The organism is Kitasatospora sp. NEAU-69, assembly GCF_057158765.1.
Genome location: NZ_JBWXUE010000014.1, coordinates 57,672 through 114,303, shown reverse-complemented (window position 1 = coordinate 114,303; position 56,632 = coordinate 57,672). Strand labels below are relative to the sequence as shown.

Below are 56,632 nucleotides of genomic sequence, written 5' to 3'. Positions count from 1 at the left end.
GTCGGGTGAATCTGATCGGGAAAGCGTATCGGTGGTCGGGGTGGGGACAGGAGTAGGGACAGGCGGGGACGGGGTGCCCCGCGGGCACCCCGTCCGTCGTCGGCCGGCCGGCTCAGCCGGTCAGGTTCGCCAGGCAGGTCGCGTCGGCGACGTTCGCCGGGTCGAGCGCGTGCCGGATCTCGTGCAGGACCACCGGGTCGGTGGCCATCAGCACGTGGTCCGGGATGTTGGTCGGGCAGAGGTCCTGGACCAGCACGTTGTGCACGTTCGGTCCGGAGAGGAACTGCGACTGGTAGGGCGTGACCACCTCGTCGTACCGGGTGGCGATCACCGTGTACGAGACGCCCGGCAGGGTGTCCCCGCCCGCGTTCAGCTGGTTCAGCGTGGCGGAGCCGGTGATCTGGTCGGTGCAGGCCGGGCAGGCCGAGCCGAGGATGGCCAGCGCGCCCGGGTAGGACTGCGCGAGCGTGGCCAGCCCGTCCAGCGTGGTGCCGTGGTTGCTCGGCGCGAGCGCGACCAGGCTGTGCACCTTGGCCGCGCCGCCGTCGAACTTCATGTAGTAGCGCGGCATCATGCCGCCCTGGCTGTGGCCGACGATGTCGACCTGGCCGGCGCCGGTGGCCGCGAGCACGCCGTCCACGAAGGTGGCGAGCTGCTGCGCGGAGTCGGCGACCGGGGCGATCGCCCGCAGCACGGGGATGCCGGGCTGCTCGCCGTAGGTCAGGGCGAAGACGCAGTAGCCGTCGGCGGCCAGCGCCGGGGCGACGGTGAGCCAGTTGACCGAGCCGTTGGCGAAGGTGCCGTGGACCAGGACGACCGGGCGCGGGTGGGCCGCGCTCGGCTGACAGTTCCAGTCGTTGGCGCCCGGGACCAGCGGCGCGGCGAGCGCCTGGGCGGCTGCGATCGGGTCGCCGGACGAGTCGGCGCGGGTGGCATGGGCGTCACGGGCGGTGCTGGTGGTGCCGGTGGGGTTGGTGCCGCTGGCGTTGCTGGTGGCGGCGGTGGCGGGCGCGGCGCCCGCGATGGCCGCGCCGAGCAGCGCGCAGCCGGCGGCCAGGGCGACCAGCCGTCGGGGGCGGGGGCGGGGGCGGCGCCGGCTTCCGGGCAGGCGGGAGCCGGGCAGGGTGGTTCCAGGCATGGCTGTCCTCCGGGTGGGGGTGGGAGGTGCACGTTCGGCATCGTGGGGGATACCGAGGAACTGGCCGGTAAGTTACTGCTCGGTTGGAGGACTGGCCAGAGACCGCGCGTCAATTGGCACCGCTCGGAGACGGCGGTGCCGGAGGTTATGGCAGGTTGACCGCCGGGCGCTGCGCCCGGGCCGCCCACCGGCCGTCCTCCCTGGTGATCCGGACCGGATGCTCGAAGCACTCGCTGACCAGCTCGGTCGTGATGATGCCGGCCACCGGGCCGCTCGCCAGGCACTCGCCCTCGCGCAGCAGCAGTGCGTGCGTCGTGCTGGTCGGCAGCTCCTCCAGATGGTGCGTCACCAGCACGCTGGCCAGGGCGGGGTGGTGCCGGCGCAGGTCGTCCAGGCTGCTCAGCAGCTGCTCGCGGGCGGTGAGGTCCAGACCGGTGGCCGGCTCGTCCAGCAGCAGCAGCCGGGGCTGCGGCATCAGCGCGCGGGCGATCAGCGTGCGCCCGCGCTCGCCCTGCGAGAGCGTGGTCCAGGCCGCGTCGGCGCGCCGGGACATGCCGAGCATCTCGATCAACTCGTCTGCGTGCGTGCGCTGTTCGGTGGTCGGGTGGCGCTGCGGGTCCGGCTCGATGCTGTTCGTCAGCCCGGTGAGCACCACCTGGCGCACGCTCAGCGGCGAGTGCAGCGGGTGGCGGGGGTTCACATGGCCCAGGTGTGAGCGCAGTTCCCGGATGTCCACCCGGCCGAGTCGGCGGCCGAGCACCCGGACCTCGCCGCGGGTGGGGTGCGAGACCGCGCCGAGCAGGGCGAGCAGGGTGCTCTTGCCCGCACCGTTGGCGCCGAGCACCGCCCAGTGCTCGCCCGGCTCGATCGTCAGTGAGACGGCGCGGAGCAGGTAGCGGCCGTCGCGGACCACATCGACCGCGCGGGCGTCCAGCAGCGGGCCCTCGGCGGCAGGGTCGGCGCGGTGATCGGCCGCAGCCCGGCGGGCAGCTTCGCCGGCAGTTTGGCTCGCGGCTCCGGCGGCAGCTCGGCTCGCAGCGTGGCTTGCAGCTCCGGTCGCAGCTCGGGCGTCCATGGGCGGGCCTCCTCGATAGCCTGCGCGCCACGCTAGCAACCACCCGCCGGCGTCCGACGTCTGTTCCAGTACTCGGACTCCCGCCGCGTCCACCGGCGCCGCTACCCTCGGCGGTGCCCCGGCTGGGGGCCGGCCGCGGTGATGCCGGATCATGACGCGGGTGTCGGAGTCGAGCGGGAGCCCCGGCCGACGAAGTGTGAGGAGCAGGACCAGGTGATCGGACGAGCGCTGAACGGCCGCTACGAACTGGTCGGCACCCTCGGGGTCGGCGGCATGGCCACCGTCTACCACGGCGTGGACCGGGTGCTCGGCCGTCCGGTCGCCGTCAAGGTGCTCAACGGCGGCCTGGCCGAGGACCCGCGGTTCGCGGAGCGGTTCGGCCGGGAGGCGCAGCATGCGGCGATGCTGGTGCACCCGCGGATCGCGATGGTCTTCGACTCGGGCCTGGACCAGGGCTCGCCGTACATCGTGATGGAGCTGATCCGCGGCCGCTCGCTCGGTTCGGTGCTGGCCGAGGCCGGACCGCTGCCGGTGGAGCGCGCGGTCGGCATCGCCGCCGCGGTCTGCGAGGCGCTGGAGGTCGCGCACGCGGCCGGTCTGGTGCACCGGGACATCAAGCCGGGCAACGTGATGATCACCGATGACGGCGGCGTCAAGGTCGTCGACTTCGGCATCGCGCGGGCCTCCGCCTCGGGCCAGCAGCTGACCCAGACCGCCACGGTGCTCGGCACCGCCGCGTACCTGTCGCCGGAGCAGGCCACCGCGGCCGAGGTGGACGGGCGCGCCGACCTCTACGCGCTGGGCTGCGTGCTGTACGAGATGCTCACCGGCGAGCCGCCCTTCACCGCGGAGACGCCAGTCGCGATCGCGTTCAAGCAGGTCGCCGAGGAGGCGCCGCCGGTCGGCCTGCGCCGGCCCGAGGTGCCGCCGGCGCTGGACCACGTGGTCGCCCGGCTGCTCGCCAAGCGGCCCGCCGACCGTCCGGCCGGCGCGGCCGCCGCGCGGGCCGAGCTGCTCGCGGCGGTGCCGGTGGCGGGCGCGGTGGACCGGACCTCCGAGCTGCTGGCGATGCCGGCGATGCCGGCGATGCCGGCGACCGGCGCGTACGACGTCGAGGACGCCTTCGGCGGCGCTGCCGGCGGAGCCGCCCGCGGTGCCTATGCCGACGCCGACCGGACGTCGGTGCTGCCGCCGACCGTGGTGCCCGGCTACCCGGGCGCGCCGTCCGGGCCGCTGCCGTACGCGGGCCCGGCCACCTCGGTGATGGCACCGGTCGCCGAGCACGCGGAGCCGGGACCCGCCCGCCGCAGGCCGCGGCGCACCGGGCTGCTGATGCTGGGCGTGGCCGGCCTGGCCGGCGTCGGGCTGCTGGGCGCGCTCGCCTTCGCCGGCTCGCCGAGCGGCACCGGGCAGAGCGCGGCGCAGAACACCGATCACGCCGCGTCGCACTCCGCCCAGCCGCCCGCGGACTCGATACCCGCGCCGGTCACCACGGCCGCCGCGCCCACCAGCGTGCCCGCCGTCGCGCCGCCGACCAGCGGACGCCCCGGCGGGGGCACGCCGACCGCGCAGATCGCCTCGCTGCGCGCCGAGATGGCCGGCTCGCCGCTGCCGAAGGATCGGCAGGGGCCGCTCGTCAAGACACTCGACGCGGCTTCGGCGGCGATCGACGGCGGGCAGCCGTCGGACGCCGTGACCGCGCTGAAGGCGGAGCAGCGGCAGGTCCGCGACCTGTCCAGGAAGCACCAGGTGGACGGCGCCACGGCCGCCTCCTGGCAGCGCCAGCTCGGGACGATCATCGGATCGCTGAACGCCGCCGTCGCCAGCAGCAATGCCGGCGACAACGGCGACGACGGAAACTGAGCCGGCGTCCTCGGCCTTCGGTCTACCGGCCTCTACCGGCCGCTACTGCCTGGTGCCGCAGCTGGGGCAGAACGCCGCGCCGGGCGGCACGGCCGCCTGGCAGGACCGGCAGGCGTCCGGATCCCCGAGCTTGTGACCGCAGTTCGGGCAGAACGACGCGCCGTGCGTCTCGGTCGCGCACTGCGGGCAGACCAGCTGGCGCGGCGTGCTCACGTCGTAGGCCGAGCCTGCCTGCTGGCCGGCCGCGTACGCCCGCTCGCTCACCTGATCGTTCAGGCCGCGCCGGCGAGCCGCCTCCGCCTCGGCCGCGGTGTCGGGGGCGCAGTCCAGGCAGAGGCCCTGCGCGCCGTTCCAGCACTTGTCGCAGACGTGGTGCGTGCACCGCGGGCAGCGGTGGAAATGGCTCTGGGCGTTGGCTATCGCGCGCTGGAACGCGGCGTCCCTGGCCCCGCCCCAGCTCGCGCCGGCCAGGCCGTCGGCCGCGTTGGTGATCGTGCCGCCGTTGCCGCCGAGCAGGCTCCAGGCCGCGCTGACGCCCTTGCCCACCCAGCCGGCCGCCCGGCCGGTGGTGAACGCCTCGAACGGCGAGCGCCAGGCGTCGTAGCAGCGCTGGCAGTTGAACTCGAACTGGAAGCCGGCGCCGGTGCCGTACTGCTCCGAGAGGTCTCTGTGGTTGTTGCTGAAGTAGATCTCGCTGCTCACTGCTCTGCCCCCCGGGCATGTGGCCGTGTGATCACGGCTGGTGCGCCCAACAGTAGGTCTGCTCGGCCGTAGCAGACGACGCCGGCCGCCGGCTGACGGTTCTCGCCGCTACGGCCGATGGATTCCGGCCTGGTGACAGGCTCCGTCTCAACCCTCGGGTGGAGGCGGCTTCTCCACCCGGTTCCACCTGGCTCCACCCGGCGCCCCGAGACCTCCACCCGGGAGTCAACCCGGGAGCCGAGGCGCTGACCAGGGGGTCGACGGAACCCTTGGGGACATGAACAACACCACGACCTACGTCGTCAACAGCCTGATCCTGATCACGATCCTGCGCCAGGTCCGCGGCACCGAGCTCAACCTGGTGAACCTGCTGATCCCGGTGCTCGCGGTCGGCGGCAGTGCCGCGCTCTTCCTGCACACGATCCCGACGGCGGGCAACGACCTCAAGCTGATCCTGGCGCTGTCCGGCGCGGGTCTGCTGCTCGGCCTGCTCGGCGGGCTGGCGGTGCGGATCGAGCGGGGCAAGGGCAAGGCACTGATCGCCCGAGCGGGTCTGCCCGCGGTGCTCGTCATGGTGCTCGGCAGCGGTGCGCGGCTGGCCTTCGCCTACGGAGCCGGCCATGGCCTCGGCCCGACCATCGCCCGGTTCAGCCGGGACAATCTGATCACCAGTCAGCAGGCATGGGTGGCAGCGCTGGTGCTGATGGCGCTCTGTGAGGTGGTCACCCGGGTCGGTGTCACCCGTGTGCGCGGCCTGCAGCACCAGCGCACGCTGCGGGGCTCCGGCACCGGCACCGGCAGCACGGTCGGCGGTCGGCTGGGCGCGGCATGATGCCGGTCCGCAGCGGCACCGCCGCTGGTCAGCGCGAGCGCTCGGTCCCTATGCTGCGGAGTATGCGGGCCAAACGGAGTACGGCAGTAGGCGACACCGGGCCGGAGCGGTCGCCGGCGCAGTCACCGGAGCTGTCGGCGGAGCGCCCGTCAGAGCAGGCACCGGGGGCGGCAGCGGGGACGGTAGCTGGGGCGGCAGTGCGGCGTGGGGCGGCGTCCTGGGCCGCGATCCCGACGAGCTCCGGCCGCGCGGCCGACAGCGCGGGTGCCGGCGGCACCGAGAGCGCACGAATTGCACAGGCCCGGTTCCGCACCGAGGAGCGCTACCAGCGCCAGGCGGAGAGGCTGCGCCCGATCACCTGGTTGGTGCTCTCGGTGGTCGTGGTCAGCGCCTGGACCGGCCGGACGCCACCGGGTCTCTCCGGCGTCCGACTCGGCGTCAGCCTCTCGCTGGCCTGCTACGTGCTGCCGCTGCTGCTGGTCGTGCTGCGCCGCTGGCCGGCCGAGACGCCGGCCTGGCGGACGGCGCTGGTGCTGCTGCTCTCGGGTAGCGGGCTGGCCGTCTGCGGGTTGAATCCCTACGGTCTGCTGGCCGACCTGGCGGTCTCCACCGCCGTGATGATCGGGTTCATCTGGCTGCCGCTGCGCGAGGCCCTGGTGATCGGGGTACCGACCACGGTGGTGCTCGCGGTGATCCTGGGGCTGACGGTCAGCGATCCGGTGTCGAGCATGACGGGCGCGGTGCTGCTCTGCGTGGTGCTCGCGGTGGCGGCCGAGCTGATGCGCCGCAGCCGGGAGAGCCAGGCCCACACCGAACTGCTGATGGCCGAGCTGGAGGACGCCAGGGAGGCCGAGACCCGAGCCGCGGCCGGCGCCGAGCGAGCCCGGATCGCCCGCGAGCTGCACGACGTGCTGGCCCAGTCGCTCTCCGCCCTGGCGATCCAGCTGGAGGGGGCCCGCCGACTCGCCGAGCGGGACGCGGTCTCCCCGCTGCTCCAGCAGGTCATCGAGCGCTCGGTGGGGCTGACCCGGGAGGGGCTGGACGAGGCCCGCAACGCCGTCGGCGCGCTGCGCGGCGACCGGCTGCCGGCGCTGGAGGACCTCACCGCGCTGGTCGAGCGCAGTAGGCGGGACTTCGAGCTGACCATCGCGCTGGCGATCCACGGCACCCCGCGGCCGTGCGAGCCGCAGGCCGGGTTCGCGCTCTACCGGGGTGTCCAGGAGGCGCTGACGAACATCGCGCGGTACGCGGGCGGTGCCCGGGCCGACGTGATCCTCGACTACCGTCCGGACCGGGTGGTGATCACGGTTGCCAACGATGCCTGTGCGGCGCACACCGCCACGGCTGCGGTGGCCTCCGGCGGTGGCGGCAACGGCCTGCGAGGAATGCGCGAGCGGATCGAACGAGTCGGCGGCGCCGCCAAGGCCGGGCCGGACGGGCCGGACGGCAGTGGTTGGCGGGTCGAGATGGAGGTACCGGCATGATCCGTGTGGTGATCGCGGACGACCAGCGGGTGACCAGGGACGGCCTGGCGCTGCTGATCGGCCTGAACGAGGGCATGGAGGTGGTCGCGCTGGCCGCCAACGGCGCGGAGGCGGTCGCCGCCGCGCTGGAGCACCGACCGGACGTGGTGCTGATGGACCTCTCGATGCCGGTGATGGACGGCATCGCCGCCACCGCCGCGATCACCCGTGACCTGCCTGCGAGCCCGGTTCTGGTGCTCAGCACCTATGCCGATGACGATTCGATCTTCCCTGCGTTGCGTGCGGGCGCCCGTGGCTACCTGACGAAGGACGCCGGCGCGGAGCGGATCGAGGAGGGCATCCGAGCCGTGCACGCCGGTCAGACCTGGATGGACCCGGTGGTCCAGCAGCGCCTGGTCGCCGTCCTTGCCACCGGCCCGGCCGCGCCCGGCGCACCGGCCACCGCAAGCGCAGCGAGTACGGGCGCGGCCGGCGCGGCACCGATCCCCACGCTGACTCCCGCATCGACCGGTGCTGCCCCTGCCGACGGCCTGACGGAGCGCGAGCGCCAGGTGCTGGTGCTCATCGCTGACGGACTCTCCAACACCGAGATCGCCGAGCGGCTGTACCTCGGCCAGGCGACGGTCAAGACGCACGTCAACCGGATCTTCGCGAAGACCGGCGCCCGTGACCGCGCTCAGGCGGTCCGCTACGCCTACCGCAGCGGCATCGCCGCGAACCCGGCCGCGGGGGCAGCGGGGGGACCAGGGGGTCCGGCTGCACCAGGTGACCCGTGGCCCGGGGCACGACGAAGCCCCTGATGCACCGTCGGGCTACGGTGGATCAGGGGCTTCGGAAAACGTGACCGATCAGGCGGCGCTGTTGGGCGTGTTCGTCCTGGTGGGCTCGTCGACCTTCGAGACGGAGACCGGCTCCACCGCGGGGCGGGTCTGCTCGGCCGCGGTCGAGTTGGCGGTGCCGTCGGCGGGACCGTCGTCCTCACGCATGGCCTTGGTCTCGGCCTTCAGGATGCGCATGGACTTGCCGAGGCCGCGCGCCATCTCCGGCAGCTTCTTGGAGCCGAACAGCAGGATGACAATAGCCAGCACCACCAGGAGGTGCCAGGGCTCCAGACCGTTGCGGAACATCCCTGACCACCGGTCCCTTCGGTTTACTCGCCGTTGCAGAGCCGGACAGGGCTGCCCGACACCCGCCAGTATGCCTGGCCGCGGCGGGGATCGTATACACCGGTCGGGAAACGGTGGTCAAAGAGCAGGTGACCGAGGCTGGTTCAGTCCGGCCCGAGTCTGTGTGGTCTGGACCACTAGAGTCGAAGGTCCGGATTTCCGCCGCCAGGCCCGCGCCGGCGGCTTTCGGCGGCTGAGCAGGAACGTTGCCGTCGGCCGGCCACGCGGCGGGCGAGGCGTGTCGCCCCGTGGCACGGCGTGTCGGGGCTGCCGCTGTCCGTAGCCGATTCCACCGGGTTTGCTGGCTGTGCCGGGCGTGCCGAGTGCGGCCGGGCGGGTCGGGCGGCCACGAATGCCGGCGTGCCTCAGGCGGTGGCGGCTACCGCCGCGGCCACGGCTGCCGCCAGACGATCGTTCTCGGGGGAGCCGCCGCCCGGGGGGTAGGCGAAGCGGCGTCGGGTGTAGGCGTAGGCCAGGCCGCTGCTCGGGTCGGCGAAGGCCTGCGAGCCGGTCGCGCCGGCGTGGCCGAACGCGCTCCGGCCGAGGAACGGGTAGCGCAGGCCGGCGGTCTCGAAGCCGAGCGCGAAGTGATCGGCATCGTTCGTGACCACGTCGATGCCCGGCCAGTCGACGCGGCTGAACTCGGCGACCGTCTCCGGCTTGAGCAGCGGCGCCCGGCCGTCCACCCCGCTGATCGCGGCCGCGTACATCCCCGCGATGCCGCGGGCGTTGCCCACCCCGCCGGTCGAGGCCTGGCCGCCGGCCCGGAACTCCCGGCGGTTCGGGAACTGATCCACGCTCATCGCCGACTTTGTGTTCCGGTTGAACGCGACGGCCAGCAGGCTGCCCGGCAGCACCACCGGCAGTCTGGCTGCGGCGAATTGCTCGGCGTCGGGCTGGGCCGGCAGGACCTCCAGGAAGCGCGGTTCGAGCTCCTCCGGCAGGCCCAGGTAGAAGTCCAGCCCGTGCGGCGCCCGGATCCGCTCCTCGAAGTGCTGTTGCAGCGTGCGCCCGGTGGCCCGGACCACCACCTCGCCGGTCAGTGCGCCGATCACCAGGGCGTGGTACCCGTACGCCGTGCCCGGCTCCCAGAACGGCCGCTGCGGCGCCAGCCGGGCGGCGATCAGCCGGTCGTCCGCCAGCTCCGCGACGGTGAAGCCGCCGTCCACCCCGATCGCCCCGGACCGGTGCGCGAGCAGCTCGCGCAGCGTCAGTGCGCCCTTGCCCTCGGCGGCGAACTCCGGCCAGTAGTCGGCCACCGCGCGGTCCAGTTCGAGCACGCCGTCCTGCACCAGCAGTGCGACGACCAGGTGGGCGGCTCCCTTGGTGATCGAGAAGACGCCGGTCAGCGAGTCGCCGCCGACGCCTTCCCCCGCCCACAGGTCAACCACCTGGCGCCCGTTCAGGTAGGCCGCGAGCTGCGCGCCGGGATCCTCCGGTAGCTCGGCGAGCACGGCGGCGAACTCCTCGCGGACCGCCTCGAAGCCGGCCGCGACCGTGCCCTCGACGTTGATTCCGTCAGCCACTGTTTCCCCCTGGAGTTCGTCGGAGATCGCCGGTCCTGCTGGGCGGCAACAGGCCGCGGGGCCATCGGCATTCCCGGGAGATCCGGGAGTACCGACAGCCCGTTGCCACAGTCCCTGAAGGGCCATCAGGCCAGGGCCGATTCACGCGAGTCGGCACCCCGGGAGTCGTCCTCTCGCGAGTCGGCGCCGGCGCCGTCCGCGCTGCTCGTGGCGCCGGCCTTCGGCAGGTGCCGCATCAACCGGTGTGCGAGCAGCGCCGAGCCGAGCAGGCAGACCACGCCGACCACGGCCGCCACGTGCATGCCGCTCGCGAACGCGTCCCGGGTGGTGCCGAGCAGCGCGTCCCGGGCGGGGCCGGACAGCCGATCGGCGACCGTCAGCGCACCGCCGAGCGAGTCGTGCGCGGTCCGGGCCGCGGAGCTCGGCAGGTCGGCCGGGAGCTTGCCCGCCAGCTGGGACTTGTAGACCGCGGCGCCAGCCGCGCCGAGGACCGCGATGCCCAGCGAGCTGCCCAGCTCGTTGGCGGTCTCCGAGGTCGCGGACGCGGCACCGGCCCGCTCGACCGGCGCGGCGGAGACCACCAGTTCGGCGGTGAGCGTCATGGTGCCGACCGTGCCGGCGGCGAGCAGTCCGGCCGCCGTCAGCACCAGCGCCAGCGGCGAGTGCGGGCCGACCTGCGTCATCAGCGCGAAGCCGGCCGCGCCGACCAGGAACCCGCCGGCCATCTGCGCCGCCGGCCGGACCCGGCCGGCCAGCGCCCCCGACGCGCCGACCGCGGCGCCGACCCCGAGGCTCGGCAGCAGCGCCCAGAGCGAGGCGGTGAGCGGACTCATGCCCCGGACCAGCTGCAGGTACTGCGAGGTGTAGAGGGTGAATCCCATCATGGCGAACATGGCCACGGTATTGACCGTGATCGCACCGCTGTACGTGCGGATCCGGAACAGGCTCAGGTCGATCAGCGGGTGCGCGGCCGTCCGCTGGCGCCGGACGAAGAGCGCCCCCATCACGAGCCCGGCCGCCAGCACCAGCGCCGGGACCAGCTGCAGGCCGTCGATGGCCAGCGTCTTCACGCCGTAGACCACCGGCAGCACCGAGGCCAGCGCGAAGCCGGAGCCGAGCAGGTCGAAGGAGCCCTGGCGCGGTGCCCGGTACTCGGGCAGCAGGAACGGGCCGACGAGCAGCAGCAGCCCCATCACCGGAATCGAGAGCAGGAACGCCGAGCCCCACCAGAAGTGGTCCAGCATCAGTCCGCCGACCACCGGCCCGAGCGTGGCGCCGCCGGTGAGCGCGCCGGTCCAGGCGGCCATCGCCCCCTGGCGCTGCTTCGGGTCGCTGAACATGGTGCGGATCAGCGCCAGCGTGGACGGCATCAGGGTCGCCCCGGCGACGCCGAGCAGCGCCCGCGCCGCGATCAGCTGGTTCGCCCCGCCGGAGTAGGCGGCGAGTCCGGAGGCTGCGGCGAAGCCGGCCGCGCCGATCAGCAGCAGCTTGCGCCGGCCGATCCGGTCGCCGAGCGCCCCCATCGGGATCAGCAGCCCGGCGAGCAGGAACGAATAGATGTCCATGATCCACAGCTGCTGGGTGCCGCTGGGCCGCAGGCCGGTGCTGATGAACGGAACGGCGAAGAAGAGCACGCCCATGTCCATGGAGAGGACCAGTGTCGGAAGCAGCAGGACGGCGAGTCCTGCCCAGGTGCGGAGGCCGGCGCGGCCGGTGGTTGCGGTCATGGGGAAGACCGTACGCGCGTTTGAGACGCTTGTCTAGAACGGAAGTCTTAGTCAGATGTGCGAGACGTACGTACGGATCTGCCGTAGCATCGGGCTCATGGGAAACCGAGAAGCCCTGCTGGCCGGGGCCAAGAGCTGCCTGTACGAGAAGGGCTACGGCCGCACCACCGCACGGGACATCGCGGCCGCCTCCGGGGTGAGCCTCGCCGCCATCGGCTACCACTTCGGGTCGAAGGACGCGCTGATGAACACGGCGATGATCGACTCGATGGGTGACTGGGGCGAGAAGCTCGGCGCGGCGCTGGCCACCGCCGGGCTGGAGGACGCCACGCCCGAGGAGCGGTTCGTCCGGAGCTGGGACCGGGTGCTGGAGACCTTCGACGAGCACCGCGGGCTCTGGGCGGCGCAGTTCGAGATGATCGCGCAGATCGACCACCTGCCGGAGCTCAAGGCCGCGCTGGAGCCGGTCCAGCGGCAGGCCCGCCTCGGGCTCGCCGCGCTCTTCCAGGGCAGGACCGAGGTCGAGGAGAACGAGACCGAGCTGACCCGGGGCGCGTTCTACCAGGCGATGCTGGCCGGGCTGGCCACCCAGTGGCTGGTCGCGCCGCAGCTGGTGCCGAGCGGTCGCGACCTCTTCCGCGGGCTGCAGATCGTCGCGGAGAGCGTGCAGGCGCAGCCGGAGCCGGCGGAGCCGGAGTCAGCGGAGCCGACCGCGGCGGCCTGAGAGTGGGGCGGCCTGAGCCCGAGACGGCCTGAGCGTGCGGCGGCCGGAGTGTGACCCGATGTCATCCGGCCGGCCGCGCCCGGCGTGCGGGCGCGGCGCCGGGCGCCGAAGGTGGGCCCATGGCGAACAATCAGAGGGTCTTCGGCTTCGGTGGTTTCCAGCCCAACCGGAAGCTGCTCGGTGCCGGGCTGCTGCTCGGCGGGGCCGGGGCGGTGGCGGGTCTGCTGGGCACGGTGCTGGTCTGCACGGCGCTCGCGACGGCCGGCCGGGGCTGGTACCGGCAGTTGGAGACCAACCCGGGCGACCGGGCCGCCCGCACGCTCGCCCAGGCGCGGGCCGCCTCCCAGGCCGGCCTGGACGCCTGGCGCGACGCGGCCTCGGTGAACTGACCCACCGTCCCGGCCCACCGGCCCGGTCCACCTGCCCGGCCCAGCGCGCCCCGGCCCGCCGAGGCGCGGGCCACGGGCGTCGATGCGTGGCCCGTCCCCGTTGCCCCTCAGCCGAGCTGCGCCGCGATCTGCGCGCGCAGCTCGCGCTTGAGCAGCTTGCCGGTCGCGTTGCGCGGCAGCGGCTCCTTGCGCAGCAGCACGTGCGTCGGCACCTTGAACGCGGCCAGCCGGGCGGCGACATGCCGGCGCAGTTCCTCGGCGTCCGCGCTCGCGCCCGGCAGCAGCCGGACCATGGCGGCGACCTCCTCGCCGAGCATCGGATGCGGGATGCCGAGCACCGCCGCGTCAGCGACCGCGGGGTGGTCGTACAGCACGCCCTCCACCTCGACGCAGTACACGTTCTCGCCGCCGCGGATCACCACGTCCTTCAGCCGGTCCACCACGTAGACCTCGCCGTCCCGCAGGAAGGCCAGGTCGCCGGTGCGGAACCAGTTGCCGCTGAACGCCTCGGCCGTGGCCTGCGGGTTCTCCCAGTAGCCGCGGAAGACCGCCTGCCCACGCAGCCACAGCTCGCCGACCACGCCCGCCGGCAGCCGCTCGCCGGCCGGACCGGCGATCCGCACGGCCAGCGCGGGGGAGGGGCGGCCGATGCTGTCGGGGTGCGCGAGGTAGCGGGCGCCGACGTTGGCGAGCACACCGCCGCAGGTTTCGGTCAGGCCGTAGCCGTTGCGCGGCTCGACCCGGCCGGCGAACCGGCGGACGATCCGGCGGACCAGCTCGGGCGGTGCCGCGGAGCCGCCGGTGCCGATCGTGACCAGGCTCGTGAGCTCGGCTCCAGCCGTGTCGGCGGCGTCGAGCAGGCCGAGCGCGGTGGTGGGGACGCCGCTGTAGAGGGTGACCCGGTGGCGGTCGATCAGCTCGACGGCCCGGGTGGCGTCCCACTTGCGCATCAGCACGGCGGTGCCGCCGCGTGCCATCAGCGCGAACAGCGTGGTGAACCCGGCCACGTGGAAGAACGGAAAGGTCAGCAGTGCGGTCTGCGGCGGCAGCGCGGCGAGATCCTGGCCGGCCGACAGCGCCGAGGTGGCGACGAAGAACCGCGGGCTCACGGCCGCGGCGCACCAGGCCGACTGGGTGGCGACCACGCCCTTGGGGCGGCCGGTGGTGCCGGAGGTGTACATGATGGTGGCGTCGTCCTCGGGCGAGATCGCCACCTCGGGTGCCGTCACGCCATCCGGTGCTGCCGGGAGGTCCTCGAACCGCTCGCGCCGATCGGACCGCTCGGGCCGCGCGGTGTCCTCGGCGTCGGTCGGCCCCGGCCGGCCCACCGTCAGCAGCCAGGGGCGGGGCGTGCGCCGGGCCAGCCAGGGCTCGATCCGCTCGGCGCGCTCGGCGTCGGCCACCACGAGCGCGGGCGTGCAGTCGTCCAGCGCGACGGCCAGCTCGCCCGCCGACCACCAGGCGTTCAGCGGCACCGCGACCAGCCCGGCCAGCTGGGTGGCCCAGAACGCGACCTGCCACTCGGGCAGGTTCCGCATCGCGATCGCCACCCGGTCACCGGCGCGCAGCCCGTACCGGTCCAGGTAGCGGTGGGCGAGCGCCGCGGCGGCCGCGTAGTGCCCGGCGTGGCTGAGGACGGCGTCGTCGAGGACGAGGAACGGCCGGTCCCCGTGCGCGCGGGCGGCGGTCAGCACGTCGCGCAGCACGGCGGGGCCGCTGACGTAGCGCAGGCCGGACGGCGTTTCGGCGGCAGCGAACGGTGCGCCCGGCGCCGAGAGTGCGGCCTGCACCCGGGTGACGGTGGCGAGCGAGTCGTCGGGCGGTGCGGGGATGGCCATCGGCGTCCTCACTGCGAGAGTGACCGAGAGTGACACGGCATCGTAGACCGCGATGGGGCCGGAGCACAGTGGGCCCCGGAGCGCAGTGGGTCCGGGGCGCAGTGGGTCCGGGGCGCGGCAGGGCCGGGGCGCGGTGCGGCGTAGCGCAGTGAGGTACGGGGAAACACAGCGGCGGCGGACTGTTGGGGGCAGTCCGCCGCCGGGGGGCGACCGTGGTGCTCGTGGGGGTGGCCGCCCCGATGCACCGCCGAGGCTGTGGCCCTTACAGGCCGAGCGACTTGGCGATGATGGTCTTCATGACCTCGCTGGTGCCGCCGTAGATCCGGAACACCCGGTTGTCGGTGTAGAGGCGGGCGATCGGGTACTCCAGGATGTAGCCGTAGCCACCGTGCAGCTGGAGGCACTTGTCGATCACGACGGAGGCGGCCTCGGTGCAGAACAGCTTCGCCTCGGCGGCGTCGGCCACGGTCAGCTGGCCCTGCTGGTAGAGCTCCAGCGCCTGGTCCACCATCGCCTGCATCGCGGTGACCTGGGACTTGCAGTCGGCCAGGGTGAACTTGGTGTTCTGGAAGTCGGCGACGGCCTGGCCGAAGACCTTGCGGTCCTTGACGTACGCCAGCGCGAAGTCCACCGCCGCGGCCGCGGCCGCGTAGCCGCCGACCGCGATCGCCAGGCGCTCCTGCACGAGGTTGTGGGTCAGGTAGCTGAACGCCTTGCCCTCCTCGCCGAGCAGGTCGGCGACCGGGACCTTGACGTCGGTGAAGGACAGCTCGGCGGTGTCGGAGGTGCGCAGGCCGATCTTCTGCAGCTTGCGGCCGACCGCGTAGCCCTCGGACTTGGTGTCCACGCACAGGATCGACAGGCCGGCCCGGCGGTTGGCCGGGTCGTACGGGCTGGTCCGGGCCACCACCAGCACCAGGTCGGCGAGCACGCCGCCGGTGATGAAGGTCTTGGCGCCGTTCAGCACGTAGTGCGTGCCGTCCTCGGAGAGCTTGGCGGTGCTGGTGATGCCCGCGAGGTCGGAGCCGGTGCCGGGCTCGGTCATCGCGATCGCGGTCATGATCTCGCCGGTGATGAAGCCGGGCAGCCAGCGCTGCTTCTGCTCCTGGTTGGCGTACTCCAGCAGGTACGGCAGCACCAGGCCGGTGTGCACACCGGAGGAGCCGAAGCTGACGCCGGCCCGGGCGACCTCCTCGGTGATGATCGCCTGGTACTTGAAGCCGGTCTCACCCGCGCCGCCGAACTCCTCGGGCACCTCGATGCCGAAGATGCCCAGCTCGCCGAGCTTGTTGTAGAAGGAGCGCGGCGGGTGGCCCTTCTCCTCCCAGCTCTCGTAGACCGGGACGACCTCCTTGGCGATGAAGTCCCGGATGGTGCTCCGGAACGCCTCGTGGTCCTCGTTGTACACAGTCCGGCGCACGGCGGCGCTCCCTTCGGTGCCAGGTTGATCGCTGGCTAAGTTAATCGCCAGTAGCTTTCCTGTCCAGAGTCGGCGCGGATCCTTCTCCGGCCGGTTCGCTGCGATCAGCGGGCTTGTGGCGGTGGACCTGCAGAGGGTTTAAGTGAATCATTGGTAGCCGATTCCGAGGCGGCTTCCAGGAGGGTTCGGATGGAACGGCAGGCGGCGCGGGCGCCCCTGGCCCGGCCGAGCCGGGCCGGCGGTGCGGGCGTGCCGGTCGTGTCCGCCGCGCCTGCTGTGCCTGTCGCGCCCACTGCGCCTGTCGCCGTCATCGCCGTCGCTCCCACGGCTCCCGCTGCTTCCGCTGCTTCCGCTTCCGCAGTCGCGCGCCGTCCGCGCGGTCGGCGGACCCAGATCCTCCACGTGGCCGCCGAGCAGTTCCACCGGCGCGGCTACCACCAGGTGGCGATGGCCGAGGTGGCCGCCGCGGTCGGCATCACCGCGCCCGCGCTCTACCGGCACTTCCGGGGCAAGCCCGAGCTGCTCCGCCAAGCCGTGAGCAGTGGCCTCGCGGAGCTCTCCGCGGCGGTCGCCCGAGCGGTCCGCACGACTGCCGAGCGCGCCGACGCGTCCGGTGGCCCGTCCGGTGGCCCTGCCGGTGACCCGTCCGGCGACTCTGCCGGTATCGGGCCGGTCGCGCTGGCCGAGGCGCTGGCCGCGGTGGCGGTGGACCAGCGCGCGCTCGGCACGCTCTGGCAGCGCGACGCCCGCCTGCTGCCGCCGGTCCAACGCGCCGAACTGCGGCGCGCGTTGCGTGCCGAGGTCCGCACGGCGGCCCGGCTGCTGATCGCCGCCGACCGGGAACTTCCCTCGGAACAGGCAGAGTTGGTGATCTGGTCGGCACTCTCGGCGGCCGGCAGCCTGTCGTACCACACGTTCGCGCCACCGCGCCGCCGGTTCGAGCGGCTGCTCGCCGACCTGCTGCTGGCGCTCTTCGAGGCCGGCGCGGCCGGGCCTCGGCCGGGCGGTGATCCGGCGGTGCGCCGCGCCGCCCCCGCTGCTTCCCGGAGCGCCCTCGGGATCACCCCCGAGGCCGGTCCCGCGACCCGCCGCGAGGAGTTGCTGCTGGCCGCCGTCCGGCTCTTCGACGAGCGCGGCTTCGACAACGTCAGCACCGACCGGCTCGGCGCCGCCGTCGGCATCGCCGGGCCGAGCGTCTACAAGCACTTCCCGGCCAAGGCCGACCTGCTGGCCGCCGCGCTGGTCCGCTGCCGCGAGCGGCTCTGGCACCAGGTCGTCGGCGCGCTGTCCGCGACCGGTGCCGGTCCGGCCGAGGCGCTGGAGCACGGGCTCACCGCCTATGTGGAGTTCGCCCGGCGGCACCATCACTACCTCGGTGCCATGGTGAGCGAGACCGAGCGGCTGGCCGAGCCGGACCGCCGGGTCGCGCTGGACTTCCGCAGGGACTTCCTGCGGATCTGGGTCGGGCGGCTCCAGCAGGTCCGCCCGGGCTACGACCAGGCCGAGGCCCGGATCCGGGTGCATGCGGCGTTCGCGCTGGTCAACGACGCGGTACGGAACCGCACCGGCCCGCCGCCCGCCGAACTCGCGCCCGGGCTGGTGCGGTTGGCCCGCGCCGTGCTCGGCCTCCCCGAACCGGGCGAACCCGCGGAAGGCGAACCCACCACCGACGTACCCGCGACGGACGAACCTGCGGCAAAGGGCGAGCCCCAAAGAGGGCCCGCCCCGTCGCCTGAACCGGATCAGCCGGCCGCGGGCGCGTAGTGCACCGCGTACAGGAAGCCGAGGTTGCCCTGCTCGGTGGCCACGGTGCCCGAGTTGCCGGCCACCCCGGTGGTGCTGTTCTGGTTGCTGCCACCCGAACCGGTGGCGGTCTGCTGGCTGAAGTTGCCGTTTCCGGTCACACCGCCGACCACGTTCGCGGTGCCCACGTTGCTGACGACACTGCTGTTGGAGCCATTGGCGGCGCCGGCGCCGTTGTCGGCCTGGGCGGTGCCGATGCCGATGACGAGGAAGGCGCCGAGCGCGGTGACGGCGGTGAGGACACGGGTACGGGACACGATGGTCTCCCTAGGAGTACTGGTACTGCTGCGAGTTGGCGCCTTCGGGGTGGCCGCCCCAATGCGCCGGGGTCTGACGTCGCGAGATCAGCATCACCCGGTCGGCCGCCCGACTGCCAGTAATGAAGGGCTAATTCGCTCAATGGGGTCATAACACCAGGAAATCCACCGTAGAAGGTTTAAGTGGTGGTCGGGCGATTGTCAGACTGGCAGACTGGGGCCTCATGTCAGACGGTCCGGAGAACCTGCGCACCACTGAGGTCGACCTGGGTGGCCTGGTGAGCGTCCTCGCCACCCATCTCTACTCCACCCCCCTGGTCGCCCTGCGCGAACTCGTGCAGAACGCGCACGATTCGCACACCCGCCGCCGCCTGGAGGACCCGGACGGCGTCGGCCACCAGCCGCGGATCCGGGTGCGCGCCGACGCGGCGCGCCGGACCGTCGCGATCGAGGACACCGGCGCCGGCCTGACCGAACCCGAGATCCACGCCTACCTGGCCACCGTCGGCACCGGCTACACCCGGCTGCTGCGCGACCTGACCGGCAACGAGGAGCTGATCGGCGCCTTCGGCCTCGGCTTCCTCTCCGCGTTCTCGGTGGCCGAGGAGGTCACCGTCACGACCACCTCGCACCGCGAGCCCGAGCTCTGCCACCGCTACCGCAGCCGCGGCGGCGAGCAGTACAGCGTCGAGCCCGCCGCGCCCCGCCCGGCCCCGGGTACGGTCGTCGAGCTGACCCTGAAGGCCGAGCACGCGCACCTGGCCGACGAGCAGGCGCTGCGCGAAGTCCTGGCCCGGTACTGCGTCCTGCTCAGCGTCCCGGTCTACGTCGGCGACGACGAGCAGCCGGTCAACGACATCGCCGTGCCCTGGCGCGAGCCGGTCCCCGAGCACCGCCGGCACGCCGCCCGGATGGAGTTCGCCACCTCGTTCGGCCGCCGCTTCGAGCCGCTGACGGCGTTCCCGTTCGAGCCCGCCGACCCGGCTACCGATGCCGTCGGCCTGCTCTGGGTGCAGGACGGCGCCAGCTACGGCAGCAGCGACAACCGCGACCTCGCCGTCTACCTGCGCGGCATGCTGCTCGCCGACGACGCCCGCGACCTGCTGCCCAGCTGGGCCGGGTTCATCGGCGGCGTGGTCGAGTCGAACCGTCTCACCCCCACCGCCAGCCGTGAGGACCTGCAGCGCGACCAGCACTACCGCGCGCTGCAGCAGGCGCTCGCCGACGCCATCGTCAACGGGCTGTACGAGACCGCCCGGCTGCACCCCGCCGCCTGGCGCCGGATCCTGGCCCGGCACGGCCAGGACCTGCTGGGCGCCGCGCTCTGTGACGACCGGCTCTTCACGCTGCTCGCCGACGACGTCCCGGTGCCCACCTCGCAGGGCGACCTGACGGCGGGTGCGCTGCGCGCGGCCGGCCAGGGCGCGGTGCACGTCGCGCTCGGCTCCGGCGGCGGCTTCGAGGAGATGCTCTACCGCGCGATGCAGGTCCCGATCGCGCGCGGTGACCGGTACGCCGTGCTGCCGTTCCTGCGCCGCTACGCGCAGCTGCGCGACTGCCGGATCGTCGAACTCGGCAGCGAGAGCGGCAACCGCGAGCTGTTCCGCGACCCCGAGCACCCGCTGCCCGCCGAGGAGCTCGGCTGGCTGGCCGCGGCGCTGGCCGAGCCGGGCGAGCAGCTGGTGCCGGCCCGGTTCGATCCGCCGAGCCTGCCGCTGGTGCTGGTCCCCGACCGCGAGGCGGAGCTGAAGGCCCGGATCGAGGACGACGAGGCGGATTCCCGGATCCCGTCGGCCGCGCTGCGCCTGGCCCGCGCGTTCACCGCGCGGACCGACGGCGCGGTCCGCGCCCGGCTCTACCTGAACACCGCCGCCCCGGCCGTCCAGGACCTGCTGCGCGCCTACCGCGCCGGGCACACCGGCGCCAGCACGGCCGCCGGGCTGCTCCGCTCGCTCAAGGTGATCATGGCGGCGACCGGGTCCACCGGTTCGGCGGCCGGCGACCTCGGCGCGGCACTGACCGGGGTCGGTACGGCGGTCGCCGCGCTCACCGCCCCGCCGCCCGGCGATCTGTCAGTGGACCTCGGCACACTGTTGGGCAACGGCGACCCGTTCGGCGACAGCGCCGTGGAGTCGCACCCGAACGACCAGTCGCACCCGAACGACGAGCCGGGGGAGAACGGCCGATGACCACCGACATCTGGGGCTGGGTCTACGACACGCACAGCCGGCTGACCGAGGCCGGCCAGCACCGGCTGGCCACCGCGCTGGTCGAGATCGCCGGCCACGCCGTCGACGGCCGCAACGAGCAGCTCGACGCGATGTACCCGGAGGCGCTCGCCTCCGCCCGCGCGCTCGGCCTGCCCTGGGCCGAGGTCTTCCTGCGGCACTGGCGGCTGCAGAACCTCCTCAACAAGCGCCACCAGGGCGAGCGGGCGATGACCGAGGCGGTCTCGCTGCTGGAGTTCGCGCACCGCGAGGAGACCGCCGGCTGCCCGCAGTCCGTCTGCGCGGTGCAGGACTTCACCATCTGCCACGCCAACATCGACGGCCCCGGCTACGTCCCCGAGCGGCTCGCCGTGCTGGAGGAGACGCTGGAGCGGGTCGAGCCGGCCCGGGCCTGCTTCGACTGCCTCTCCCGCGAGTACGCCGACACGCTGGAGGACGACGGCCGGGCCGAGGCCGCGCTCGCCCACCTGGACCGGGCGCAGACCCGGATCCAGGCGGCCGGCGAGTCGGTCTCGCTCGCCTTCGGCCACGGCCGGGCCTCCGCGCTCTACCGCCTCGGCCGGTACGAGGAGGCGCTCGCCGCGCTGGACGTCGCGCAGCAGGCCTACACCGCCGCCCGGAACACGCTGGACGAGGACGACCTGCGCAAGCTCGGCGTCCACCGGGCCCGCGCGCTGGCCGCACTCGGCCGCTGGGACGAGGCGCTGGCCGAGCTGCCGCCGGCCGAGGAGGCCGACGCGTTCGCCGACATACGGCACCGCTGGGCGGACGCCGTCGAGCGGCTGGTCGCCGCCGGGCGGTACGGGAACGACGCCCGGCTCGGCGCCCGGCTGGCCGGCTGGGTCTCCTACCTGGACGCCGCCGGTTCGCACCGGCCGTGCCTGGACCTGGCGCTGGTCGCCGGCCGGCTGGCGGTGCGGCGCGGCTCCCGCCAGGTGGCGCTGGCGCTGGTCGCCACCGGCGAGCGGAAGCTGGCGCTGTTGCGCCGCACCGACGACGTGGCCGGGCAGCTCGCCGAGCTGCGGGCGGCCGCGCTCGAACTGCCCGTGCCGGCGCTGCCGGTGCCGGCCGGTGAGCTGCTGGAGTGGCTCGGCTCCCGCGACGAGACGGCCGACTACGACCCTGAGGCCGACCTGGACCTGCTGGCCGCCGCCTGGGACGCCCAGGACGCCCAGGACGACTCCGCAGCCGACCGGGCGCCCGGCGCCACCGACCTGCTGCTCAACCTGGCCGGGCTGCTCGCCTCGCTCGGCCACGACCAGCCCTCCGCCGAACTCCTCTGGAGCCGTCTGGAGCAGGACCCTGGCCACCAGGACCTGGTCGGGATGCTCAGCTCGGTGCTGATCGAGGCCCGTGACGACGATGGCATCCGCCGGCTGGCCGACCGGCTGGCCGTCGATCAGCCGGTCCGCGCGCACTGGATCCGGGCCCGCTGGGCACAGGCGGAGAGCCGCTGGGCCGAGGCCATCGAGCAGTGCGAGGCGCTGCTCGCGCTGGAGCCGGACCGGATCAACCCGCGCCGGCTCGCCGCCGGCGCCGCGACCGAGCTGGGCGATCACGCGAAGGCCCAGCAGTTCTACCGGGACCTGCTGGTGCACGGGCTGCCCGCCGACCAGGCGGAGCTGGCCGGGCCCGACGAGCAGCACCGCCTCGTCCGGCCGCGCGACCTCTGGCAGTTGCTCGTCTCCGCGACCGCGAACCGGGACTGGGCGACGGTCCGTGAGGCCGGTGCCCGGCTCGGCCTGGAGTTCGAGCAGGCCGAGGGCCCGATCGAGGAGGAGTGGCAGCTCGTCACCGTCCGGGCGCGGCGCAGCAACGGCGCGACCACCGACCTGCCCGCCGTCCGCACCGGCCCGGCCACCGCCCGGATCCTGCCGGTCCTCGGCGAGGACGTCCCGCTCAACCACCGCGACGTCGTGGTCGTCGATCCCGCACTCCTGGAGGCGGCCCCGGCCGAGGACGCGCCGGCCGAGGAGCGCGCGAACTGGCGCCCCACCTTCGGCCTGGTCACCCTGCTCGACCCGGCCGGCTACACCACCTACTGGCTCGACGGCGCCTGGCCCGGGCCGGAGGCCTGGGACGCACTGCGCACGGCCGTCGGCGAGGCGGGCTACGGCCTCTGGGCCTACAGCGGCCAGCAGTACCTGATCACCGATCCGGCCGACGGGGACGCCGGCCTGCCGGGCATCTACGCGGCCCTCGGCGTCCCGCCGACCGCCTCCGCCGCCGACACCGACGCGCTGCTCGGCACCCTGACCGCCGACTGGGAGCACCCGCTGACCTGGCTCGACCTCGCCAAGGCCGCAGGCGCGGACACCACCAGGCACGAGGAGGCCGTCGAGCGCTACGGCCTCTGACGCGGCGGGTGGCCGCGCGGCGCGACGGGTGGCGCGGGCAGCGACAGGGGACTCCGGCGGACTTTGCCAATGCTTTACCATCGAGGGACGACGCCCCCGAGACCCGCCCGGAGTGCCCGCCGTGACCCCTCTCGCCACCGCCGGCCTCGCGCTCGGGCCGTCCTGGCTCGATCCGACCTCGCTGATATCGACGTTCGGGCTGCTCGGCATCCTGCTCGTGGTCTTCGCCGAGTCCGGGCTGCTGATCGGCTTCTTCCTCCCCGGCGACTCGCTGCTCTTCACCACCGGACTGCTGGTCGCGCACGGCCAGTACCTGAGCCGGCCGCTCTGGCTGGTCTGCCTGCTCGTGGTCGCGGCCGCGGTCGCCGGGGACCAGGTCGGGTACCTCTTCGGTCGCCGGGTCGGGCCGAGTCTCTTCCGCCGGCCGGACTCGCGGCTCTTCAAACAGGAGAACGTGGAGAAGGCCGGCGCCTTCTTCGAGCGGCACGGGCCGAAGGCGCTCGTGCTGGCGCGGTTCGTGCCGATCGTGCGGACCTTCACGCCGATCGTGGCCGGCGTCAGCCGGATGAACTACCGGACCTTCGTGCTCTTCAACCTGCTCGGCGGGGCGCTCTGGGGCGGTGGGGTCACGTTGCTCGGGTACTTCCTCGGGCAGGTGGCCTTCGTGCGGGACCACATCGACCTGATCCTGGTCGGCATCGTGCTGGTCTCGGTGCTGCCGGTCGCCGTCGAACTGCTGCGGGCCCGCCGAAGCGGCGGTGCCGGTGCCGCTCCTGGTGCTGGTGCCGGTGTCGGCGGTGGGGGCGGGTGGCACCGGGCCGGGCGGCCGGCTGAGGGTGTTTCAGCGAACCATTCAGCCGATGGTCAGACAACTGATAACCATCTCGTCCACTGAGGAACGTATCCTCTGCTTCTCGGGCATTTCCGCCCGATTGATCGCTGCGGCCCCAAACTGCCGGTCCGACCATATGCATGGCGGTTCGGCTTCAGGCAGGGTGGAGCCGAAGATCACGAGCAAGTGAGCGGGTGGCGTGCCACCCCGGAGGAGTGCGGCAGTGTCTAAGCGGGGCCGGGGCCGTGGCCAGGGCAGCGGACCGGGCGCGAGGCGGAATGGCTGGAAGGCGGCCGCTCGGCGCGCCGAAGGCTCGGCCGCACCGCCGGACGCGTCCGGCGGCCCCGACACCGGGTCCACCACCCCGGACACCGGTCCCGCCACTCCCGTCCGGCCCGCCGAGGCGCCGCCGACCTCCGGCCTGCTCGGCAACGCCGCGCCGCCCGCCGACCAGGTCCAGCTGATCCCGCTCGCGCCGCTCCCACAGGAGACCGAGGGTCTGCTCCGCCACGCTGAGCCGCCGTCACCGGCACCCGAGCCGGCCGAGCCTGACACCGTTACCGCTGCTGAGCACGCTGAGCAGGCTGGGCACCCCGGTCCCGACGAGCTCACCGAGGCGGTCACCTCCACCGTGGAGTTCTCGGTCGAGACGCCGACCGAGGAGTTCGAGGCCTTCGCCGAGCTCGGCGGCGGCTCGGAGGACACCCTCACCCCCGAGGTCTGGCGTGCCGTCGGCTACCACCCTCCGAGCGGCATCGGCGGTGCCACCCTGCGGGCCGGCGCACCCGGCGCCGCGCCGTGGCCGGACCGGATGCGCACGCTGCTGCGCACGCCGATGTCCGAGCGCCCGGCCTTCGAGCGCACCCCGCGCGGGGTGAAGTCCGAGGCGATCGCGCGCAACGTGCCGCGGATCCTCGACCTCACCCTGCGGATCGGCGAGCTGCTGCTGGCCAGCGGCGAGAGCGCGGAGGACGTCGAGGCCGCGATGCTCGGCGTGGCGCACGCCTACGCGCTGGACCGGTGTGAGCCGCAGGTCACCTTCACGCTGATCTCGATCTCCTACCAGCCCTCGCTGGTGGAGGCGCCGGTCACCTCGGCGCGGGTGGTGCGCCGCCGCACCTCCGACTACACCCGGCTCGCCGCGGTCTACCGGCTGGTCGCGGACATCACCGCCGAGAAGATCTCGGTCAACGACGCCTATCGCAGGCTCGCGGTGATCCGCCGCAACCGGCACCCGTACCCGAACTGGCTGCTCTCGGTCACCGCCGGTCTGCTCGCCGGTGCGGCGACCTTCCTGGTCGGCGGTCAGGTGGACGCCCGGGCCTGGCTGGTCTTCATCAACGCCGTGGTCGCCGCGATCATCGGCGACCGGCTCGCCTCGCTGGTGGCCAGCCGCGGGCTGCCGGAGTTCTACCAGTTCGTGCTGGCCGCGATGCCGGCCGCCGGCTGCGGCATCATCCTGTCGCTGAACAGCTCCGGGCTGCGCGGTTCGGTGGCGATCACCGGTGGCCTCTTCGCGCTGCTGCCCGGGCGGGCGCTGGTCGCCGCCGTGCAGGACGGTCTGACCGGCTTCTACATCACCGCCGCGGCCCGGCTGCTGGAAGTGGTCTACCTGGTGGCCGGCATCGTGATCGGCGTGATGCTGGTGCTGTACGTCGGGGTCAGTTTCGACGCCCACCTGAAGCCGAGCGAGACGCTGGTCGGCGTCTACAACCCGCCGGTGCAACTGGTCGCGGCGATGCTGCTCACGCTCTTCTTCGCGATGCTGCTGCAGGCCGGCCGGCGCACGCTCGCCCTGGTCACCCTCAACAGCGGGATCGGCTGGTCGGTCTACGGGGTGCTCGTCCACAACGCGGGCATCTCGCCGATCGTCGCCACCGGGATAGCGGCCGGCGTGGTTGGCCTCTTCGGTCAGCTGATGGCCCGCTACCGCTACGCCTCCTCGCTGCCGTACGTGACGGCGGCGCTCGGCCCGCTGATGCCCGGTTCCGCGCTCTACCTGGGCATGCTCGCGTTCGCCCAGGGGCACTCCTCGGCGGGTCTGGTCTCGATCAGCCGGGCGGCCGCACTGGCCATGGCACTGGCGATCGGGGTGAACCTGGGTGGCGAGGTGGCCCGGCTCTTCATGAAGGTTCCGGGGACCGGCGCGGGCATCGAGGGTGCCGCCGGCCGGCTGGTGCCGTACCTGACCGGGCCGCGCCGCGCGGCGAAGCGTACCCGCGGCTTCTGATCCGCTGTTAGCTGTACGTACCAGCCGTACGTACCGTTGACCGCAGGCCCGCGGATCGTCGAACCGTCGAAACCGGAAGCAGCACCGCTCATGCACCTGGCCGGACTGGTGGAGGAATACCGCAGGCACATCACGGCCGCGCACAAGCAGCCGCTCTTCCTGCTGCTGGTCGGCTTCATCACGTCGTTCGTCTTCATCCGGTTCAGCGTGCGGATGATCCGGGCCCAGGTGCGCTGGTGGCCGGGCAACATCACGCCGGGCGGACTGCACATCCACCACATGGTCTTCGGGGTCGGCTGCCTGCTGGTGTCGGGGATCGGGGTCTTCGCGACGAACGGCGGCCACCCGTGGCTCGACTGGTTCGGGCTGCTCTTCGGGATCGGCTGCGGGCTGGTGCTGGACGAGTTCGCGTTGATCCTGCACCTGGAGGACGTCTACTGGAGCGCGCAGGGCCGCAAATCGGTGGACGCGGTGATCCTCGGCATCCTGCTGACCGCGCTGCTGCTCACCGGCTACGTGCCGCTCGGCGTGGTGCCGGGCACCTCCTCGGCGGACACCGGCGGGCGGTGGGGACTGGTCGCGGTGATCTCCGTCAATGCCCTGATGTCGGTCATCGCACTGATCAAGGGCAAGGTGTGGACGGGTCTGCTGGGCATCATGGTGCCCGGCCTCTCCTGGATCGGCGCGGTCCGGCTGGCCCGGCCGGCCAGCCCGTGGGCACGCTGGCGGTATGCCGACCGGCCGCGCCGCCGAGCCCGCGCACTGCGCCGCGAGCGGCTGCTGCACGCCCGTGCGGACCGGGCCAGGACCTGGTTCTTCGACCTGATCGCCGGCGCCCCCGACAAGGTCCCGGCCCACCACACGCACACCCACCACCTCGCCGAGAAGATGGCCGCCCGGGCCACCGCCCGGCTGGACGCGCGCCACCAGGAGGTGCTCGCCGCCCGGGCCGCCGAACGCGCCGCGTACCGCCGCCGGCGCACCGTCCGGGCCGGCCGGGTCCGCTCGTACCGCAGCCGCGGGCCGCGCCGGCGCTCCTGAGCCCCGCCGACCGAGTGCTTCGTCTGCGATCTCACCCACACGGGGGTACGTGGCTGGCGCTGATCATTCGTCAGGTCTGAGACTGTTACGTCGAGTGACTGAATTGTCACGTGATGGGATAGTTGTCTCGGACCGTGAGGACTCCACTGGTGCCACGTACTGGTCCCGTTCCCGCCTGCCGCCTGCTGTCCGTGATCCTGTTGGTGCTTGCCGTGTTGACCGGCGTCGTGCCGGCAGCCGCCGAGCCCGGCGGTGACGAGCCGGGCGGTGCGGCTTCGGGCGGTGCCGCTTCGGCCACCGTCACGCCGGGTAGCCCCGGGCCGAGTGCCTCGGCGGCCGCTGACGAGCCGGCGCCCGACGGGCAGCCCTACCCCGGCACCGCCGAGATCGCCACCGCCCAGGCCGAGGCCGACCGCCGCTCCGCCGCCGCCGACGCGATTGAGGCCCAGCTGACCGCCGCCCGCCACGAGCTGGACGACTCCGACCGGGAGGCCGAGCAGGCCGTCGAGGCCTATGACGGCGCCCAGGTGAAGCTCGGCCGGGCCCGCGAGGCGGCCACCGCCGCGGCCGCCAGAGCAGCCGGCGCGCAGGCCGCACGGTCCGCCGCCGTCGAGGACGCGGCCGCACTGGCCGCCGCGACCTACCGCGAGGGCACCAGCCTGGAGCTCTCGGCGATCAACGCGATCTTCGTCCTGCACGGCTCGCGCGAGGTGGGCGAGCAGGCCGAGGCGGTCGGCGCGGCAGGCCGGACCACTCGTCAGATCCTGGACGCCGCGACGGCCACCGCGGCCGCGGCCACCGCCGCCGACCGGGCCGCCCGCACCGCCTCCGACGACGCCGAGCGCGCCGCCCGGTCCGTCGACCGGGCCCGCGAGCAGGCGCAGGCCCGGCTGACGGCCCGGCAGGTCCGGGTCGGCGAACTCGGCCGGCGCCGGGAGCGGCTGCTCGGCGAACTGGCCGAGGCCCGGCACACCACCCTGGACCTGGAACGCCAACGCCAGAAGGCCCTGGACGCGATCGCCGCCGCCCAGGCCGAGCAGGCCGCGAAGGCGGCAGCCGCCGCACAGGCCGCCGCAGCCGACCCGCCCCCCACACCCGCTCCCGTCCTCAGCCCCAGTCCCAGTCCCACTCCCGCTCCCAGTGCTGCCGCCGTGCCCCCACCGGCTGCCGAGGACGCGGCCGGGCCCGGTGACGTCAAGGCCGCGCTCGACTTCGCCCGCTCCAAGCTGGGCCTGCCCTACATCTGGGGCGGCGAGGGCCCCGACGGCTACGACTGCTCCGGCCTGACCATGCTCGCCTGGCGCCAGGCCGGCAAACGCCTGACCCACTTCGCCGCCGACCAGTTCGCCGAGTCCACCCCCGTCAGCTACAGCCGGCTGCGCCCCGGTGACCTGGTCTTCTGGAGCCACACCGGCCGCCCGGCGGACATCTACCACGTGGGCATCTACCTCGGCGACGACCAGATGATCGAGGCGCCACGCCCCGGCGCCGAGATCAAACAGGCCAGCCTGTGGATCATGGGCCCGCCCGACTTCTACGCCCGCCCCTGACGCCACGGCGCAAGCCCAGCGGGCACGGTGTGGCGGCCGACGTCGGTGCGGGGAGCGTGGCGCCGGGCCGACGAGCTGCTTGCGGGCGGCGGGAAAATCGGGTGCCAGGTCCGTGCCGCCGTCCTACGGTGGGTGGATGGGCACCGAGACCGCTGTAGCTTCCGTACCTGCCACGAGGGCCGCGCACGCCGCCGACCTGGTCGATGGGATCGAGATCCGGGAGATCACCGAGGAGACGCTGGGCGCGTGGGGTGCGGCGGTGAACGTCGGCTTCCTGCGCGCCGGGCTGCCGGAGGGTGTGGAGTTCCGGCGGCTGCGGTACGTCCCGGGCCGCACGCTCGGCGCGTTCGACGGGGAGCGGTGCGTGGGCACGTTCCGCAGCACGCCGCAGCAGCTGACGGTGCCGGGCGGTGCGCTGCTGCCGGTGTCGGCGATCACCGGCGTGACGGTCAGCCAGACCCACCGTAGGCGCGGCCTGCTGAGCCGGATGATGCGCCGCGACCTCGCCGCCTCGGCCGCGCGCGGGGAGGCCGTCGCGATCCTGATCGCCGCCGAGTACGGCATCTACGGTCGGTTCGGTTTCGGCCCCGCGACCCGGCTGCACGGCTGGCAGATCGACCTCAAGCGGGCCCGTGGTCTGCGGGCGGAGCTGACCGGGGCGCCGGGCGGCCGGATCGAGCTGATCAGCATGGCCGAACTGGGCACGCTCGGGCCCGAGTTGCACGAGCGCTGGCGGCGCGGCCAGGTCGGCGCGATCATCCGCGACGAGGCGCACTGGGGGGTGGCCACCGGTTCGAACCCGGCGCCCGGGTTTGACTTCAAGGAGCCGTTCGCGGTCGTGCACCGTGACGCCGGTGGCACTGTCACCGGCCTGCTGGTCTACGCGATCAAGGACCAGTGGGACGGCAGCTACCCCGACTGCACGCTGACGGTGAAGGACTTCCTCGCGCTGGACCGGCCGACCGCCGTCAGCCTCTGGCGTTACGCGCTCTCGGTCGACTGGGTCAGCAAGGTGGTCGTGGAGAACGTCGGCCCCGACGACCCGCTGCCGCTGCTGCTCAACGACCCGCGCGCCGCGACGCCGTTCGCGGAGAACGCCGACTTCATGTGGCTGCGGGTGCTGGACGTCCCGGCCGCCTTCGCCGCCCGGACGTACGGCGGTGCGGGCCGGGTGGTCCTGGAGGTCACCGACGCCGACGGCTATGCCGCCGGGCGCTGGGCACTCGAGGCGGCCGCCGACGGCACGGGCCGCGCGGTGCCGACCACCGATGCCCCGGATCTCGCGCTCGCGGCACGGGAGCTCGGCTCGCTCTACCTCGGCGCCGAGTCCGCCGGCCGGCTCGCCGCGGCGGCGCTGGTCGAGGAGCGGCGCCCGGGTGCCGCGTTCGCGCTGGACCGGCTGCTCGGCACGCCGCTCAAGGCCTGGAACCCGGACACCTTCTGACCGTCCTGTCCGCGAGCTGCGCTCGGCCGGCCGGCTCAGCCGCGCCGGGCGCGCTTGCCGGTCGGTGTGGCCGGCTTCGCGGTGGCGGTCTTGCCGATCGTCGGCAGGACGAACTCCTGCACCATGTCGACCGCGTCGCGGACCAGTGGGCGGAATATCCGGTAGCGGGAGAGGGTGACGATCTTCGCGACGAACGGGGCGCAGCGCTTGATGAAGGCGCGGGTGCGCTCGGTGTCGTCGGTCCGGTCGAAGACCCAGTAGAGGACGACGACCATCTGGTGCAGCCAGAGCAGGTCGGGGAGCAGCTCGTCCAGCTCGGGGTCGATCTTCGGGCCGAGGTCCGAGCCGTCCAGCACCTCGCGGAAGATCCGGACCGCCGTCTCGCGGGCCGGGTGGGACTCGTTCGAGAACGGGCTGAGCGCGCTGTTCGGGTCGGCCGCCGTCCGGAAGAACTGCGCGGCGAACTCGTGGTACGGCGCGGCGCAGTCCACCCAGGAGTCCAGCGCGAACTGGAGGCGCTCGGAGAAGTCCGTGTGCCCGGTCATCCGCCGGCGTGCGTCGATGGCGTGCTCGTGCGTCATCCGGTCGTAGAAGCCCTGGATGAGGAACTCTTTGCCCTCGTAGTAGTAGTACGCGTTGCCGACCGAGACGCCTGCCTCGCTCGCGATCGCGCGCATGGTGGTCTTCTCGTAGCCGCGCTCCTGGAAGAGCCGCATCGCGGTTTCCAGGATCAGGGCCCGGGTCTGCTCGCTCTTGGCGGTCTTCGGCCGGGCGCGTCCGTCACCGGCCGGCGGCTCGTCCGCAGGCGGCGGCTCGTCCGCGACCGGCTGCGCAGGTTCGTGCGGTGCGTGCGGTTCCTGGGATGCGGGGCTGGTCGGGTCCACGGCGTCGTCCACGAGAGCCGAGCCTAGCCGGGCCGTGCGCGGGCTCCCGTGAGGCGGCCGGGTGGGCGGGCGGGTGGGCGGCTGGGCGGCCGGGTGGGCGGGCGGCGCGGTCGGGCTGCCGTGGCAGGATGCGATGTATGAACGGATCAGCCGTCGTCATCCGAACGGGCAGCGCCGCCGACGCCGCAGCTGTGGCCGACCTGCACGCCGAGAGCTGGCGGACCGCGTACGCCGGCATCGTCCCGGCCGAGGCGCTCGGCGACGGGCTGCCGCAGGAGCGGCGCGAGCTGTGGGAGCTGCGGCTGACCGCCGACTACGGCGAGCCCGGCAACACGCCGCTGCTGTTGCTGGCGGAGGACGCCGACGGCTTGCTGCTCGGCTTCGGCTACCTGGTCCCGCAGCCCGACGGACGAGTGCTGCTGGACAACCTGCACGTGCGCCCCGGACACACCGGCGCCGGCACCGGCGCCGTCCTGCTGCGCGAGGCCCGGGAGCGGGCCCGGGCGAGCTATGGCGACGCGCCGTTCTACCTGGAGGTGCTGCGCGAAAACCGGCGCGCGATCGCCTTCTACGAGCGGGCCGGCGGAGTCCGCACCCGCGAGGGCCGGGCCGCGTTCCGCGGTGGAGTGGAGCTGCCGGAGTACGAGTACAGCTGGCCGGTCTGACAGCCGGAAAGTCAGTCGTGGTCGTAGACCGTGACCGCGATCCCGTGGGCGGTCAGCCGGGCGGCGATCAGTGGCTCGACCAGTTCCCAGCGCCCGCCCGAGAGGCCGCAACCGATCCGTGGCATGTGGACCGAGGCGCCCAGCTCCAGCACCGGTGCGGCCAGCCGCTCCAGGGCGGCGTCGATCGCCTCGTACCGGACCGGCACGCCGGAGGAACGGCCGGTCCTGGTGCCGCGCTGGCCGATCAGGTTGGCGACCCGGATGTCGCGCTCGACGGCCACCAGTTGCATCGAGCCGAGGCCGAAGTCGTTGTGGGCCCGCTCGCGGTGCCATCGCCGGTAGGCCGCCTCGGGCTCCGGCCAACGACGGGAGAGCGCGAGCACGAAGCCCTTGCCCCAACCGCCCAGGTCGTTGCAGACGTGTGCGATCACCTTGGGGCCCTTGGCCTGCGGACTGGTCGCGTCGCCGCGGAGGTAGCGGATCGCGCTGTTCATGTCGGCAGCGTAGATCGGTGGACTGACAGAAGGGGAGCGGTTATCGCGGCCGGCTCTGCGTCGTGCTGCGGGAGTCGGTGCCGGCCGGGTGCAGCAGGCGGCGGCCGGCCAGGGCGGCTGTCAGGGCCAGCAGGCCGGCGGCTGCCGGCACGGCGTAGCCCAGGCCCGCCGCGGTGCGGCCGGCGTGGCCGGTGTGCTGGGCGAGTAGGCCGCCGAGTGCCGAGCCGGCCGAGATACCGGTCACGATGCCGGAGACGGCCAGGGCCATGCCCTCGTTCAACGCGCCTTCGGGGAGCAGGCGTTGGAGCAGGGTCATGCCGGTGACCATGGTCGGTGCGGTGCCGAAGCCGGTCGCGAAGAGGGCCAGGGCGAGTCCGCCGAGGCCCAGGCCCAGGCCGGCGCCGAGCGTGCCGGCCGTGAGCGGGAGCAGGAGTAGCGCGGCCATGGCGGCCAGGGCGAGCAGGAACCTGGTGACGGGCGGGCGCCGGGCCGGGAGCAGGCCGAAGGCCAGGCCGCAGAGAGCGGAGCCGGCCGCGGTGAGGGCGAGCAGCAGTCCTGCTTCGGACTGTCGGCCGTGGGCGGCCGCATCGGCCAGCGTGGTGATCTCCATCGAGCCGAAGACCATGCCGGTGCCGAAGAAGACCGCGACCAGCAGGGCGGTCCCCGGTGAGCGCAACGGGGAGCGTTCTGCGGCGGACCTGGTTGGTGCGACCGGCGGTTCGGTGCGCCGCTCGGTGGCGAAGAGCAGGGCGCCCACGGTCGTGCAGGCGGTGGCGACGATCAGTCCGGCCTCGGGGAAGAGCATCGTGCAGAGCAGCATGCCGAGTACTGGTCCGGTCATGAAGGTCAGCTCGTCGAGTGCCTGCTCCAGCGCGTTCGCGCAGTGCAGGGTGCTCGGCTCGCCGCCGTGCAGGTGGGCCCAGCGGGCGCGGGACATGCCGCCGAGGTTGGGGCCGATCGAGGCCGCGAAGCTGCACAGCAGCAGTGACCACCGGGGGGCGCCGCTCGGGATCAGCAGGATCAGTGCGCCGCTCGGTACGGCCGAGAGCAGTGCGGCGGGCGGCGAGACCCGGGACTGTCCGTACCGGTCGACCAGCCGGCCGAGCAGCGGCATGCCGAGCGCGACCCCGACCAGCCCCGCGGCCGAGACCGCACCCGCCAGTGCGTAGGAGTCGCGCCGGTCGGCGACCGCGGTCAGCAGGCTGACGCCGCGCATGCCGAAGGCGAGTCGCCCGAGCAGGCCGTAGAGCGTGAAGGCGACCGCGCCGGGGACGGCGAAGACGCGCCGGTAGGCGGTGAGTGCGGAGAACGCGGAGGAGGGGTGGGCGGAGGTGCGGGCGGACGAGGAGGGCGGGGACGTGGTGGGCACAGGGCTCCAGAGGGCCGGAAGGGCAGGGGAGTTGTGCCAAGCCTGTCCCGCCGGGCGCGGCCGGGTCCAACACCTGATCGGGCGCATTAACGCAGTGGCGTTGTCAATCGCCCGGCGGCTAGCCTTCCGGCATGCCCGTGGACCTGCACCCCCGCCTGCTGCGCGGTTTCGTGGCGACCGCCGAGACGCTGCACTTCGGCCAGGCCGCCGCGCGGTTGCACCTGGCCCAGCAGGCGCTGAGCCGGGACATCCGGACGCTGGAACGGCTGCTCGGCCGCGCGCTGTTCGTCCGCACCACCCGCAGCGTCGAACTCACCCCGGCCGGTGAGCAACTGCTGCCGCAGGCAAGGAAGTTGCTGGCGCTGCAGGAGGAGATCCTGGCCCCGGCGCAGGCCCGCCCGCTGCTGGTCGATCTGAACAGCGCGGTGACCGGCGAGGACCTCACGGCGCAGCGGATCCTGCAGGCCGCCCGGTCCGCCGATCCACAGCTCGAGCTGCTGGCCCGCTACTACGGTGGACTCGCCTCGGCGGCACGGGAGTTGATCGCCGGGCGACTGGACGCCTCGTTCGGCTGGTTCAGCGGGCTGGCGCCCGAGCTGCGCGCCGGTCTCGCGCAACGGCCGGTCAGGCTTGAGCGGTTGGCGCTGCTGCTGCCGGTCGGGCATCCGCTCGCGGCGCGCCGGGTGGTCCGGATCGCGGAGCTGGCCGGGTATCCGGTGGACATCTGCGCGGGCAATCCGGCCACCACCGAGTGGACGGCCTTCGGCGAACGGCTACTGGCCGCACACGGGTTGACGGCGGCGATGGCGCTCCCGCCGCCGATCGGGGCGGAGGAGACGGCCCGCTACCTGACCCGGCACGGCCTGGCGATGCTCACCACGACGGGCGGGCCGGAGCTGCCCGGGGTGGTCACCCGGCAGTTGGTGGACCCGGTGCCGCTGACCCTGGTCAGCCTGGTCCACCGAGCGGCGCGGCACTGCCCGCCCGGCGTCGAGTCGCTGGCCGCGCAGGCGCGGCTGCTGGGGGAGCGGGAGGGGTGGCTGCGGCCGCCGCCGGGCAGCTGGCTGGCATCGGAGGACCGTGCGCTGCTCGGCCTCTGACCTGCCGGTACCCCTCCCGCCCCAACACCCCTCCCGCTCAGCTCACTTGTCGGCGATGAGCTTGCCGGCCGCGCCCCAGCTGTCGGCGGGGAACTCCTGGATCCAGACCTGCACGGTCTCGGCCGGGATCTGGTAGGCGTCCACGAAGGCGTCGGTGATCCGGGCGACCAGCTCGCGCTTGAGCTCGACGGTGCGGGGACCCTGCTGAACGGTGACGATGGGCATGGCCTGCTCCTTGACTGCCGATTGTTGCTCGGCTGCGGTGTCCCAGGGTCGGACCGACCCTGGGCCGGCGCTTGTTGCGCTGACAGGAACAGTCCATCGCAGTACCCCGGTGCCGACCCAGACCCGAAACGCTCTGGCAGCGATCACGAATCCTGATCGCTGCCGGTCGGAGCCGGTGCGCCGGCTTCGCAGGCGGCGCGCAGCAGGTCGAGCGGGGCGGTGGCGCAGCCGCGGCGGACGGCGAGTGAGGTCGGCAGGGTGAGCCCGGGAGGCGTGAACGGCCGGAAGACGACCCGGGGGATCCGCATCATGGTGGCGTTGCCCGCGTACACCACCGTCCACATCGGGGTGCCGGAGCCGATCAGGGCCAGCGTGTCCTGAAGGCTGCTGGAGATCGGTCCGGGGATCGGCTCGAAGCCGGCGCTCTGACAGCCGTTCAGCATCAGGTCCACCAGGGCCGGATTGTTGCGCCGTTCGGTGAGTCGCAGCGGCAGCTCGGCGAGCTCGGCCAGGGCGATTTCGGGCTGCTTGGCCAGCGGATGCCTGGCGGGTATCGCGGCGACCAACTCGTCGTCCCAGAGGGGGAGATACTCCACCTCTGGGGAGTGCCCGGCGGCGCCGCGGGGTGGCTCGGTGCGGGGCTGCGTGCCGCGGACGAAGGCGGCGTCCAGCCGTCCGTCCGCGAGCCGGGCCAGTCGCTCGGCGACCGGGAGGGCGACCAGTTCCAGTCGCAGCGCGGGTGCCTGCCGCTCGAAGGCGTCCAGGATCCGCTCGAGGCGTTCACCGAGGCCGGTGATGGTGCCGAGCCGGAAGACTCCCGAGCGGTCGTTCGCGAGTTCGGCGGCCACCGCGCGGGCGGCATCCTCGGCGTCGAGCACGGCGCGGGCCGCGGGCAGGAAGGTCTGACCGGCGGCCGTGAGCCGGACCAGCCGGGGTGTGCGGTCGAACAGCTCGACCTTCAACTCCCGCTCCAGCCGCCGGATCTGCTGGCTGACGGCGGGCTGTCCGATCAGCAGGCGCTCGGCTGCCCGGCCGAAGTGCAGTTCCTGTGCGACCGTCACGAAGTAGCGCAGCTGTCGAAGCTCCACCGGTGCTCACCTCCACGTCTCCCGACCCCCGGTCATCCTGCCGTATCGGCTGGTCCGGGGGTCGGGAGCTGCGTGGGGATGGGTGCGAGCCGGTGGGTGCGGGCGGGTGGGGGGTGGGTGTGCGGCGAGTGGTCGCAGCGGTCAGGCCTTGACGGCGGAGATGTCGAAGCTGAGCTTGACCTTCTCGCCGATCAGCACGCCGCCGGTCTCCAGCGCCGCGTTGTACGTCAGGCCGAAGTCGGTGCGGTCCACCGTGGTGACGCCCTCGAAGCCCAGCCGCTGGATTCCGTACGGGTCGGTCGCGGTGCCGGTGAACTCCAGGTCCAGGACGACGGACCGGGTGGTGGACTTGATGGTGAGATCGCCGGTCATCCGGTAGTTGTCCGCGTCGATCTGCCGGGCGGAAGTGCTGCGGAAGGTGATCTCCGGGTGGTTCTCGACCGCGAAGAAGTCGCCGGTGCGCAGGTGGCCGTCGCGCTGCTCGTTCCCGGTGTCCACGCTGGCGACCTGGATCACCAGCTCGGCGCTGGACGCGGCCGGGTTCGCGCCGTCCAGGTGCAGCTTGCCGTGGTACTCGGTGAACTCGCCGCGCACGTTCGTGATCATCGCGTGCCGCACGCTGAAGCCCAGGCGGCTGTGCGTGGTGTCGATGACGTAGTCGCCGCTCAGGTGGGACAGGTCGGCGCCGGCGGGAGCGTCGAGCACGGTGGTGACGGTGCTGCCGGTGGCGGCACGGGTGGCGGTCTCGGTGGCGGCGACCTTGCGGTTGAACAGGCCCATGGCTCCTCCTCGGGTTCGAAGCCATTTGTTTAGGCTTCAACTTGTTGGCTTCACCGTAGCGCCCTTTCGTTCAATGTTCAACCATGCTGCGGGTTCGGCCTCCGGCCGATCGTGATCGGCCGGCTGTCACAGGTCGTGGTTAGGCTGCGAGCGTCAGCTGTCGCCCACGTGCCCGGAGGGATCGGTCCGATGTTCGCCGTGCACGCACTGTGGCGGACCGACGGGTGGCTGGCGCTCTGGGCCGAGGACGCCCGGGCCCGGCAGGACCTCGACGGCCCGGTGCGATACGGCGACCACGGCGCGCAGCGCGCGGGCCGGGCCCGCCCGCATCCGTTCGCCTGCCCGGCGCCGCTGCTGGCGGAGCTGCTGGCCGGGATCGGGCCGGGCACCGAGTGGCTGGCCGGGCAGGCGCTGGAGCGGTGGATCACGCTGGTGCTGCCCTCGTTCGGCGGCGCGCCGGCGCCGTCGCCCGAGCTGCCCGGCAGCGCTGGTGCCACCGGGGTCTCGCTGCGCGACTGGCGGATCCCGGCGCTGTTCTTCGACCCGCCCCGGGCGGCTCAGCTGCTCGGTGAGCTCTTCGATCCGCGCTGGGCGCTGAGCAGCTCCGAGCTGGCCGGTGAAGGACGGGTGGACGTCGCCTTCGGCGCCTCGCTGCGCTGGCTGACCGGGGTGCACGACCTCGCCTGGCGGCTGGCCGGGCATGGGCGGGTGCTGCCGGGCTTGGTCCGCACCGCCGAGGGCGGCGCGGCGTACGCACGCTGGCTGCCGGTGCCGGGCGCGGCCGAACAGCGCGAGGCGGTCGGGCTGGCGGACGGCTGCCCGCCGGTCGCGCGCGGCAGCCGGTCGGGGCCGGAGCTGTTCGCCGAGGTGCTCGACGTGCTCACCGACTGCGAGGTGCGGGCCGCGCTGGAGGACCGCGCCGCCGCGCTGCGGCTGCCGCCGTTCGAGGACGGGCTCGCCGGGGATCCGGTGGTCGAGCGCTGGTTCGCGGCGCTGGGCTCGGCGGACGGACGGATCCCGAGCGCGGGCGGTGCTGCTGCGGCCGATGTTCCGGTGGCCGGTGGCGCGGTGGGTGGGGGCGTGGCGGGTGGGGGCGAGCTGATCAGCTCGGGCGATCTGTTCAGTGCCGATGAGGAGGCCGCACTCGGGCGCCTCGCGGCCTCGCTGACCGCCTGGTACGCGAGCGGCGCCACGGCCACCGGCTCGCCGGTCCGGCTCTGCTTCCGCCTGGTCGAGCCGCTCGGCCCCGATCCGGCCGATCCCGCCGGGGGCGCGTCCGACGAGCACTTCCGGGTGGAGTTCCTGCTCCAGGCGGTCGCCGAGCCCTCGCTGCTGGTCCCGGCCGCCGATCTGTGGGCCGACGGCCCCGCGCTGGCCGCCTTCGGCCGGGTGGTGGACGATCCGCAGGCCGCGCTGCTCGCCGAACTGGACCGAGCCGCCCGCTGCCGGTCCGAGCTGCGTCCGGTGCTGCGCCGAGCCCGCCCGAAGGAGCTGCTGCTCGACCGCGTCGGTGCGCTCGACTTCCTGCGGGAGGCGGCGCCGGTGCTGACCGGCGCCGGCTTCGGCGTGCTGTTGCCCACCTGGTGGCAGCGCCGCCCACGGCTCGGCATGGCGCTCGCCGTCCGGACGACGGCCGCCGGGACGGTGCAGAGCACGGCCAGGATCGACCGGGACGACGTGGTCGCCTTCCGCTGGCAGGCCGCCCTCGACGGGCAGCCGCTCACCGCCGAGGAGCTGGCCGACCTGGCAGCGGCCAAGGAGGGCCTGGTCCGGGTGCGCGGCCAGTGGATCGAGGTGGACGCCCGGCAGATCGCGGCCGCCGTGGACTTCCTGGCCCGGGAGGGCAGCGGCGAGACCAGCCCCGACCGCCTGCTCCGCGAGGTGCTGGACCCGGGCGCGCTGGTCGCCGGGCTGCCCGTTGGCGCGATCACCGCGACCGGCGTCCTGGGTGACCTGCTCGCCGGACGCGGCACCCCCGAGGCCCCGGTGACGCTGCCGCCCGGCTTCGGCACCGCGCTGCGCCCGTACCAGGAGCGCGGTGTCGCCTGGCTGGACGCCTTGAGCCGGCTCGGCCTCGGCGCGGTGCTCGCCGACGACATGGGACTCGGCAAGACCGTCCAGACCCTGGCGCTGCTCGCCGCCGAGCACGCCCGCACCCCCGTTGCCGAGCGCCGGCCGACCCTGCTGGTCTGCCCGATGTCGCTGATCGGGAACTGGCGGCGGGAGACGGCCCGGTTCGCGCCGATGCTGCGGGTGCACGTCCAGCACGGCGCCGAACGCCCGACCGGGGCGGGCCTGGACGCGGCGGTCGCCGGTGCCGACCTGGTCATCACGACGTACGGCGTCGTGCAGCGCGAGGCCGAGCAGCTGCGCGCGATCGAATGGCGCCGGGTGATCGCCGACGAGGCGCAGACCGTGAAGAACAGCGCGACCGTGCAGTCCCGTGCGCTGCGCTCGATCCCGGCCCGGCACCGGATCGCGCTCACCGGCACGCCGGTCGAGAACCGGCTGGCCGAGCTGCACGCCGTGCTCGACTTCGCCAACCCCGGGCTGCTCGGCTCGGCCGCGGCCTTCCGGGAGCGCTACGCCATCCCGGTGGAGCAGCACGCCAATCCGGAACGGACGGCGGAACTGCGCCGCCGCACCGCGCCGTTCGTGCTGCGCCGCCGCAAGGGCGACCCCGGGGTGGCGGCCGAGCTGCCGGCCAAGCAGGAGATGACCGTCTGGTGCACGCTCACCGCCGAGCAGGTCGGCCTCTATCAGGCGGTGGTCGCCGATCTGCTGCACCGGCTGCGCGGACTCAAGGGCGTCGAGCGCAAGGGCGCGGTGCTCGGCGCGATCGGCCGGCTCAAGCAGGTCTGCAACCACCCGGCCCAACTGCTGCACGACGGATCGGCGGTGGCCGGACGCTCCGGCAAGCTCGCCCGCCTGGAGGAGACGCTGGCCACCGCGCTCGCCGAGGGCGACCGAGCGCTGGTCTTCACCCAGTACGCCGAGTTCGGCTCGCTGATCGAGCACCATCTCGCGCAGCGGCTGGGTACCGAGGTGCTCTACCTGCACGGCCGGCTCGGCGCCCGGCGGCGCCAGGAACTGATCGACCGGTTCCAGCAGCCGGACGGGCCCGGCGTCTTCCTGCTCTCGCTCAAGGCCGGCGGTACCGGACTGAACCTGACCGCTGCCAACCAGGTGATCCACCTGGACCGTTGGTGGAACCCGGCGGTCGAGCAGCAGGCCACCGACCGGGCCCACCGGATCGGGCAGCGCCGCGAGGTGCAGGTCCGCCGGTTCGTCTGCGCGGGCACGGTGGAGGAGCGGATCGCCGAGCTGATCGAGTCGAAGCGCGAGCTTGCCGAGACCGTGGTCGGCGGCGGCGAGCGATGGCTGACCGAGCTCTCGACCGGGGAGCTGCGGGAGCTGCTGACACTGTCGGAGGAGGCGATGGTCGAGTGAGCGGACACGATCGTGCTGCCGCCGGGCCGGTGGCTCAGGGGCGGCTGGCGGACTACTGGCGAGGCGACTTCGTGCTCCGACCGTACGAGGAGGACGGGCCGCGACCGGCCGCCCTGCTTCCGGTCGATCAGCTGGCCGCACCGGACATCACGGTCCGTGGCCGGAATCTTGCCGTGCTGCTCGGCCCGGTCTACCGGGCGCTGACCTCCTGAACGGCTTGACCCTCGACCAGGTCGAGCCAGCAGAGTCCTCGTCGTGGAGAGCGTGATGCGCAGCATCGGCCAACTGGCCCGGGAGAGCGGACTCAGTGTCAGTGCGCTGCGGTTCTACGACGGCGCCGGGGTCTTCGGCCCCGCGTGGGTGGACCCGCAGACCGGCTACCGCTGGTACGCCCCGGCCCAGCTCGCGGACGCCCGGCTGATCTGCCGACTGCGCCGGGTCGGCCTGCCGCTCGCCGAGATCCGGCTGGTGCTCGCAGCACCGGCCGGCTCGGAGGCCGCGCACCAGGTGCTGAACGGCCATCTGCGCCGACTTGAGGACGGCCTGGCCGATGCGCGACGCGAACTCTCCGCTGCCCGAGTCCTGCTCGACCAGAGGGAGCCTGCCATGACCGAGGAAACCGCTGCGGCATCGTCCGCACACACCGTCCGCCTCACCGTCGACCGCGCCGCGCTGGCCGCCGCGGTGGCGGCCGTCCGTTTCGCCGTCAGTGCCGACCCCGAGCGGCCGATGCTCGGCGGCGTGCTGTTCGACCTGGACGGCGAGGTGCTGCGGCTGGTCGCCACCGACCGCCACCGGATCGCGGTCGCCGAGGCCCCCGTGCGCGGGGCGGCGGCCGGTGCGCAGCTGAGCGTCCTGGTACCGACCGCGCTCGCCGACGAGATCGGCGCACTTGCGGTGGGCGGGGCGGGCGAAGGAGGTGGAGGCGAAGGGGATGGAGAGCTGGCGCTGGCGCTGGCCGGAACGCAGGTCCGGGCCGAGGCCGACGGCCGGCGGGTCGAGGGGCAGCACCTGGACCTCGACTTCCCCGACTACCGCCGACTGGTCCGGCTGACGGCCACTCATCGCGCCGAGGTCACCGCCGACGCGCTGCGCCGGGCCGTCCTCGACCTCCCCGCCGAGCCGGCCGCCCGGGATGCGGAGGCCGGGGACGCTCCGGTCGCCGTGCTCTCGGTGGGGGCGGACGGCGCGCTGCGCGTGCTGGCCCGCGACACCGAGCCGGAGCCCGAGTCGGAGCTTGAGCCGGAGCGCTTGCAGGTCGCGGTGAACCGGGAGTTCCTGCTGGAGGCGATCGCGGCCGGTTCCACCGGTCAGCTGGTCCTCGAACTCAGCGGGCCGATCAGCCCGCTCGCGATCCGTTCGGCCGGGCCCCGGAACGCCGAGCGCGACGGCACGTTCTCGCTGCTGATGCCGGTCCGGCTGAGCTGAGCTGACTTGAGCTGACTTGAGCTGACCTGAGGTGACCTGACGGGACGGTAGGGGCCGCAGTGCCGGCCGGCGCTGCGCGGTCACTCCCAGGTCGCGGACTCCGGGGCGACGCCGTGCGCCTCGGCATTCGCGAAGATCACGTCGCGCAGCCAGACGGCCATGCCCGGCGCGATGGCGTCGTAGTACTTGGCGAACCGGGGATCGTCGACGTACATCCGCCCGAGGCACACCTGCATCGAGTGGGTGCAGTCGAAGGACTTCGAGATCAGCGCGCGGTGCCGCTCCGCGAGCGCGTGCGCCTCGGCGGAGCCGGGTGCGGTGCCGGCGTTCTTCGCGGCGGCGAGGTCGGTGTTCAGCACCTCGAACGCAGCCGCGACGCGCTTCCAGTCCGCCGGTGTCCGCCGGGCGGCCCGCTCGGCGTACTGGGTCCACTGTGCGCTGTCGCCCCAGCGTTCCTCGGCCTCCTCGACCAGGGTGGGCTGCCAGTCGGCACCGAAGATTTCCACTTGCTCTTCCGGAGTCAATGTCATTCCTGTCTTCGACGCGTCCATCATGCGATCGACCGCGCCGACCATCTTCTGGAGGCGGGAGATGCGTTCCACGAGCTGTGACCGCTGCCGGCGCAGGTGGTCGCGCGCATCGGCGTTCGGATCGTCGAGGATCCGGCCGATCTCGGCGAGCGAGAACCCGAGCTCGCGGTAGATCAGGACCCGGTGTACCCGGGCGATGTCCTCACCCGAGTACACCCGGTACCCCGCCCTGGTGCGTCCGCCGGGGCGCACCAGGCCGGTCGCGTCCCAGTGGTGCAGCGTCTTCACGCTGACCCCGACGAGCGCGGCCGCCCGGCCGACGGTGAGCCCGTCGGGACCGGTCGGATCCTGCCCCTGGGCAGCGCTGGTGGCGGGAGCAGCGGGGACGTCGTGAGCGTCGCGGTCATCGCTGGTCATCGGCCCAGTCTTGCTCACCCCGCCGATGGAACCTCGATACCCATGGCCCGCAGGTTGTCCGCCCGCGCGCTGAGCGGATCGAGCGGTCGAGCGGCGGTCATCACGACCCGCGCGTTCTCCGGTGTGATGATCGTCAACTCGATCGAGTTCCACGGCATTTCCCTCGGCCCACTGGTGCAGCCCGGCAGCAGTTCCTCGCAGCGGGTGGCGATCTCGTCGATCTGGCTGAGGACGCAGGCGAAGCTGACGCTCATCGCCGGTGCTTCGTCGGCCTGCTCCGCCGGAGTCAGGAGGACGTCCTGGAAGGCCCACCGGCGAAGGTGGGTCAGCCGGTCCGGGATCGAGAACAGGTCGATGAAGCCGAGCCCGCACGTCCAGAACTCCCGCGAAGCGGCGAGGTCGCGTGTCGGGACGTTGAGGAACATCGGCATGCCGTAGTAGGCCCGGTAGATCTCGGGGGCAGCCGCATCGACGGCCGGGACCGGCACCGGGCTGGTGTATTCGCTCATGCGTCGATCGTCGAGCCTCCTGTTGCGTCAGGGTCAAGGCCGATCGGAGACGGCATCGGTCAGCCGCCGACGTAGGCCGCGAGGTGTTCGCCGGTGAGGGTGGCACGGGCGGCGACCAGGTCGGCGGGGGTGCCCTCGAAGACGATCCGGCCACCGTCGTGGCCGGCGCCGGGCCCGAGGTCGATGATCCAGTCGGCGTGCGCCATGACCGCCTGGTGGTGCTCGATGACGATGACCGACTTGCCGGAGTCGACGAGCCGGTCGAGCAGGCCGAGCAGTTGCTCGACGTCGGCGAGGTGCAGGCCGGTGGTCGGCTCGTCGAGGACGTAGATGCCGCCCTTCTCGGCCATGTGGGTGGCCAGCTTGAGCCGCTGCCGCTCGCCGCCGGAGAGCGTGGTGAGCGGCTGGCCGAGGGTGAGGTAGCCGAGCCCGACGTCGGCGAGCCGGTCGAGGATCCGGTGCGCCGCTGGCGTGCTCGCCTCGCCGGCGCCAAAGAACTCCTCGGCCTCGGTCACCGACATCGCGAGCACCTCGCTGATGTCGCGGCCGCCGAGGTGGTAGTCCAGCACCGAGGCCTCGAACCGCTTCCCCTCGCACTCCTCACAGGTGGTGGCGACGCCGGCCATCATCGCCAGGTCGGTGAAGATGACGCCGGCGCCGTTGCAGTTGGGGCAGGCGCCCTCGGAGTTGGCGCTGAACAGCGCCGGCTTCACGCCGTTGGCCTTCGCGAACGCCTTGCGGATCGGGTCGAGCAGGCCGGTGTAGGTCGCCGGGTTGCTCCGTCGTGAGCCGCGGATCGCGCCCTGGTCGATCGAGACGACACCCTCGCGGGCGGTCCCCGCACTGTTGACCAGCGACCCGTGGACCAGTGAGCTCTTGCCGGAACCCGCGACGCCGGTGATGACGGTCAGCACCCCGAGCGGGATGTCGACGTCGACGTCGCGCAGGTTGTGCGTCGTCGCGCCGCGGATCTCCAGAGTGCCGTTGGCCGTCCGCACCGTCTCCTTGAGGGCGGACCGGTCATCGAAGTGACGGCCGGTGATGGTGCCGCTGGTCCGCAACCCCGCCACGGTGCCCTCGAAGCAGACGGTGCCGCCCGCCGTACCGGCGCCGGGGCCGAGGTCGACGACGTGGTCGGCGATCGCGATCGTCTCCGGCTTGTGTTCCACGACGAGCACCGTGTTGCCCTTGTCCCGCAGCCGCAGCAGCAGGCCGTTCATCCGCTGGATGTCATGGGGGTGCAGGCCGACGGTGGGTTCGTCGAAGACGTAGGTGGTGTCGGTGAGCGAGGAGCCGAGGTGGCGGATCATCTTGACCCGCTGCGCCTCACCGCCGGACAGCGTGCCCGACGACCGGTCGAGCGAGAGGTAACCCAGCCCGATCTCGACGAACGAGTCGAGCGTCTGCTGCAGCGTGGCGAGCAGTGGCGCCACCGACGGCTCGTCGAGGCCGCGGACCCATTCGGCCAGGTCGCTGATCTGCATCGTGCAGGCGTCGGCGATGCTGATCTTGCCGATCCGGGAGGACCGGGCCGCCTCGCTCAGCCTGGTGCCGTCGCACTCGGGACAGACCGTGAAGGTGACCGCCCGGTCCACGAACGCCCGGATGTGCGGCTGCATCCCCTCGCGGTCCTTGGCGAGGTAGGACTTCTGGATCCGCGGGATCAGGCCCTCGTAGGTCATGTTGATGCCCGCGATCTTCATCCTGACCGGCTCGTGGTGGAGGAAGTCGTGCAGCTCCTTCTTGGTGTACTTGCGGATCGGCTTGCCCGGATCGTAGAAGCCCGACTCGCTGTAGAGCCGGTAGTTCCAGCCACCCGACGTGTAGCCGGGGATGGTGAGTGCGCCCTCGGCGAGCGACTTGGAGTCGTCGTAGAGCTGGGTGAGGTCGATGTCGGAGACCGCGCCGCGGCCCTCGCAGCGCGGGCACATGCCGCCGGTGATGCTGAAGCTGCGCCGCTCCTTCACGGTCTTCCCGCCGCGCTCGAGCGTGACCGCACCCGCTCCGCTGATGGACGGGACATTGAAGGAGAACGCCTTGGGCGAGCCGATGTGCGGCCGCCCGAGCCGGCTGAAGAGGATGCGGAGCATCGCGTTGGCGTCCGTGGCGGTGCCGACCGTGGAGCGGGGGTCAGCGCCCATCCGCTGCTGGTCGACGATGATCGCGGTCGTCAGCCCGTCGAGCACGTCGACCTCGGGCCGGGCCAGCGTCGGCATGAAGCCCTGCACGAAGGCGCTGTACGTCTCGTTGATCAGCCGCTGCGACTCCGCGGCGATGGTGTCGAAGACCAGTGAGCTCTTGCCCGAGCCGGAGACCCCGGTGAACACCGTCAGCCGGCGCTTGGGGATCTGGACGCTGACGTCCTTGAGGTTGTTCACCCGCGCGCCGTGCACGCGGATCAGATCGTGGCTGTCGGCAACGTGCGCCGCAGCGGTCTGCGTGTCCGACCTCGTGGCCCTGCTCATCGTCTCTCCACCCGTTGGGCGGAGCCGCCCTCGCGGTCTCCGCCGGCGTCGCCTGGCTCGATCCAACCAGCTTCGAGCACCGTGGCGACCGGCGCTTCTCCAAAGCTGCTCACTTCCGGCCGGGCAGAATTTCGACGGAACGCGGCCGGTGCGGGCGGCGCGGCCGTGGGTCGGCAGCGGCGACGAGCAGCGGCGGTGACGGGCAACCTGACCGCGCGACGCGCTAGCCAGCCTGCTTGCATTTGCAAGCAGAGCGGCGCAGCATGGGGCCATGGCTTCACTGAAGGTGGGCTCGCTGGGTGAGTACATCCGGGAGCAGCGGCGCTCTGCGCAGTACTCGTTGCGCCAGTTGGCGGAGGCTGCGGGTGTGTCGAACCCGTATCTCAGCCAGATTGAGCGGGGACTGCGCAAACCGAGCGCGGAGATCCTGCAGCAGATCGCGAAGGCGCTGCGGATCTCGGCGGAGACGCTGTACGTCCAGGCGGGGATTCTGGAGGAACGGCCCGCGAGCGGCTCCGACCTGCGGGTGGCGATCCTGGCGGACACGGCGATCAGCGAGCAGCAGAAGCACGCGCTGCTGGCGGTGTACGACGCCTTCGTGAAGGAGAACGAGGCCGACCGGGGCTGAGCAGCAGCCTGGCGGAGGACGGATGGAGAGGACGAGTCGGATGACCACCACCGATGAGATCAGGAACGAGATCCGCAAGACCCTGAGCGACCCGACGCCGCTCTACGCGCTCGCCGGTGCGGGCGACCTCGCGTACGAGAAGCTGCGTGAGGTGCCCGGGCGGGTGGAGGCGCTGGCCGGGGACCGGAAGGCGGCCGCGGAGCTTGCCACGGCGCGGCTGCAGGAGGCCCAGGCGAAGCTGACCGAGGCCCAGGGCAAGCTGGCCGGCACGGTCACCACGCTGCCGACCGACCTCAAGGTGCTCCAGGAGAAGGCGCAGACCTTCGCGCTTCAGCAGGTGGGCCGGGCCGCCGAGTTCGCGGTCAAGGCGAAGGAGGTCTACGACGAGCTGGCCGAGCGCGGCAAGGGCGTCGTGGAGAAGGGCCGGCCGGCTCCGGCCGAGGCCGAGGCCGTGACCATCGAGGTGGAGCGCGTGGACCTGGCCGAGGAGAAGCAGGCCGGGGCGGACGCGGTGGACGCTGCGGACACCGCGGACAAGGGCGAGAAGCCGGCAGCGGCCAAGAAGGCAGCTCGGGCGCGGAAGACCTCGCCGTCGGGTGGCAAGGAGGCCTGAACGGCCGGGCTGGAGGCGGCCGGGCGAGCCGGGCGGGCACCTCGCAGGCGCCTGGCACGTTGAGCCGTTGTCGGGCGCCCGGGCGTGTCAGGATTGTTGGCAGTGGACGTGGGAAGTCAGGGTGTGGTGACGGTGGCGCGGTTCTAGTGAGGAGACCCTGGTGGGCACGTTCGTGAACTTCGACTTCCTCAACCCGTTCTGGTGGTTGTCGGCCGGGATCATCCTGTTCAAGGCCGTCGCGCTGGTGGACGCGGCCAGCCGGCGTGAGGACGCCTACCGTGCGGCGGACAAGAAGACCAAGCCGTTCTGGCTGATCGTGCTGGCGATCGCGCTCGGGCTCGACCTGCTCTTCGGAGCCAACTTCATCGGCAGCTTCCTGACGCTGGCCGGTCTGGTCGCCGCGATCGTCTACATGGTGGACGTCCGCCCGGCGATCAAGGCGCTGACGGACGGCCGGGGGCGCGGCAACCGCCGGACCCCCACCCGGCCCTGGTGACGCGGCCGGGTGAGGCCGAGTGAAGCCGAACAAGCACGCGAGGTGGGACGGCTGACGGAGCCGGGCTCCGTCAGCCTCTGTACGCCGCCGCTGTCACCCCATCAGCCGGGCCGGCTGGTTGCGCTCCAGTAGCAGTACCGCGACGTCGTCGGTGAGTGCGCCGCCGTTGAGTTCCTCGACCTCGGCGAGGGCGCTGTCGACGAGGCGACCACGGCTCAGGCCGTGCGACTGGTGGTCGCCGATCAGGCCGATCAGCCCGTCCTGTCCGAGCCGGGGGGAGCCGGCGCCGACCCGGCCCTCGATCAGGCCGTCGGTGTAGAGCAGCAGGCTCCAGCCCGGTTGCAGCTCCAGGTGGTGCGGCGGCCAGCTGGCCTCGGTGTCGTCGCAGGGGAGCAGGCCCAGGGCCGGGCCGGCCTGGTCGCTCGGCAGCACGACCGGGCGCTGGTCCGGGCTCAGCAGCAGCGGGGCCGGGTGGCCTGCCAGGTAGACCTGGGCGTACTCGACGGCCGGGTTGTCGGAGGGCAGCGGCTGCTGGCCGATGCCGGGGCCCGGCCGGTCGCCGGTGGCACGGTTGCCGGTGGTCGCACGGCGGTGGCCGGGGGTGGCCCCGCCGGGGGGCGCGTCAGGGGTGATGACGAGCATGCAGAGCGTCGCGAAGATCTCGTCGCTGCGGCGCTCGTGTTCCAGTACGTGCTGCAGGGTGGTGAGCAGGGTCTGGCCGGTCAGGCCGGCGAAGACCAGGGTGCGCCACGCTATCCGCAGCGCGACGCCGAGCGCGGCCTCGTCGGGGCCGTGGCCGCAGACGTCGCCGATGACCACGTGGACCGTGCCGTCGTCGGTGCGCACGGCGTCGTAGAAGTCGCCACCGAGCAGCGCGCGGCGGCGGCCGGGCCGGTAACGGCGGGTGAAGGAGAGGTCGGCGCCCTCCAGCAGCGGCGTGGGCAGCAGGTGGCGCTGCAGCCGGGCGTTCTCCTGCCCGCGCAGCTCGGCTTCGACCAGGCGGCGCTGTGATTCGTCGGCGCGCTTGCGTTCGACGGCGTAGCGCAGCGCGCGGGCCAGCAGCGGGCCGTCGGTCTCGTCCACGGTGAGGAAGTCCTGGGCGCCGGCGGCCACGGCGGCGGCGCCGAGCTGCGTGTCGGCGGCGTCGGTCAGCACCACCACTGCGGCGGCCGGTGCGCGGCGTAGCAGTTCGCGCAGGCCGTCGAGCGGGCCGGCGGGCGGAGTGCCGAGTGCGCTGCCGGGGGCGCCGGCCGGGCCGGCCGTGCCGGTCCGGGCGGGGGCCGGTGCCGCGAGGTCGAGCAGTACGCAGCTGAAGTCGACCGGTCGGGTGCGACCGCGCCGGCCGCCGGTCGGGCTGAGCAGGGCCGCGGCCTGCTCCAGGCCGTGCGCCCAGTAGAGCTCCACCGGGATGTCGATCGCGCCGACCAAGTCTTCGATCAGTCGGTCGGCGGCGGTGTCGTTCTGCACCACGAGGAGTCGTAGCGGCCCGTGGCTGCGGTCGGTGCCGGTGCGGTCGGTGATGCTGCGGTCGCTGGTGCCGCGATCCGGGTGGCGGCGATCGGCGTGCGGATGATCGGCGCCGGCACGGTCGGCGGTCGGGCGCAGCGTGGAGCGCGGGCCGGGCAGGGCGAGCCCGGCGCGCGAGGCCGCAGGGTCCTCCTCGCTGCGGTTGCGGGCACGGCGGCCGCCGTCACCCGGTCCCGAGCCGTCGCGCTCGGCGACGTCGGTGAGCTCGCCGTAAGCGCTGAAGCGGTCGAGGTCGTGCAGCCCGTTCAGGCCCGCGTCGCCGCTGGGGGAGGCGGCTGCGTCCGGGCAGGGGGCACTGACTCGCTGGCGCACGCCAGCCACTGCCGGGGCTCCGGACCGGCAGTCGGTGCCTGGTCCTTGCCCGTCTCCCGAAGCGGGCACGGATGGTTCCTCCCTTTCCCTGACGGGGTAACGGCTGCGATCCGTACGCAGTGCCCGGGCGGCACCGCCAGTCAGGGAACTCTTCGCGACCATAACGTGATCTCCGGGGATTTCCTTGGCTGGTCGGCGTGGATGTGGCTATTGCCACGCAGGTGGCGGGCGTAGTGGCTAGCGTGCGGGGTGGACTGACGGGTACCGGCCGGGCCGACTGCTCGGCCTGACGGAGGGTTGACGGTGACGCAGATCACGCTGGTGCAGGGTGACATCACGCGGCAGGAGGTGGACGTGGTGGTGAACGCGGCCAACCAGTCCCTGCTGGGCGGCGGCGGCGTGGACGGCGCGATCCACCGGGCGGGCGGCCCGGAGATCCTCGCCGACTGCCGTCGGCTTCGGGCCTCGCACTACGGCAAGGGCCTGCCGACGGGGCGGGCGGTGGCGACGACGGCCGGGCGGCTGCCGGCCCGGCAGGTGGTGCACACGGTCGGACCGGTGTACCGGGAGGAGCAGTACGAGCAGTTGGCGGAGCTGTTGGCCTCCTGCTACCGGGAGTCGCTCCGGCTGGCGGCGGAGCTGGGTGCCCGGAGCGTGGCCTTTCCGGCGGTGTCGGCCGGCATCTACGGCTGGCCGATGGAGGATGCGGCGCGGATCGCGCTGTCGACGGTGGTGGCGGAGCTGAGGGCGGGCGAGTCGCGGGCGGACGAGGCGATGGCCGGCGTGGCCGAGGTGCGGTTCGTGCTGTTCGGTGCGGAGGCGTACGAGACCTTCGCGCGCGTATGGGAGGGCATGGAGCGGGAGGGCCTGGAGGGGGAGCCCAGCGGGCAGCAGGGCCCGACTGGCTGATGAAAGTCGCAGTCTGAACGAATCAAGGAGCGTCATCCGGTGCGCTCCCATAGTGGCCTGAGGGGGCGTCAACTCGCCAGCGGTATTCGATAACTCGTTCGAGTGAATTGAACGGGCGAACCAGCTGACCGAACGGCCGCGCGCCGGGGCACCCGGGGATGCCTCGCGGCACATCGGCGCACGTCAGGGCACGTCAGGGCGCGTCGGCGCAGGTCGGCGCGGGTCAGGGCGCCAGCGCCGCCCACGGCAGCGTCGCCTCGCCCTGCCGCCACCGCCCCCGGGCGTCGACCAGCGGCCACTGCCCGGCCAGCGCGGTACAGGCGGCCACCCAGCGCTGCCGCGCACCGAACGCCCCGTACGGCGCCGCCGCCGCCCAGGCCCGGTCGAAGTCGGTGAGGAAGCCGTGCACCGGCCGGCCCGGCACGTTGTGGTGGATCAGCGCCTTGGGCAGTCGCTCGGCCAGATCGGACGGCCGCTCCAGGCCGGCCAGCCGGGCCGCGAAGGTCACCGTGCGGGGCCCCTCCGGGCCGAGCGCGACCCAGACGTGCCGGCGGCCGATCTCGTCGCAGGTCCCCTCGACCAGCAGTCCGCCGGGCGCGAGCCGGTCGCACAGCCGCTCCCAGACCGCCTCGACCGCCTCCTCCTCGTACTGCCGCAGCACGTTCGCGGCCCGGATCAGCTGGGCCGAGCCGCCGTCCAGCGGGACCTCGAAGCCACCGCGCCGGAAGGTCAGCGCCGGCGGCGCCGCGTAGGGCAGGGCGGCGGCGACCCGGGTGGGCTCGATCTCGATCCCGACCGTCCGGATGTCACCGCGGACCGTGCGCAGCCGGCCGTGCAGCTCGACCGCCGTCCACGGCGCCGCGCCGTAGCCGAGGTCCACGGCGACCGGCGGCTGCTCGGCGGTCCGCAGCGACCGGCCGAGCGTGTGCACGATCCAGCGGTCCATCCGGCGCAGCCGATTGGTGTTGGTGGTGCCGCGGGTGACGGTGCCGACCGGGCGCGCGGGGGCGCCGGGACGCACGCGGGAACCGGGAGAGCTGGCCATTCCCGCAAGGGTACGGGGACCGGCGGCGAAGGCAGCAGCGGGAGCCGGGCGAGCGCCGGCGGCGGGGCGGGCCGCGGTGCACGGCCGGCGCCGCGGGGCTGTAGCGCGGGTAACACGGCGAATCCCGCCGGGGCGGGAATGCGAAGTCCCCTGCGGGGGTTGTCAGCCAGTTGAACCTCGGAAAAGGCCGATCGCGCAGACTCAGGAAGCAGACCAGGAAGGCGTCACCCAGGTGATCCAGCACCCCGTGTCGACGAAGTGGCGTGACCGCCAGGGCCAGCCGGCCCGCGCCCGGCTGCACGCCCTGACCGCCGGTCGTGGCCGCCGCCCGCGGCGGATAGCGATGCTGAGCGTGCACACCTCGCCGCTGCACCAGCCGGGCACGGGCGACGCGGGCGGGATGAACGTCTACATCGTCGAGCTGGCCAAGCGCCTGGCCGCGCTCAACATCGAGGTCGAGGTCTTCACCCGGGCCACCGCGTCCGATCTGGCACCGGCCGTCGATCTGGCGCCCGGTGTGCTGGTGCGGCACGTCACGGCCGGGCCGTACGAGGGCCTGGTCAAGGAGGACCTGCCGGCCCAGCTCTGCGCGTTCACGCACGGCGTGCTGCGCACCGAGGCGGGCCACCGGCCGGGCCACTACGACCTGGTGCACTCGCACTACTGGCTCTCCGGCCAGGTCGGCTGGCTGGCGGCGGAGCGCTGGGGCGTGCCGCTGGTGCACACCATGCACACCATGGCGAAGGTGAAGAACGCCGCGCTGGCCGAGGGCGACACACCCGAGCCGGCGGCCCGGGTGATCGGCGAGACGCAGGTGGTCGAGGCCGCCGACCGGCTGATCGCCAACACGGCGGACGAGGCCGGCGAGCTCTCGGCCCACTACGGCGCCCGCAGCGACCAGCTCGCGGTCGTGCATCCGGGGGTCAATCTGGACGTCTTCCGGCCGGGGGACCAGCAGGCCGCCCGGGCCGCGCTCGGCCTGCCGCAGGACGCCGCGGTGCTGCTCTTCGCGGGCCGGATCCAGCCGCTGAAGGCGCCCGACGTGCTGCTCAAGGCGGTGGCCGTGCTGCTGGAACGGCGCCCCGAGCTGCGCGAGACGCTGGTGGTGCCGGTGGTCGGCGGTCCGTCCGGGACGGGGCTGGCCGAGCCGAAGAGCCTGCAGAAGCTCGCCGCGCAGCTCGGCATCGGCGACGTGGTCCGGTTCCACCCGCCGGTCGGGCAGCCGCAGCTCGCCCAGTGGTACCGGGCGGCAACGGCGCTGGTGATGCCCTCGTACAGCGAGTCCTTCGGGCTGGTCGCGCTGGAGGCACAGGCGTGTGGGACGCCGGTGGTGGCCGCGGCGGTCGGCGGGCTGCCGGTCGCGGTCCGGGACGGCGAGACGGGCACGCTGGTGCACGGCCATGATCCGGCCGACTGGGCGCGGGCGCTGGAGCCGTACGCGACCCGGCCCGAGCTGGTCGGCCGGCAGGGCGTGGCGGCGGCGCGGCATGCGGCGGGCTTCGGCTGGGGTGCGGCGGCGGCCGCCACCGCCGAGGTGTACGCGGGTGCGCTGGCCAGTCCGGCCGGGAGGCTCGGCCTGGCCCGCCGCAAACCGGCCTGAGGTCTGAGGCCACTGCGTGGGCAGGGGGAGGCGTCGAGCAGCGGCGTCCGGCGGCGGTCGACCGTGGTGGGGAGCAGCGGACGACGGGTACCAGCCGGTAACGTCACCGGCATGGCAACCCGTACCAAGGACGAGGCCCTGCGACTGCTCGGCGCCGCGCTCGACGAGGCCGGCGTGCGCTGGGAGCCGGCCGTCAGCGACCCGTACACGCTGGTCGCGACGCTCCCCGGCACCCGGAAGCTGAGCACCACCTGCGCGCTGCGGGTCGGCGACCACACGCTCTCGCTGAACGCGTTCGTGATCCGCCGCGCCGACGAGAACCATGAGGCGGTGTTCCGCTGGCTGCTGGAGCGCAACACCCGGATGAACGGCATGGCGTACGCGCTCGACGCGCTCGGCGACGTCTACCTGACCGGCCGGCTGCCGCTCGACGCGGTCACCGCCGACAGCGTGGACCAGCTGCTGGGCACGGTGCTGGAGAACGCCGACGAGCCGTTCAACACGCTGCTGGAGCTGGGCTTCGCCTCGGCGATCCGGCGCGAGTGGGAGTGGCGGACCAAGCGCGGCGAGTCGACCCGCAACCTGGAGGCCTTCACCCACCTGGCCGGACCGCGTACGGAGTAAGCGGAGTAGGAGTAGCGGTGTAGCGGAGTAGTGGCAGCCGTCGTGAGCAGCCGCTACGAAGCGGTGGCCGCCGCTGGCGCGCCGGACACGCAGTCCGTATCGCCGTCGCCACCCGCACGGCCGGTGCCGGCGCTGCCGACCTCGGGAACGGCAGCCGCGCCGCCGACCGCTTCGGCCTCGGCAGCCATGGCGCCGGCGTCGCGCATCGCGTCGACGCGGCGGCCGACCGCCAGGTACCCCAGTGCGGTGACGGTGCCGACCGCCGCGCAGGCGGCCCAGACCGCCGCCCCGCCGGCCCGGTCCAGCAGCACGCCGCCGGCGGCCGGGCCGAGGAAGCTGGCGCCCGACCAGGCCAGCGACATCACGCCCTGGTAGCGACCGCGGGCGTGGGTGGGCGAGAGCTCGGCGGCCAGGCCCATCGAGGTGGGCGCCTGGACGATCTCGCCGATCGTCCAGATCGCCACGGTCAGCGCGAAGAAGAGTGCCGAGCCGCCGGCGAACGCGGTGAGCCCGTATCCCCAGCCGACCAGCAGCGAGCCGACCAGCAGCAGCGGGCCGCGGCCGCGTCCCTGGAGCATCCGGGTGACCGGGATCTGCAGCAGCACGATGAGCAGACCGTTCAGTCCGATCACCAGGCCGTACTGCGTGGTGCTCAGCCCGGCCTTGCCCATGTCCACGGCGAGCGTGGTGCTGCCCTGCTGCAGCATCAGTGCGAACCCGAAGGTCAGCCCGACCAGCGCCATGTACTGCCGGTCGCGGAAGACCGTGCCCAGGCTGATGTCGGCGACCGCCTCGGCCCGGGTCGGTGCGGTGGCCCGGGTCGGCGCGGTGGGCCGGGTCTCCGGGAGCTTGGCGAAGACCACGATCGCGCACAGCAGCGTGCTGGCCCCGTCCACCAGGAAGAGCGTGAGGTAGCCGTGCGCCGCGATCAGGCCGGCCACCGCCGCCGAGACGCCGAAGCCGATGTTGATCGCCCAGTAGTTGAGCGAGAAGGCCCGCACCCGGTCGGCGGCCGGCACCACGTCCGCGATGATCGCGGAGATCGCCGGGCGGGACGCGTTGTTGCTGAGACCGGTGAGGAAGGCCACCGCGGCGATCATCACCTGTCCGTCGGCGAAGCCGAGTGCCACCGTGCTGGCGGCGGTGAGCAGCTGGGCGGCGAGCAGGGTGGGCCGGCGGCCGATCCGGTCCGCGAGCACCCCGCCGACCAGGGCCGCGATCGCCGAGCCCAGCCCGAAGAGCGAGGCGACCAGGCCGGCGTAGGAGGCCGAGTAGCCGCGGTCGGCCGTGAGGTAGAGCGCCAGGAACGTCACCACGAAGCCGCCGAGCCGGTTGACCAGGGTCGACGTCCAGAGCCACCAGAACTGGCGCGGCAGTCCGCCGACCGACTCGATGGCGGCGGCGCGCAAGCGCGCGGGCAGCAAGGGGGACAGCGCGGGCATGGGGCTCCCTGGCGGCAGGCGTCCGGGCGGCGGCGCTGGGGGAACCGCGCAGCAGGACGTAAGTGGTGCGATGCGAGAACGCACATTACTCAGCTGCCTGTGGCCCTGCTACTCGTTATTTCGCTCCACTAAGCTGTGCGCCATGGCTGACACGACCTACCGACTCATCCTGCTCCGCCACGGCGAGAGCGAGTGGAACCAGAAGAACCTCTTCACCGGCTGGGTCGATGTCGACCTCAACGAGAAGGGCGAGAAGGAGGCCGCACGCGGTGGCGAGCTGCTCGCCGCCGAGGGCTTCTTCCCGGACGTGGTGCACACCTCCCTGCTGCGCCGCGCGATCCGCACCTCGCAGATCGCGCTGGACAAGGCCGACCGGCACTGGATCCCGGTCAGCCGCAGCTGGCGCCTGAACGAGCGCCACTACGGTGCGCTGCAGGGCAAGGACAAGGCCCAGACGCTGGCCGAGTTCGGCGAGGAGCAGTTCCAGCTGTGGCGCCGCTCGTACGACACCCCGCCGCCGGTGCTGGCCGACGACAACGAGTTCTCGCAGGCCGGTGACGCCCGCTACGCCGACATCCCGAGCGAGCTGCGCCCGCGCACCGAGTGCCTCAAGGACGTCGTCGAGCGGATGCTGCCGTACTGGTACGACGCGATCGTCCCGGACCTGGCGAACGGCCGGACCGTGCTGGTCACCGCGCACGGCAACAGCCTGCGCGCGCTGGTGAAGCACCTGGACGGGATCTCGGACGAGGCCATCGCCGGGCTGAACATCCCGACCGGCATCCCGCTGGTGTACGAGCTGGACGCCGACTTCAAGCCGGTCGTCGCCGGTGGGCGCTACCTCGACGCCGAGGCCGCCGCGGCCGCGATCGAGGCCGTGAAGAACCAGGGTAAGAAGTAAGCGCAGACTCCTGCGGACGCGGGGGGGGGGGGGGGGGGGAGGGGGGGGGGGGGGGGGGAGGGAGGGGGGATGGAGAAAGAAGCCTCCTAGGAACGGTTTGGGTCCTAGCCCCAAAAACCGCCCGCCCCCACGCGCGTGGTGGGACGGGTGTGCGGGGTGCGGGCGGACGGCCCGAGGTGGTGAGCCCGAGGCGGTGAGCCCGAGACGCTGGGCGTGTGGTGGGGCGTGGGGTGGCGCGAGTGGTGAGCCAGGTGGTGGCTCAGTGGCCGCAGCAGCCGCCGGTGACACCGCCGCACTGGCAGGGGGCGCCGGACTGGCAGCCGCAGCCGCAGCCCGCGCTGCAGCCGCAGGCGCCGAGCAGCGGCAGGGTCACCCGGGCGGGACGGTGCGCCGGCTCGGCGGGGCGGGGCGTCGCAGTGGGCCGGGCGGGAGTGGTGGTCATGGTGCTGAGCCCTCCTCGATCGGGGCAGACGAGGTGGTGACCTGCCTGCTCCACGAGTGAAGCCCGCCCGCTGACAGGGCGTCAACGGGCGCGGGGGGGGGGGGGGGGGGGGGGGGGGGGGGTGTTCCCCCCCCCCCCCCCCCCCCCCCCGCGACTACGTTTAATCGGCGAGCTGCCGATTCCGGCGAGCGGCCTGATTCCGGTTACTCGGCCGCGATCGGGCTCTCGTCCGGCACGAACTCGCCCGCGTGCTCGCCGGTCACCAGGAAGACCACGCGCTTGGCCACCGAGACGGCGTGGTCGGCGAAGCGCTCGTAGTACCGGCCGATCAGGGTGACGTCGACGCCGGTCTCGATGCCGTGCTGCCAGCGGTCGTCGATCAGGTGGGCGAACAGCTCGCGGTGCAGCGCGTCCATCGCGTCGTCGTCGCGCTCCAGCTGCAGCGCCGCGTCCACGTCCTTGGTCGCGATGACCTGGCCGGCCTTGGACACCAGGCGCTGGGCGAGCTGGCCCATCTCCAGGATCGTCGACTGCAGGTCGCCCGGGATGGCGGTCTCGGGGTAGCGCAGCCGGGCCACCTTGGCGACGTGCCGGGCCAGGTCGCCGCAGCGCTCCAGGTCGGCGCTCATCCGCAGCGAGGTGACCACGATGCGCAGGTCGGTGGCGACCGGCTGCTGGCGGGCGAGCACGTCGATCGCGCGGTTCTCCAGCTCGTGGTGGAGCGCGTTGACCTTGTCATCGGCCGCGATCACGCTCTCGGCCAGTGCCAGGTCGGCGTCGAGCAGCGCTGTGGTGGCACGGCCCATGGCCGAGCCGACCAGCCGGGCCATCTCGACCAGGCCGTCGCCGATCGAGTCGAGTTCCTCGTGGTACGTGTCGCGCATGCGCTTCTTCTTTCTGAGTAGCTCTGTCGGTTGGCGGTGCCGACCGGCCGCCGTCGCCCGTTTCCCGAGCGCGTGGCCGCTGCGGTGGCGCGCATCGTACGCGCGTCACTGACCCACATGGGCTGCATCGGCAAGACTGGGCCGTCCGGGCGACGACCCACGGCCGCCCCAGTGAATCG

The 56,632-nt window shown here is 73.3% G+C and carries 49 protein-coding genes; 26 read left to right on the top strand and 23 right to left on the bottom strand.

Going from position 1 to position 56,632, the window contains the following annotated elements; all coding sequences use genetic code 11:
- Nucleotides 1–112 precede the first annotated feature (112 nt).
- On the bottom strand, nt 113–1,138 hold the full coding sequence (locus AC060L_RS18230) for an alpha/beta fold hydrolase (protein ID WP_483799834.1): 1,026 nt from the start codon (nt 1,136–1,138) through the stop codon (nt 113–115).
- 145 nt (nt 1,139–1,283) lie between these two features.
- Complete coding sequence (locus AC060L_RS18225) at nt 1,284–2,213, bottom strand: ABC transporter ATP-binding protein (protein ID WP_483799833.1); 930 nt, start codon at nt 2,211–2,213, stop codon at nt 1,284–1,286.
- A 213-nt stretch (nt 2,214–2,426) separates the two neighbouring features.
- On the opposite strand from AC060L_RS18225, the gene AC060L_RS18220 reads away from it, so the two are divergent.
- Complete coding sequence (locus AC060L_RS18220) at nt 2,427–4,076, top strand: protein kinase domain-containing protein (protein WP_483799832.1); 1,650 nt, start codon at nt 2,427–2,429, stop codon at nt 4,074–4,076.
- A 42-nt stretch (nt 4,077–4,118) separates the two neighbouring features.
- Here AC060L_RS18220 and AC060L_RS18215 read toward each other — a convergent pair whose 3' ends face one another.
- Entirely contained in the window at nt 4,119–4,778 is a 660-nt protein-coding gene (locus AC060L_RS18215; RefSeq protein ID WP_483799831.1) for a zinc ribbon domain-containing protein, read from the bottom strand.
- Nucleotides 4,779–5,055: 277 nt separating this feature from the next.
- Here AC060L_RS18215 and AC060L_RS18210 point away from each other — a divergent pair, with 277 nt between their 5' ends.
- The 3 genes from AC060L_RS18210 to AC060L_RS18200 all read left to right on the top strand — a co-directional run bounded on the left by AC060L_RS18210 (nt 5,056) and on the right by AC060L_RS18200 (nt 7,894).
- Nucleotides 5,056–5,610 (top strand): hypothetical protein, encoded by a 555-nt coding sequence (locus AC060L_RS18210; RefSeq protein ID WP_483799830.1) that lies wholly within the window; start codon nt 5,056–5,058, stop codon nt 5,608–5,610.
- A 197-nt stretch (nt 5,611–5,807) separates the two neighbouring features.
- The gene (locus tag AC060L_RS18205) at nt 5,808–7,094 is read left to right on the top strand and encodes a sensor histidine kinase (RefSeq protein ID WP_483799829.1); all 1,287 of its coding nucleotides are present in this window, start codon (nt 5,808–5,810) and stop codon (nt 7,092–7,094) included.
- Nucleotides 7,091–7,894, top strand: a complete 804-nt coding sequence (locus AC060L_RS18200; protein WP_483799828.1) for a response regulator — start codon at nt 7,091–7,093, stop codon at nt 7,892–7,894. Before AC060L_RS18205 ends, AC060L_RS18200 begins: the two co-directional genes overlap by 4 nt.
- Before the next feature lie 48 nt (nt 7,895–7,942).
- Here the strand turns inward: AC060L_RS18200 and tatA are convergent, their stop codons facing one another.
- The 3 genes from tatA to AC060L_RS18185 all read right to left on the bottom strand — a co-directional run bounded on the left by tatA (nt 7,943) and on the right by AC060L_RS18185 (nt 11,513).
- Nucleotides 7,943–8,221: a Sec-independent protein translocase subunit TatA gene (gene tatA / locus AC060L_RS18195; protein ID WP_483799827.1), complete on the bottom strand. Its 279-nt coding sequence runs from the start codon at nt 8,219–8,221 to the stop codon at nt 7,943–7,945.
- Nucleotides 8,222–8,625: 404 nt separating this feature from the next.
- Entirely contained in the window at nt 8,626–9,786 is a 1,161-nt protein-coding gene (locus AC060L_RS18190) for a serine hydrolase domain-containing protein (RefSeq protein ID WP_483799826.1), read from the bottom strand.
- Between the two features lie 125 nt (nt 9,787–9,911).
- Nucleotides 9,912–11,513 (bottom strand): MFS transporter, encoded by a 1,602-nt coding sequence (locus AC060L_RS18185; RefSeq protein ID WP_483799825.1) that lies wholly within the window; start codon nt 11,511–11,513, stop codon nt 9,912–9,914.
- A 97-nt stretch (nt 11,514–11,610) separates the two neighbouring features.
- On the opposite strand from AC060L_RS18185, the gene AC060L_RS18180 reads away from it, so the two are divergent.
- Entirely contained in the window at nt 11,611–12,237 is a 627-nt protein-coding gene (locus AC060L_RS18180; RefSeq protein WP_483799824.1) for a TetR/AcrR family transcriptional regulator, read from the top strand.
- A 119-nt stretch (nt 12,238–12,356) separates the two neighbouring features.
- Nucleotides 12,357–12,626 (top strand): hypothetical protein, encoded by a 270-nt coding sequence (locus AC060L_RS18175; RefSeq protein ID WP_483799823.1) that lies wholly within the window; start codon nt 12,357–12,359, stop codon nt 12,624–12,626.
- Nucleotides 12,627–12,733: 107 nt separating this feature from the next.
- On the opposite strand, the gene AC060L_RS18170 is transcribed toward AC060L_RS18175, so the two are convergent.
- Both AC060L_RS18170 and AC060L_RS18165 read right to left on the bottom strand, forming a co-directional pair.
- A complete protein-coding gene (locus tag AC060L_RS18170) occupies nt 12,734–14,464 on the bottom strand; it encodes a class I adenylate-forming enzyme family protein (RefSeq protein ID WP_483799822.1) in 1,731 nt (576 codons plus the stop codon).
- Between the two features lie 262 nt (nt 14,465–14,726).
- A complete protein-coding gene (locus tag AC060L_RS18165; protein WP_483799821.1) occupies nt 14,727–15,884 on the bottom strand; it encodes an acyl-CoA dehydrogenase family protein in 1,158 nt (385 codons plus the stop codon).
- Between the two features lie 402 nt (nt 15,885–16,286).
- Between AC060L_RS18165 and AC060L_RS18160 the strand changes: the two genes are divergently transcribed.
- Entirely contained in the window at nt 16,287–17,648 is a 1,362-nt protein-coding gene (locus AC060L_RS18160) for a TetR/AcrR family transcriptional regulator (protein ID WP_483799820.1), read from the top strand.
- Here the strand turns inward: AC060L_RS18160 and AC060L_RS18155 are convergent.
- Nucleotides 17,627–17,944, bottom strand: coding sequence for a hypothetical protein (locus AC060L_RS18155; RefSeq protein ID WP_483799819.1), 318 nt, complete (start codon nt 17,942–17,944; stop codon nt 17,627–17,629). The genes AC060L_RS18160 and AC060L_RS18155 overlap by 22 nt on opposite strands.
- A 224-nt stretch (nt 17,945–18,168) precedes the next feature.
- On the opposite strand from AC060L_RS18155, the gene AC060L_RS18150 reads away from it, so the two are divergent.
- The 7 genes from AC060L_RS18150 to AC060L_RS18120 all read left to right on the top strand — a co-directional run bounded on the left by AC060L_RS18150 (nt 18,169) and on the right by AC060L_RS18120 (nt 29,626).
- Nucleotides 18,169–20,133 (top strand): ATP-binding protein, encoded by a 1,965-nt coding sequence (locus tag AC060L_RS18150; protein WP_483799818.1) that lies wholly within the window; start codon nt 18,169–18,171, stop codon nt 20,131–20,133.
- Nucleotides 20,130–22,529: an ATP-binding protein gene (locus tag AC060L_RS18145; RefSeq protein ID WP_483799817.1), complete on the top strand. Its 2,400-nt coding sequence runs from the start codon at nt 20,130–20,132 to the stop codon at nt 22,527–22,529. Before AC060L_RS18150 ends, AC060L_RS18145 begins: the two co-directional genes overlap by 4 nt.
- Nucleotides 22,530–22,650: 121 nt before the next feature.
- A complete protein-coding gene (locus AC060L_RS18140; protein WP_483799816.1) occupies nt 22,651–23,424 on the top strand; it encodes a DedA family protein in 774 nt (257 codons plus the stop codon).
- A gap of 160 nt (nt 23,425–23,584) precedes the next feature.
- Nucleotides 23,585–25,591 (top strand): threonine/serine exporter family protein, encoded by a 2,007-nt coding sequence (locus AC060L_RS18135; protein WP_483799815.1) that lies wholly within the window; start codon nt 23,585–23,587, stop codon nt 25,589–25,591.
- A gap of 90 nt (nt 25,592–25,681) precedes the next feature.
- Nucleotides 25,682–26,632 (top strand): hypothetical protein, encoded by a 951-nt coding sequence (locus AC060L_RS18130; RefSeq protein ID WP_483799814.1) that lies wholly within the window; start codon nt 25,682–25,684, stop codon nt 26,630–26,632.
- A gap of 149 nt (nt 26,633–26,781) precedes the next feature.
- Entirely contained in the window at nt 26,782–28,182 is a 1,401-nt protein-coding gene (locus AC060L_RS18125; protein WP_483799813.1) for a C40 family peptidase, read from the top strand.
- A 136-nt stretch (nt 28,183–28,318) separates the two neighbouring features.
- The gene (locus tag AC060L_RS18120; protein ID WP_483799812.1) at nt 28,319–29,626 is read left to right on the top strand and encodes a GNAT family N-acetyltransferase; all 1,308 of its coding nucleotides are present in this window, start codon (nt 28,319–28,321) and stop codon (nt 29,624–29,626) included.
- Nucleotides 29,627–29,661: 35 nt separating this feature from the next.
- Here AC060L_RS18120 and AC060L_RS18115 read toward each other — a convergent pair whose 3' ends face one another.
- Entirely contained in the window at nt 29,662–30,522 is an 861-nt protein-coding gene (locus AC060L_RS18115) for a TetR/AcrR family transcriptional regulator (protein ID WP_483799811.1), read from the bottom strand.
- Nucleotides 30,523–30,647: 125 nt separating this feature from the next.
- Between AC060L_RS18115 and AC060L_RS18110 the strand changes: the two genes are divergently transcribed.
- On the top strand, nt 30,648–31,175 hold the full coding sequence (locus AC060L_RS18110; RefSeq protein WP_483799810.1) for a GNAT family N-acetyltransferase: 528 nt from the start codon (nt 30,648–30,650) through the stop codon (nt 31,173–31,175).
- An 11-nt stretch (nt 31,176–31,186) separates the two neighbouring features.
- Here the strand turns inward: AC060L_RS18110 and AC060L_RS18105 are convergent, their stop codons facing one another.
- Both AC060L_RS18105 and AC060L_RS18100 read right to left on the bottom strand, forming a co-directional pair.
- On the bottom strand, nt 31,187–31,669 hold the full coding sequence (locus AC060L_RS18105; RefSeq protein ID WP_483799809.1) for a macro domain-containing protein: 483 nt from the start codon (nt 31,667–31,669) through the stop codon (nt 31,187–31,189).
- A gap of 40 nt (nt 31,670–31,709) precedes the next feature.
- Entirely contained in the window at nt 31,710–33,038 is a 1,329-nt protein-coding gene (locus tag AC060L_RS18100) for an MFS transporter (protein WP_483799808.1), read from the bottom strand.
- A gap of 131 nt (nt 33,039–33,169) precedes the next feature.
- Here AC060L_RS18100 and AC060L_RS18095 point away from each other — a divergent pair, with 131 nt between their 5' ends.
- The gene (locus tag AC060L_RS18095; protein ID WP_483799807.1) at nt 33,170–34,138 is read left to right on the top strand and encodes a LysR family transcriptional regulator; all 969 of its coding nucleotides are present in this window, start codon (nt 33,170–33,172) and stop codon (nt 34,136–34,138) included.
- 42 nt (nt 34,139–34,180) lie between these two features.
- On the opposite strand, the gene dmpI is transcribed toward AC060L_RS18095, so the two are convergent.
- The 3 genes from dmpI to AC060L_RS18080 form a co-directional block, all read right to left on the bottom strand.
- Complete coding sequence (dmpI, locus tag AC060L_RS18090) at nt 34,181–34,363, bottom strand: 4-oxalocrotonate tautomerase DmpI (protein WP_483799806.1); 183 nt, start codon at nt 34,361–34,363, stop codon at nt 34,181–34,183.
- A gap of 143 nt (nt 34,364–34,506) precedes the next feature.
- On the bottom strand, nt 34,507–35,451 hold the full coding sequence (locus tag AC060L_RS18085) for a LysR family transcriptional regulator (protein WP_483799805.1): 945 nt from the start codon (nt 35,449–35,451) through the stop codon (nt 34,507–34,509).
- 141 nt (nt 35,452–35,592) lie between these two features.
- A complete protein-coding gene (locus AC060L_RS18080) occupies nt 35,593–36,231 on the bottom strand; it encodes a YceI family protein (RefSeq protein WP_483799804.1) in 639 nt (212 codons plus the stop codon).
- A gap of 189 nt (nt 36,232–36,420) precedes the next feature.
- Between AC060L_RS18080 and AC060L_RS18075 the strand changes: the two genes are divergently transcribed.
- From AC060L_RS18075 to AC060L_RS18065, 3 genes are read left to right on the top strand one after another with little or no spacing between them, the layout of a single operon-like run.
- Complete coding sequence (locus AC060L_RS18075) at nt 36,421–39,681, top strand: SNF2-related protein (protein ID WP_483799803.1); 3,261 nt, start codon at nt 36,421–36,423, stop codon at nt 39,679–39,681.
- Complete coding sequence (locus AC060L_RS18070; RefSeq protein ID WP_483799802.1) at nt 39,678–39,893, top strand: hypothetical protein; 216 nt, start codon at nt 39,678–39,680, stop codon at nt 39,891–39,893. The genes AC060L_RS18075 and AC060L_RS18070 overlap by 4 nt, the downstream gene beginning before the upstream one ends.
- Before the next feature lie 43 nt (nt 39,894–39,936).
- A complete protein-coding gene (locus AC060L_RS18065) occupies nt 39,937–41,109 on the top strand; it encodes a DNA polymerase III subunit beta family protein (RefSeq protein WP_483799801.1) in 1,173 nt (390 codons plus the stop codon).
- A gap of 80 nt (nt 41,110–41,189) precedes the next feature.
- Here AC060L_RS18065 and AC060L_RS18060 read toward each other — a convergent pair whose 3' ends face one another.
- The 3 genes from AC060L_RS18060 to AC060L_RS18050 are packed head-to-tail and all read right to left on the bottom strand — an operon-like array spanning nt 41,190 to nt 45,030.
- A complete protein-coding gene (locus tag AC060L_RS18060) occupies nt 41,190–42,056 on the bottom strand; it encodes a MerR family transcriptional regulator (RefSeq protein ID WP_483799800.1) in 867 nt (288 codons plus the stop codon).
- A gap of 14 nt (nt 42,057–42,070) precedes the next feature.
- Nucleotides 42,071–42,565: a VOC family protein gene (locus AC060L_RS18055; RefSeq protein WP_483799799.1), complete on the bottom strand. Its 495-nt coding sequence runs from the start codon at nt 42,563–42,565 to the stop codon at nt 42,071–42,073.
- 59 nt (nt 42,566–42,624) lie between these two features.
- Nucleotides 42,625–45,030: an ATP-binding cassette domain-containing protein gene (locus tag AC060L_RS18050; protein ID WP_483799798.1), complete on the bottom strand. Its 2,406-nt coding sequence runs from the start codon at nt 45,028–45,030 to the stop codon at nt 42,625–42,627.
- Nucleotides 45,031–45,301: 271 nt separating this feature from the next.
- On the opposite strand from AC060L_RS18050, the gene AC060L_RS18045 reads away from it, so the two are divergent.
- The 3 genes from AC060L_RS18045 to AC060L_RS18035 all read left to right on the top strand — a co-directional run bounded on the left by AC060L_RS18045 (nt 45,302) and on the right by AC060L_RS18035 (nt 46,767).
- Complete coding sequence (locus tag AC060L_RS18045) at nt 45,302–45,658, top strand: helix-turn-helix domain-containing protein (RefSeq protein ID WP_483799797.1); 357 nt, start codon at nt 45,302–45,304, stop codon at nt 45,656–45,658.
- A 40-nt stretch (nt 45,659–45,698) separates the two neighbouring features.
- On the top strand, nt 45,699–46,271 hold the full coding sequence (locus tag AC060L_RS18040) for a hypothetical protein (protein WP_483799796.1): 573 nt from the start codon (nt 45,699–45,701) through the stop codon (nt 46,269–46,271).
- Nucleotides 46,272–46,428: 157 nt separating this feature from the next.
- Nucleotides 46,429–46,767: a DUF2516 family protein gene (locus AC060L_RS18035; protein WP_483799929.1), complete on the top strand. Its 339-nt coding sequence runs from the start codon at nt 46,429–46,431 to the stop codon at nt 46,765–46,767.
- Nucleotides 46,768–46,860: 93 nt separating this feature from the next.
- Here the strand turns inward: AC060L_RS18035 and AC060L_RS18030 are convergent, their stop codons facing one another.
- Nucleotides 46,861–48,606 (bottom strand): PP2C family protein-serine/threonine phosphatase, encoded by a 1,746-nt coding sequence (locus AC060L_RS18030; protein WP_483799795.1) that lies wholly within the window; start codon nt 48,604–48,606, stop codon nt 46,861–46,863.
- Nucleotides 48,607–48,909: 303 nt separating this feature from the next.
- On the opposite strand from AC060L_RS18030, the gene AC060L_RS18025 reads away from it, so the two are divergent.
- Entirely contained in the window at nt 48,910–49,515 is a 606-nt protein-coding gene (locus AC060L_RS18025; RefSeq protein WP_483799794.1) for an O-acetyl-ADP-ribose deacetylase, read from the top strand.
- A gap of 223 nt (nt 49,516–49,738) precedes the next feature.
- On the opposite strand, the gene AC060L_RS18020 is transcribed toward AC060L_RS18025, so the two are convergent.
- Entirely contained in the window at nt 49,739–50,560 is an 822-nt protein-coding gene (locus AC060L_RS18020; RefSeq protein WP_483799793.1) for a class I SAM-dependent methyltransferase, read from the bottom strand.
- 235 nt (nt 50,561–50,795) lie between these two features.
- Between AC060L_RS18020 and mshA the strand changes: the two genes are divergently transcribed.
- A complete protein-coding gene (gene mshA / locus AC060L_RS18015) occupies nt 50,796–52,160 on the top strand; it encodes a D-inositol-3-phosphate glycosyltransferase (protein ID WP_483799928.1) in 1,365 nt (454 codons plus the stop codon).
- A gap of 111 nt (nt 52,161–52,271) precedes the next feature.
- Nucleotides 52,272–52,784, top strand: coding sequence for a type III secretion system chaperone family protein (locus tag AC060L_RS18010; protein WP_483799792.1), 513 nt, complete (start codon nt 52,272–52,274; stop codon nt 52,782–52,784).
- A 53-nt stretch (nt 52,785–52,837) separates the two neighbouring features.
- On the opposite strand, the gene AC060L_RS18005 is transcribed toward AC060L_RS18010, so the two are convergent.
- On the bottom strand, nt 52,838–54,226 hold the full coding sequence (locus AC060L_RS18005) for an MDR family MFS transporter (protein ID WP_483799791.1): 1,389 nt from the start codon (nt 54,224–54,226) through the stop codon (nt 52,838–52,840).
- Nucleotides 54,227–54,368: 142 nt separating this feature from the next.
- On the opposite strand from AC060L_RS18005, the gene AC060L_RS18000 reads away from it, so the two are divergent.
- Nucleotides 54,369–55,127: a phosphoglyceromutase gene (locus AC060L_RS18000; protein WP_483799790.1), complete on the top strand. Its 759-nt coding sequence runs from the start codon at nt 54,369–54,371 to the stop codon at nt 55,125–55,127.
- 259 nt (nt 55,128–55,386) lie between these two features.
- Here the strand turns inward: AC060L_RS18000 and AC060L_RS17995 are convergent, their stop codons facing one another.
- Entirely contained in the window at nt 55,387–55,569 is a 183-nt protein-coding gene (locus AC060L_RS17995) for a hypothetical protein (RefSeq protein ID WP_483799789.1), read from the bottom strand.
- Between the two features lie 203 nt (nt 55,570–55,772).
- A complete protein-coding gene (gene phoU, locus AC060L_RS17990; protein ID WP_483799788.1) occupies nt 55,773–56,453 on the bottom strand; it encodes a phosphate signaling complex protein PhoU in 681 nt (226 codons plus the stop codon).
- Nucleotides 56,454–56,632: the final 179 nt, after the last annotated feature.

Excerpts from the sequence above, each read along its gene's own strand:
- AC060L_RS18230 (WP_483799834.1), bottom strand. The coding sequence starts at position 1,138 with ATGCCTGGAACCACCCTGCCCGGCTCCCGCCTGCCCGGAAGCCGGCGC.
- AC060L_RS18175 (WP_483799823.1), top strand. The coding sequence starts at position 12,357 with ATGGCGAACAATCAGAGGGTCTTCGGCTTCGGTGGTTTCCAGCCCAAC.
- AC060L_RS18020 (WP_483799793.1), bottom strand. The coding sequence starts at position 50,560 with ATGGCCAGCTCTCCCGGTTCCCGCGTGCGTCCCGGCGCCCCCGCGCGC.
- AC060L_RS18010 (WP_483799792.1), top strand. The coding sequence starts at position 52,272 with ATGGCAACCCGTACCAAGGACGAGGCCCTGCGACTGCTCGGCGCCGCG.
- AC060L_RS18050 (WP_483799798.1), bottom strand. The coding sequence starts at position 45,030 with ATGAGCAGGGCCACGAGGTCGGACACGCAGACCGCTGCGGCGCACGTT.
- AC060L_RS18130 (WP_483799814.1), top strand. The coding sequence starts at position 25,682 with ATGCACCTGGCCGGACTGGTGGAGGAATACCGCAGGCACATCACGGCC.
- AC060L_RS18120 (WP_483799812.1), top strand. The coding sequence starts at position 28,319 with ATGGGCACCGAGACCGCTGTAGCTTCCGTACCTGCCACGAGGGCCGCG.
- phoU (WP_483799788.1), bottom strand. The coding sequence starts at position 56,453 with ATGCGCGACACGTACCACGAGGAACTCGACTCGATCGGCGACGGCCTG.
- AC060L_RS18170 (WP_483799822.1), bottom strand. The coding sequence starts at position 14,464 with ATGGCCATCCCCGCACCGCCCGACGACTCGCTCGCCACCGTCACCCGG.
- dmpI (WP_483799806.1), bottom strand. The coding sequence starts at position 34,363 with ATGCCCATCGTCACCGTTCAGCAGGGTCCCCGCACCGTCGAGCTCAAG.
- AC060L_RS18045 (WP_483799797.1), top strand. The coding sequence starts at position 45,302 with ATGGCTTCACTGAAGGTGGGCTCGCTGGGTGAGTACATCCGGGAGCAG.
- AC060L_RS18210 (WP_483799830.1), top strand. The coding sequence starts at position 5,056 with ATGAACAACACCACGACCTACGTCGTCAACAGCCTGATCCTGATCACG.
- AC060L_RS18185 (WP_483799825.1), bottom strand. The coding sequence starts at position 11,513 with ATGACCGCAACCACCGGCCGCGCCGGCCTCCGCACCTGGGCAGGACTC.
- AC060L_RS18095 (WP_483799807.1), top strand. The coding sequence starts at position 33,170 with ATGCCCGTGGACCTGCACCCCCGCCTGCTGCGCGGTTTCGTGGCGACC.
- AC060L_RS18200 (WP_483799828.1), top strand. The coding sequence starts at position 7,091 with ATGATCCGTGTGGTGATCGCGGACGACCAGCGGGTGACCAGGGACGGC.
- AC060L_RS18225 (WP_483799833.1), bottom strand. The coding sequence starts at position 2,213 with ATGGACGCCCGAGCTGCGACCGGAGCTGCAAGCCACGCTGCGAGCCGA.
- AC060L_RS18005 (WP_483799791.1), bottom strand. The coding sequence starts at position 54,226 with ATGCCCGCGCTGTCCCCCTTGCTGCCCGCGCGCTTGCGCGCCGCCGCC.
- AC060L_RS18145 (WP_483799817.1), top strand. The coding sequence starts at position 20,130 with ATGACCACCGACATCTGGGGCTGGGTCTACGACACGCACAGCCGGCTG.
- AC060L_RS18060 (WP_483799800.1), bottom strand. The coding sequence starts at position 42,056 with ATGACCAGCGATGACCGCGACGCTCACGACGTCCCCGCTGCTCCCGCC.
- tatA (WP_483799827.1), bottom strand. The coding sequence starts at position 8,221 with ATGTTCCGCAACGGTCTGGAGCCCTGGCACCTCCTGGTGGTGCTGGCT.
- AC060L_RS18080 (WP_483799804.1), bottom strand. The coding sequence starts at position 36,231 with ATGGGCCTGTTCAACCGCAAGGTCGCCGCCACCGAGACCGCCACCCGT.
- AC060L_RS17995 (WP_483799789.1), bottom strand. The coding sequence starts at position 55,569 with ATGACCACCACTCCCGCCCGGCCCACTGCGACGCCCCGCCCCGCCGAG.
- AC060L_RS18055 (WP_483799799.1), bottom strand. The coding sequence starts at position 42,565 with ATGAGCGAATACACCAGCCCGGTGCCGGTCCCGGCCGTCGATGCGGCT.
- AC060L_RS18040 (WP_483799796.1), top strand. The coding sequence starts at position 45,699 with ATGACCACCACCGATGAGATCAGGAACGAGATCCGCAAGACCCTGAGC.
- AC060L_RS18150 (WP_483799818.1), top strand. The coding sequence starts at position 18,169 with ATGTCAGACGGTCCGGAGAACCTGCGCACCACTGAGGTCGACCTGGGT.
- AC060L_RS18180 (WP_483799824.1), top strand. The coding sequence starts at position 11,611 with ATGGGAAACCGAGAAGCCCTGCTGGCCGGGGCCAAGAGCTGCCTGTAC.
- AC060L_RS18105 (WP_483799809.1), bottom strand. The coding sequence starts at position 31,669 with ATGAACAGCGCGATCCGCTACCTCCGCGGCGACGCGACCAGTCCGCAG.
- AC060L_RS18110 (WP_483799810.1), top strand. The coding sequence starts at position 30,648 with ATGAACGGATCAGCCGTCGTCATCCGAACGGGCAGCGCCGCCGACGCC.
- AC060L_RS18075 (WP_483799803.1), top strand. The coding sequence starts at position 36,421 with ATGTTCGCCGTGCACGCACTGTGGCGGACCGACGGGTGGCTGGCGCTC.
- AC060L_RS18000 (WP_483799790.1), top strand. The coding sequence starts at position 54,369 with ATGGCTGACACGACCTACCGACTCATCCTGCTCCGCCACGGCGAGAGC.